55 protein-coding genes, 1 tRNA gene and 1 riboswitch (2 of these 57 running past the window's edge) are annotated in these 55,530 nt (G+C 68.9%); of the genes, 35 read left to right on the top strand and 21 right to left on the bottom strand.

The window, feature by feature from the left end; all coding sequences use genetic code 11:
- Window positions 1–559, bottom strand: partial view of a GntR family transcriptional regulator gene (locus NM961_RS15510; RefSeq protein WP_255915316.1) — the 5' portion only. Its footprint begins 242 nt before the window's first position; the window shows 559 of its 801 coding nt (coding positions 1–559); the start codon lies at window positions 557–559; its stop codon lies off the left edge, out of view.
- A 142-nt stretch (window positions 560–701) separates the two neighbouring features.
- Between NM961_RS15510 and NM961_RS15505 the strand changes: the two genes are divergently transcribed.
- From NM961_RS15505 to NM961_RS15495, 3 genes are all read left to right on the top strand, one after another.
- Complete coding sequence (locus tag NM961_RS15505) at window positions 702–2,105, top strand: amidase (protein ID WP_255915315.1); 1,404 nt, start codon at window positions 702–704, stop codon at window positions 2,103–2,105.
- Between the two features lie 236 nt (window positions 2,106–2,341).
- Window positions 2,342–3,565, top strand: coding sequence for a CaiB/BaiF CoA transferase family protein (locus NM961_RS15500; protein WP_255915314.1), 1,224 nt, complete (start codon window positions 2,342–2,344; stop codon window positions 3,563–3,565).
- Between the two features lie 5 nt (window positions 3,566–3,570).
- Window positions 3,571–4,179, top strand: coding sequence for an alpha-ketoglutarate-dependent dioxygenase AlkB family protein (locus NM961_RS15495; protein ID WP_305119214.1), 609 nt, complete (start codon window positions 3,571–3,573; stop codon window positions 4,177–4,179).
- Window positions 4,180–4,398: 219 nt separating this feature from the next.
- Here the strand turns inward: NM961_RS15495 and NM961_RS15490 are convergent, their stop codons facing one another.
- A complete protein-coding gene (locus NM961_RS15490; protein ID WP_255915312.1) occupies window positions 4,399–5,277 on the bottom strand; it encodes a DMT family transporter in 879 nt (292 codons plus the stop codon).
- 54 nt (window positions 5,278–5,331) lie between these two features.
- On the opposite strand from NM961_RS15490, the gene NM961_RS15485 reads away from it, so the two are divergent.
- On the top strand, window positions 5,332–6,570 hold the full coding sequence (locus NM961_RS15485; RefSeq protein ID WP_255915311.1) for a threonine/serine exporter family protein: 1,239 nt from the start codon (window positions 5,332–5,334) through the stop codon (window positions 6,568–6,570).
- An 87-nt stretch (window positions 6,571–6,657) separates the two neighbouring features.
- Here NM961_RS15485 and NM961_RS15480 read toward each other — a convergent pair whose 3' ends face one another.
- On the bottom strand, window positions 6,658–6,972 hold the full coding sequence (locus NM961_RS15480; protein WP_255915310.1) for an H-NS histone family protein: 315 nt from the start codon (window positions 6,970–6,972) through the stop codon (window positions 6,658–6,660).
- Between the two features lie 248 nt (window positions 6,973–7,220).
- Here NM961_RS15480 and NM961_RS15475 point away from each other — a divergent pair, with 248 nt between their 5' ends.
- The 4 genes from NM961_RS15475 (at window position 7,221) to NM961_RS15460 (ending at window position 10,893) form a co-directional block, all read left to right on the top strand.
- Window positions 7,221–8,084 carry a hypothetical protein gene (locus NM961_RS15475; RefSeq protein WP_255915309.1) on the top strand — a complete coding sequence of 288 codons (864 nt, stop codon included), beginning with the start codon at window positions 7,221–7,223 and terminating at the stop codon, window positions 8,082–8,084.
- Window positions 8,085–8,269: 185 nt separating this feature from the next.
- Entirely contained in the window at window positions 8,270–9,286 is a 1,017-nt protein-coding gene (locus NM961_RS15470; protein ID WP_255915308.1) for an AraC family transcriptional regulator, read from the top strand.
- Window positions 9,287–9,376: 90 nt separating this feature from the next.
- Window positions 9,377–10,282, top strand: coding sequence for a type 1 glutamine amidotransferase domain-containing protein (locus tag NM961_RS15465; protein ID WP_255915357.1), 906 nt, complete (start codon window positions 9,377–9,379; stop codon window positions 10,280–10,282).
- Window positions 10,283–10,449: 167 nt separating this feature from the next.
- A complete protein-coding gene (locus tag NM961_RS15460) occupies window positions 10,450–10,893 on the top strand; it encodes a nuclear transport factor 2 family protein (RefSeq protein WP_255915307.1) in 444 nt (147 codons plus the stop codon).
- A gap of 370 nt (window positions 10,894–11,263) precedes the next feature.
- Here NM961_RS15460 and NM961_RS15455 read toward each other — a convergent pair whose 3' ends face one another.
- The 3 genes from NM961_RS15455 to NM961_RS15445 form a co-directional block, all read right to left on the bottom strand.
- Entirely contained in the window at window positions 11,264–12,964 is a 1,701-nt protein-coding gene (locus NM961_RS15455; protein WP_255915306.1) for a proline--tRNA ligase, read from the bottom strand.
- 131 nt (window positions 12,965–13,095) lie between these two features.
- Entirely contained in the window at window positions 13,096–13,380 is a 285-nt protein-coding gene (locus NM961_RS15450; protein ID WP_255915305.1) for a DUF4124 domain-containing protein, read from the bottom strand.
- 7 nt (window positions 13,381–13,387) lie between these two features.
- Window positions 13,388–13,849 carry a DUF4124 domain-containing protein gene (locus NM961_RS15445; protein WP_255915304.1) on the bottom strand — a complete coding sequence of 154 codons (462 nt, stop codon included), beginning with the start codon at window positions 13,847–13,849 and terminating at the stop codon, window positions 13,388–13,390.
- 237 nt (window positions 13,850–14,086) lie between these two features.
- Between NM961_RS15445 and pssA the strand changes: the two genes are divergently transcribed.
- From pssA to rimI, 9 genes are read left to right on the top strand one after another with little or no spacing between them, the layout of a single operon-like run.
- Window positions 14,087–14,881: a CDP-diacylglycerol--serine O-phosphatidyltransferase gene (pssA, locus tag NM961_RS15440; protein WP_255915303.1), complete on the top strand. Its 795-nt coding sequence runs from the start codon at window positions 14,087–14,089 to the stop codon at window positions 14,879–14,881.
- Window positions 14,878–16,572 (top strand): ATP-binding SpoIIE family protein phosphatase, encoded by a 1,695-nt coding sequence (locus tag NM961_RS15435; RefSeq protein WP_255915302.1) that lies wholly within the window; start codon window positions 14,878–14,880, stop codon window positions 16,570–16,572. The genes pssA and NM961_RS15435 overlap by 4 nt, the downstream gene beginning before the upstream one ends.
- Entirely contained in the window at window positions 16,569–16,901 is a 333-nt protein-coding gene (locus NM961_RS15430) for an STAS domain-containing protein (RefSeq protein ID WP_255915301.1), read from the top strand. Before NM961_RS15435 ends, NM961_RS15430 begins: the two co-directional genes overlap by 4 nt.
- 8 nt (window positions 16,902–16,909) lie before the next feature.
- Entirely contained in the window at window positions 16,910–17,698 is a 789-nt protein-coding gene (locus tag NM961_RS15425) for an MlaE family ABC transporter permease (RefSeq protein WP_255915300.1), read from the top strand.
- Entirely contained in the window at window positions 17,695–18,501 is an 807-nt protein-coding gene (locus tag NM961_RS15420) for an ABC transporter ATP-binding protein (protein ID WP_255915299.1), read from the top strand. Before NM961_RS15425 ends, NM961_RS15420 begins: the two co-directional genes overlap by 4 nt.
- Before the next feature lie 22 nt (window positions 18,502–18,523).
- On the top strand, window positions 18,524–19,450 hold the full coding sequence (locus tag NM961_RS15415; protein ID WP_255915298.1) for an MlaD family protein: 927 nt from the start codon (window positions 18,524–18,526) through the stop codon (window positions 19,448–19,450).
- Complete coding sequence (locus NM961_RS15410; RefSeq protein ID WP_255915297.1) at window positions 19,447–20,055, top strand: ABC-type transport auxiliary lipoprotein family protein; 609 nt, start codon at window positions 19,447–19,449, stop codon at window positions 20,053–20,055. The genes NM961_RS15415 and NM961_RS15410 overlap by 4 nt, the downstream gene beginning before the upstream one ends.
- Entirely contained in the window at window positions 20,052–20,510 is a 459-nt protein-coding gene (locus tag NM961_RS15405; protein ID WP_255915296.1) for a hypothetical protein, read from the top strand. The genes NM961_RS15410 and NM961_RS15405 overlap by 4 nt, the downstream gene beginning before the upstream one ends.
- A 34-nt stretch (window positions 20,511–20,544) precedes the next feature.
- Complete coding sequence (gene rimI / locus NM961_RS15400) at window positions 20,545–20,994, top strand: ribosomal protein S18-alanine N-acetyltransferase (protein ID WP_255915356.1); 450 nt, start codon at window positions 20,545–20,547, stop codon at window positions 20,992–20,994.
- Between the two features lie 50 nt (window positions 20,995–21,044).
- Here rimI and NM961_RS15395 read toward each other — a convergent pair whose 3' ends face one another.
- Window positions 21,045–21,326, bottom strand: coding sequence for a hypothetical protein (locus NM961_RS15395; RefSeq protein ID WP_255915295.1), 282 nt, complete (start codon window positions 21,324–21,326; stop codon window positions 21,045–21,047).
- A 64-nt stretch (window positions 21,327–21,390) separates the two neighbouring features.
- On the opposite strand from NM961_RS15395, the gene NM961_RS15390 reads away from it, so the two are divergent.
- A complete protein-coding gene (locus tag NM961_RS15390) occupies window positions 21,391–21,735 on the top strand; it encodes a Rieske (2Fe-2S) protein (protein ID WP_255915294.1) in 345 nt (114 codons plus the stop codon).
- 87 nt (window positions 21,736–21,822) lie between these two features.
- Here NM961_RS15390 and NM961_RS15385 read toward each other — a convergent pair whose 3' ends face one another.
- The 5 genes from NM961_RS15385 to NM961_RS15365 all read right to left on the bottom strand — a co-directional run bounded on the left by NM961_RS15385 (window position 21,823) and on the right by NM961_RS15365 (window position 28,536).
- Window positions 21,823–23,673, bottom strand: a complete 1,851-nt coding sequence (locus tag NM961_RS15385; RefSeq protein WP_255915293.1) for an SLC13 family permease — start codon at window positions 23,671–23,673, stop codon at window positions 21,823–21,825.
- A gap of 30 nt (window positions 23,674–23,703) precedes the next feature.
- The gene (trmB, locus tag NM961_RS15380; RefSeq protein WP_255915292.1) at window positions 23,704–24,417 is read right to left on the bottom strand and encodes a tRNA (guanosine(46)-N7)-methyltransferase TrmB; all 714 of its coding nucleotides are present in this window, start codon (window positions 24,415–24,417) and stop codon (window positions 23,704–23,706) included.
- On the bottom strand, window positions 24,417–25,208 hold the full coding sequence (locus NM961_RS15375) for a thiazole synthase (RefSeq protein ID WP_255915291.1): 792 nt from the start codon (window positions 25,206–25,208) through the stop codon (window positions 24,417–24,419). The genes trmB and NM961_RS15375 overlap by 1 nt, the downstream gene beginning before the upstream one ends.
- A gap of 301 nt (window positions 25,209–25,509) precedes the next feature.
- Window positions 25,510–25,710, bottom strand: coding sequence for a sulfur carrier protein ThiS (gene thiS / locus NM961_RS15370; protein ID WP_255915290.1), 201 nt, complete (start codon window positions 25,708–25,710; stop codon window positions 25,510–25,512).
- 273 nt (window positions 25,711–25,983) lie between these two features.
- Window positions 25,984–28,536, bottom strand: coding sequence for a DUF6600 domain-containing protein (locus NM961_RS15365; RefSeq protein WP_255915289.1), 2,553 nt, complete (start codon window positions 28,534–28,536; stop codon window positions 25,984–25,986).
- A gap of 440 nt (window positions 28,537–28,976) precedes the next feature.
- On the opposite strand from NM961_RS15365, the gene NM961_RS15360 reads away from it, so the two are divergent.
- Window positions 28,977–29,050: transfer RNA gene (locus NM961_RS15360), tRNA-Gly, on the top strand.
- A 91-nt stretch (window positions 29,051–29,141) separates the two neighbouring features.
- Here NM961_RS15360 and NM961_RS15355 read toward each other — a convergent pair.
- Window positions 29,142–29,591, bottom strand: coding sequence for a MerR family transcriptional regulator (locus tag NM961_RS15355; RefSeq protein ID WP_255915288.1), 450 nt, complete (start codon window positions 29,589–29,591; stop codon window positions 29,142–29,144).
- Between the two features lie 268 nt (window positions 29,592–29,859).
- Here NM961_RS15355 and NM961_RS15350 point away from each other — a divergent pair, with 268 nt between their 5' ends.
- On the top strand, window positions 29,860–30,798 hold the full coding sequence (locus NM961_RS15350) for an NAD-dependent epimerase/dehydratase family protein (protein ID WP_255915287.1): 939 nt from the start codon (window positions 29,860–29,862) through the stop codon (window positions 30,796–30,798).
- Window positions 30,799–31,007: 209 nt separating this feature from the next.
- Window positions 31,008–32,171: a GGDEF domain-containing protein gene (locus tag NM961_RS15345; RefSeq protein ID WP_255915286.1), complete on the top strand. Its 1,164-nt coding sequence runs from the start codon at window positions 31,008–31,010 to the stop codon at window positions 32,169–32,171.
- Window positions 32,172–32,259: 88 nt separating this feature from the next.
- Here the strand turns inward: NM961_RS15345 and NM961_RS15340 are convergent, their stop codons facing one another.
- On the bottom strand, window positions 32,260–34,056 hold the full coding sequence (locus tag NM961_RS15340) for a hypothetical protein (protein WP_255915285.1): 1,797 nt from the start codon (window positions 34,054–34,056) through the stop codon (window positions 32,260–32,262).
- A gap of 154 nt (window positions 34,057–34,210) precedes the next feature.
- On the opposite strand from NM961_RS15340, the gene NM961_RS15335 reads away from it, so the two are divergent.
- The gene (locus tag NM961_RS15335; protein ID WP_255915284.1) at window positions 34,211–34,840 is read left to right on the top strand and encodes a hypothetical protein; all 630 of its coding nucleotides are present in this window, start codon (window positions 34,211–34,213) and stop codon (window positions 34,838–34,840) included.
- Window positions 34,841–34,896: 56 nt separating this feature from the next.
- Here the strand turns inward: NM961_RS15335 and NM961_RS15330 are convergent, their stop codons facing one another.
- The 3 genes from NM961_RS15330 to NM961_RS15320 all read right to left on the bottom strand — a co-directional run bounded on the left by NM961_RS15330 (window position 34,897) and on the right by NM961_RS15320 (window position 38,499).
- Entirely contained in the window at window positions 34,897–35,835 is a 939-nt protein-coding gene (locus NM961_RS15330) for a hypothetical protein (protein WP_255915283.1), read from the bottom strand.
- A 166-nt stretch (window positions 35,836–36,001) separates the two neighbouring features.
- Window positions 36,002–37,435, bottom strand: coding sequence for a hypothetical protein (locus tag NM961_RS15325; protein ID WP_255915282.1), 1,434 nt, complete (start codon window positions 37,433–37,435; stop codon window positions 36,002–36,004).
- A gap of 170 nt (window positions 37,436–37,605) precedes the next feature.
- Window positions 37,606–38,499 (bottom strand): LysR family transcriptional regulator, encoded by an 894-nt coding sequence (locus NM961_RS15320; RefSeq protein ID WP_255915281.1) that lies wholly within the window; start codon window positions 38,497–38,499, stop codon window positions 37,606–37,608.
- Window positions 38,500–38,581: 82 nt separating this feature from the next.
- Between NM961_RS15320 and NM961_RS15315 the strand changes: the two genes are divergently transcribed.
- The 3 genes from NM961_RS15315 to NM961_RS15305 are packed head-to-tail and all read left to right on the top strand — an operon-like array spanning window position 38,582 to window position 41,306.
- Entirely contained in the window at window positions 38,582–39,244 is a 663-nt protein-coding gene (locus NM961_RS15315) for an ankyrin repeat domain-containing protein (protein ID WP_255915280.1), read from the top strand.
- Between the two features lie 5 nt (window positions 39,245–39,249).
- Window positions 39,250–40,701, top strand: a complete 1,452-nt coding sequence (locus NM961_RS15310; protein ID WP_439334221.1) for an amidohydrolase family protein — start codon at window positions 39,250–39,252, stop codon at window positions 40,699–40,701.
- 2 nt (window positions 40,702–40,703) lie between these two features.
- Window positions 40,704–41,306: a hypothetical protein gene (locus tag NM961_RS15305; RefSeq protein ID WP_255915278.1), complete on the top strand. Its 603-nt coding sequence runs from the start codon at window positions 40,704–40,706 to the stop codon at window positions 41,304–41,306.
- Window positions 41,307–41,347: 41 nt separating this feature from the next.
- Here the strand turns inward: NM961_RS15305 and NM961_RS15300 are convergent, their stop codons facing one another.
- Together NM961_RS15300 and NM961_RS15295 are read right to left on the bottom strand one after the other, a co-directional pair.
- On the bottom strand, window positions 41,348–41,533 hold the full coding sequence (locus NM961_RS15300; RefSeq protein WP_255915277.1) for a hypothetical protein: 186 nt from the start codon (window positions 41,531–41,533) through the stop codon (window positions 41,348–41,350).
- Window positions 41,530–43,041 carry a hypothetical protein gene (locus NM961_RS15295; RefSeq protein ID WP_255915276.1) on the bottom strand — a complete coding sequence of 504 codons (1,512 nt, stop codon included), beginning with the start codon at window positions 43,039–43,041 and terminating at the stop codon, window positions 41,530–41,532. Before NM961_RS15295 ends, NM961_RS15300 begins: the two co-directional genes overlap by 4 nt.
- A 286-nt stretch (window positions 43,042–43,327) precedes the next feature.
- Window positions 43,328–43,507, top strand: a riboswitch (yybP-ykoY riboswitch).
- Here NM961_RS15295 and NM961_RS15290 point away from each other — a divergent pair.
- Window positions 43,508–44,095: a TMEM165/GDT1 family protein gene (locus NM961_RS15290; RefSeq protein WP_255915275.1), complete on the top strand. Its 588-nt coding sequence runs from the start codon at window positions 43,508–43,510 to the stop codon at window positions 44,093–44,095.
- Window positions 44,096–44,160: 65 nt separating this feature from the next.
- Here NM961_RS15290 and NM961_RS15285 read toward each other — a convergent pair whose 3' ends face one another.
- Window positions 44,161–44,799, bottom strand: a complete 639-nt coding sequence (locus NM961_RS15285) for a class I SAM-dependent methyltransferase (protein WP_255915274.1) — start codon at window positions 44,797–44,799, stop codon at window positions 44,161–44,163.
- 64 nt (window positions 44,800–44,863) lie between these two features.
- On the opposite strand from NM961_RS15285, the gene NM961_RS15280 reads away from it, so the two are divergent.
- From NM961_RS15280 to NM961_RS15245, 8 genes are all read left to right on the top strand, one after another.
- Window positions 44,864–45,733 (top strand): helix-turn-helix domain-containing protein, encoded by an 870-nt coding sequence (locus tag NM961_RS15280; protein WP_255915273.1) that lies wholly within the window; start codon window positions 44,864–44,866, stop codon window positions 45,731–45,733.
- 77 nt (window positions 45,734–45,810) lie between these two features.
- Window positions 45,811–46,707 (top strand): SDR family NAD(P)-dependent oxidoreductase, encoded by an 897-nt coding sequence (locus tag NM961_RS15275; RefSeq protein ID WP_255915272.1) that lies wholly within the window; start codon window positions 45,811–45,813, stop codon window positions 46,705–46,707.
- Window positions 46,708–47,136: 429 nt separating this feature from the next.
- A complete protein-coding gene (gene rimK / locus NM961_RS15270) occupies window positions 47,137–48,033 on the top strand; it encodes a 30S ribosomal protein S6--L-glutamate ligase (protein ID WP_255915271.1) in 897 nt (298 codons plus the stop codon).
- Between the two features lie 210 nt (window positions 48,034–48,243).
- Window positions 48,244–48,729 carry a hypothetical protein gene (locus NM961_RS15265; RefSeq protein WP_255915270.1) on the top strand — a complete coding sequence of 162 codons (486 nt, stop codon included), beginning with the start codon at window positions 48,244–48,246 and terminating at the stop codon, window positions 48,727–48,729.
- 111 nt (window positions 48,730–48,840) lie between these two features.
- Entirely contained in the window at window positions 48,841–49,239 is a 399-nt protein-coding gene (locus NM961_RS15260) for a BlaI/MecI/CopY family transcriptional regulator (RefSeq protein ID WP_255915269.1), read from the top strand.
- Window positions 49,240–49,268: 29 nt separating this feature from the next.
- On the top strand, window positions 49,269–50,996 hold the full coding sequence (locus NM961_RS15255; RefSeq protein WP_255915268.1) for a TonB family protein: 1,728 nt from the start codon (window positions 49,269–49,271) through the stop codon (window positions 50,994–50,996).
- Between the two features lie 303 nt (window positions 50,997–51,299).
- A complete protein-coding gene (locus NM961_RS15250; protein ID WP_255915267.1) occupies window positions 51,300–51,986 on the top strand; it encodes a response regulator transcription factor in 687 nt (228 codons plus the stop codon).
- Between the two features lie 9 nt (window positions 51,987–51,995).
- The gene (locus NM961_RS15245) at window positions 51,996–53,306 is read left to right on the top strand and encodes a sensor histidine kinase (RefSeq protein ID WP_343231922.1); all 1,311 of its coding nucleotides are present in this window, start codon (window positions 51,996–51,998) and stop codon (window positions 53,304–53,306) included.
- Window positions 53,307–53,538: 232 nt separating this feature from the next.
- Here the strand turns inward: NM961_RS15245 and NM961_RS15240 are convergent, their stop codons facing one another.
- Window positions 53,539–54,462, bottom strand: coding sequence for a branched-chain amino acid transaminase (locus NM961_RS15240; RefSeq protein WP_255915266.1), 924 nt, complete (start codon window positions 54,460–54,462; stop codon window positions 53,539–53,541).
- A gap of 307 nt (window positions 54,463–54,769) precedes the next feature.
- Between NM961_RS15240 and NM961_RS15235 the strand changes: the two genes are divergently transcribed.
- Window positions 54,770–55,530, top strand: partial view of a beta strand repeat-containing protein gene (locus tag NM961_RS15235; protein WP_255915265.1) — the 5' end (the start) only. Its footprint extends 7,582 nt past the window's final position; only the first 761 of its 8,343 coding nucleotides appear in the window; it begins with the start codon at window positions 54,770–54,772; its stop codon lies off the right edge, out of view.

Here is a 55,530-nt window from a genome sequence, read left to right as displayed (position 1 = left end):
GCGCGCGCATGGCGTCCTCGACCCGGGCAAAGCCCGGCGGCAGGCCCTGCATGCTGGCGCGGCGGTATACATCGGTAATACAGAACGGCTTGAGCATGCGGCGCTGGTAGCGGATGCCGTGCAGCAGCACACATTCGGTGCCGGCGCGCACATCCAGCCAGCCGGCCAGGGTGGCGTCGGCCAGGAGGCGGTCGCTGTGGCGCAGCTGGAAGCGCGTGGCCTGGGTGTACTGCAGCAGGTCGTCGATGGAACGCACGTACTGGTTGTAGCGTACCTGCGGCTCGGCGCTGCGCACCTTGGTGCCGGAGCCGCGCCGGCGCGCGATCAGGCCCATTTCCTCCAGCGTGCGCAGGGCTTCGCGCGCGGTGTAGCGGCTGATGCCGAAACGTTCGCACAGCTGGGCCTCGGTCGGCAGCATGCCGCCGACGGGATGGTCGCCGCGCTTGAGCTCGTCGCGCAGTTCGTCGGCCACCTGCAGATAGCGCGGCTTGCGCGAGGAACGCAGCCCGCGGCGCGCGGGCAGGCTGGGGGGATCGGAGCGCTGGCTGTCGTCGTTCATCGGCGGTGCGGCAGTCCGTGCGGGGCCTGTACGTTCGTGTAGGCGGAATCCTAACGTCCCGGCGGGAAAAATACTGCGCAGCGACTTGCTTAATGCGGCGTATGCACCGACGCTAGCGCGCCCATTGCACAGGGAGGTAAGGATGACCACTGCGACACCGACCGGGCTGGATCCCGCGCGCGTACGCGCCGCCAGCACCTGCCAGACCTTGCACTGGCTGGCCTCGGGGCGCATCGACGCCGCACAGCTGACCGACATTTACCTGGACGCGATCGCCGCGGCCAATCCCCGCCTCAATGCTTATATCGGCCTGGACGCCGCCGTCTCGCGCGCCCAGGCCGCGGCCAGCACCGCGCGCCGCGCGGCCGGGCGCCTGCTGGGCCGGCTCGACGGCATTCCGGTCGCGCTCAAGGACAATCTCGATGCCGCCGGCTGGCCGACCACAGCCGGCCTGCCGGCGCGGCGCGGCCGCATCGCCAGCGAGGACGCGGCCGTGGTCGCGCGCCTGCTCGGCGCCGGCGCGGTGGTGCTGGGCAAGACCAATCTCGACGAAGGCGTGCTCGGCGCCGCCACGCAGAACCCGCACTACGGTGCGACGCGCAATCCCTGGCAGCCCGAATACGGCGTCGGCGGTTCCTCCGGCGGTGCCGCGGCGGCGGTCGCCGCCGGCCTGTGCGTGGCGGCAGTCGGTTCCGACAGCCTGGGTTCGGTGCGCATCCCGGCCAGCCATTGCGGCGTATTCGCGCTCAAGCCCACCCACGGCGAGATTTCCGCCCGCGGCCTGGTGCCGGCGGCGCGGCGTCTGGATACGGTGGGCCTGATCGCGCGCAGCGTGGATGATCTGACCGTGCTGCTGCAGGTGCTGGCCGGCTACGATGCGGAAGATCCGCGCTCGCGCAAGCGCCGCGTGGCGCTGGCGCCGCCGGACTGGGAACCGGGCCGGCTGCGCACCGGCGTGCTGGGCGGCCTGGCCGGGCTGGGCGCCACGCCGGAAGTGCTGGCCGCATTCGAGCAGGCCCTGATCAGCCTGCGCCAGGAACTGGGCGAGCAGCGCGCGGTGGATTTCTCCGACTACCCCCTGGCGCGCGCGCGCCGCGCCGGCCTGCTGCTGATGGAGGCCGAGATGCGCCAGACCTTCGCCGAGGACATCGCCGACACCGCGCAGCCCATCTCGCCCGCGTTGCGCGGCCTGCTCGATTTCGCCGCGGGCAAATCCGCCGCCGACTATGTCGCCGCCGACCGCATGCTGGATGCCTCGGTGCTCAAGGCGCGGCGTGTGTTCGCCGAGGTCGACGTGCTGGTGCTGCCGACCACGCCGGCGCCCGCCGCGCGGCTGGACGAACCCGAGCCCGCCGACCAGGCCCAGTTCACCTGCTTCGCCAGCCTGGCCGGCTGTCCCGCCGTGAGCATTCCCATGGGCCGCGCCAGCAGCGGCCTGCCGCTGGGCCTGCAGTTCGTCGGCCCGCCCGGCTCGGACCTGCGCCTGCTGGAACTGGCCGAAGTCTGTGCGGCGGCGCTGGACGGGGCGCCGGAGTACCCGGCTTAGCCGGGTACGGGATCGGGGATTCGGGATTGAGGATTCGCGGAGGCGGGGCGGTGCAGGTTCCGCTTGCGATGTCTGCCCTGGCGGCGAAAGGCTGGCGGGCAATGGAGCGGCCGTCCGACGAATCTCTGATGCCGAATCTTTCCTCGCTTGCCTGGCCGCGCCGCAGAACGGGCGAAGGCGCGCGAGGCGCGCGGACGCTGCTGTGAATCCCCAATCCCGAATCCGGGCCCCATCCCATGCTCAACGGCGTACGTGTACTTGATCTTTCCCGCATCCTCGCCGGCCCCTGGTGCACCCAGCTGCTGGCCGACTACGGTGCGGACGTGGTCAAGGTGGAGAACCCGGCCGGCGGCGACGATACGCGGCGCTGGGGGCCGCCGTTCCTGCGCGGGCAGGGCGGCGAACAGGTCGCGGCGTATTTCCTTTGCTGCAATCGCGGCAAGCGTTCGCTGAGCCTGGATTTCCGCAGCGCCGAGGGCCAGGACATCCTGCGCCGGCTGGCGCAGCAGGCCGATGTGGTGGTCGAGAACTACCTGCCGGGCACGCTGGCGCGCTACGGGCTGGATTACGCCAGCCTGGCGGCGCTGAACCCGCGGCTGATCTATTGCTCGGTCACCGGTTTCGGCCAGGACGGGCCCAACCGCGACCGTGCCGGCTATGACGCCATGATCCAGGCCGAGGCCGGCCTGATGTCGCTGACCGGCCTGGGCGCGGGCGAGCCCGGCGCCGGGCCGATGAAGGCGGGCATCGCAGTCAGCGACCTGATGTGCGGCATGTATGCGGCCAGCGCGATCCTGGCCGCGCTGCATGCGCGCACGCACAGCGGCCGCGGCGCCCAGCTCGATCTCGCGCTGTTCGACTGCCAGGTCGCCTGGCTTGCGAACCAGGGCATGAATTACCTCGTCGGCGGCGAAGTGCCGCCGCGCCATGGCACGGCGCATCCGAACATCGCGCCGTACCAGGTGTTCGCCACGGCGGACGGGCACCTGATGCTGGCGGTCGGCAACGACGAACAGTTCCGCCGCTTCTGCGCCGCGGCCGGCGCCGACGCGCTGGCCGCGGATGCGCGCTTCGCCACCAACGCCGGCCGTGTCGCCGCGCGTGCGGAGTTGATCATCGCGATGACCGCCGTACTGCTCACGCGCGGCACGCGCAGCTGGCTGGATGCGCTCGCCGCCGCCGGTGTGCCGGCCGGGCCGGTCAACGACCTGGCCCAGGTCTTTGCGCATGACCAGGTCAGCGCGCGCGGCCTGGTGCAGCAGCTGGCGCATCCGTTGTGGGGCGCGGTGCCGCAGCTGGCCAACCCGCTGCGCCGCGACGGCGTCGCCCCGCTGAGCCGGCAGGCGCCGCCGGCGCTGGGCGAGCACAACGACGCGGTGCTGGCCGAGCTGGGTTTCGATGCGCAGGCCCGCGCCGGCCTGCGCGAGCGCGGCGTGATCGGCGGCGCAGCGCCGGTGTGAACGGCCTGCCGCAGTGGCGCGAACCGCGCTGGCAGAACCTGGCCGTGCCGGCCGGCGCCGAGCTGCGCCTGGGCCTGGACGTGCTGGCCGAACCCGATGCGCTGCTGCAGGCGCTGCGCGCGGAGATTCCCTGGGAACAGCACCGCCTGCGCCTGTACGGCCGCGAGGTCGCCTCGCCGCGGCTGTCCTGCTGGATCGGCGACACGGACGCGGTCTACACCTATTCGCGCACGCGCTTCGTGCCACAGCCATGGACGCCGCTGCTGGCTGCGCTGCGCGACGGCCTGGCAGCCCTGACCGCGCAGCGCTTCAACAGCGTGCTGTGCAACCTGTACCGCGACGGCAACGACAGCATGGGCCTGCACAGCGACGACGAGCCGGAACTGGGCCTGCAGCCGCTGATCGCCTCGCTGAGCCTGGGCGCGACGCGGCGCTTCCGCCTGCGCCACAAGCGCGATCCGGCGCGGCGGCTGGAACTGGAGCTGCCTTCGGGCAGCCTGCTCGTGATGTCGGGCACGACGCAGCAGGAATACCGCCATGAACTGCCCAAGGCGCTGCGCGTGAAGCAGGCGCGGGTGAACCTGACGTTCCGCCAGGTGGTTGCGCGCGGCTAGCTGGCATCCCTGCAAACCGGACGGCGTGTGTTCCGCCGTGCCGTTCGCGAGGTTCCGGCCTCGCGCTGCGCGTGCCGGAATGTGGTCTGCCGACGCGCGACGTTGCAGCACATTGCCGCTGCGCAGCCGGTCACGCTGCGCCGCTTCGCGCCGCGCCCGCGCACCGCCCGGCCGGCCCAGGTCGCGGTGCCGCGCGAACAGCATGGCCGCGCCTGTGCGCTACGCCAGCAGCATGCAGGCCACGCCCGACAGTGTCAGCGCCACGCCGAGCAGCTTGGCGCGGCTCAGCGGCTCCTGCAGGAACACTGCGGCCAGCAGCACGATGAAGACCGAATTGGTCTCGTTGAGGATGGCCGCGACCGAGGCGCTGGTGTACTTGTTGCCGCCCAGCCACAGCACCATGGACAGGTACTGGCCGACGAAGGCACCGAACAGCAGGGTGGGCCAGCGCAGGTGCGCGCGCTCCGCCGGCGTCGGCCAGGGCGACTGGCGGCGCAGCGCGAACAGCAGCAGCAAGCCGCCCACGCCGCCGGCCATGCGCAGGGCGACCATCCAGATCAGCGTCTGCGCTTCCAGCACGCGCTTGACCAGCACGATGGCCACGGCCATCAGCAGGATAGAACCCACGCCCAGGGCCAGGCCGCGGCGCAGCGCGCGGCGTTCCGCCGCGATCCCGCTGCGCCGCACGCTGACCACGAGCACGCCGCCGGTGACCAGGGCGAAGCCCAGCAACTGTAGCGCTCCCAGGCGCTCGCCCAGGAACAGGAAGGACAGCACGATCACGAACGGGCTGAAGAAGTTGCCCAGTATTCCCATGCGTGCCGCGCCGAGCTGGTTCAGCGCGGTAAGGTAGAGACTGTCGGCCACGGCAATGCCGAGCAGGCCCGAGACCAGGGTAATGGCGAGATCCGCGCCGCCCAATTGCGGCGCCGGACCGCCGAACAGCAGCACACTGGGCACCAGCAGAATCAGCGCGAGCAGGTTCTTGGTGAGATTCAGCCGCGTCGGTGCGATCGTTTCGCCCAGGCGTTTGTAGATAATCACGCCGGCCGACCAGGCCAATGCACTCAAGATCGCCAGCGCCTCGCCCAAATTCATGCCATCACGTCCAGCAACCAGCGGCCAAGCGGCCGATTATCGTCGAGCCGGTGCATGAGCGAAGCTTCCGCATCGCTCAAGGCCCGGGTGGGTTTCGTCATCGCGCTGGCGCGCCGGCTGCATGAATACGGCACCGCGGCACCGCGCCTGGAAGAGGCCATAGGCAAGGTCAGCGCGCGTCTGGGCCTGGCCTGCGACGTGCTGTCGACGCCGACCTCGATCGTGCTGTCCTTCGCCGAGCGCGGCCGCGAACTCGACGCCGTGGCCGATATCACCCAGGTGATACGCCTGGCGCCTGGCGAGGTGAACCTGCGCCGGCTGTGCGCGGTGGACCAGATCGCCGACCGCGTGATCGACGGCAGCCTGGACCTGACCACCGGCTACCGCCAGCTGCTGGAACTGGGCCGGCCGCCGAGCCGGCGCACGCGCTGGCTGACCGTACTGAGCTTTGGCCTGGCCTCCGCCGGCGTGGCCACCCTGCTCAAGGTTTCCTGGATCGACCTGCTGGTCGCCGCCTGCCTAGGCTGGCTGATCGGCCTGATGGCGCTGGCGGCGGAACGCCGGCCGCGCCTGTCCAACAGCTTCGAGGCCGTATCAGCCCTGCTGGTGACGACCCTGGCGACGGTGTTCGCCGCCTATGTGATGCCGCTGAACCTCAAGGCCGTGGTGCTGGCCAGCCTGATCGTGCTGATGCCCGGCATGACCCTGACCACGGCAGTGCGCGAGCTGTCCACCCAGCATCTGGTGTCGGGCATAGCGCGCATGGCGGGCGCCACCGCGACCCTGCTCAAGCTCACCTTCGGCGCGGTCGGCGCGACCCAGCTCTGCCGCGTGCTGGGCATAGTGCCCGAGGCTGCGCTGCTGCCGCCGGTGCCGGTCTGGGTGGAATGGCTGGGCCTGTTCGGCGGCGCGCTGTCCTTCGCCGTGCTGTTCCGCAGCGCGCCGCGCGACGGCCTGCTGGTGGTGCTGTCGGTGATGTTCGGCTACGCGCTCACGCGCCTGGGCGGCGCCCAGTTCGGTCCGGAATTCGGTGTGTTCATCGCCGGCCTGGGCGTGGGCGCGGTGAGCAATCTCTACGCCACGGTCTGCCAGCGGCCCGGCGCGGTGATCCGCGAGCCGGGCATCATCCTGCTGGTGCCCGGCTCCATCGGGTTCCGCAGCCTGTCCTTCGTATTCGAGCGCGACGTGTTCCTGGGCGTGGACACGGCCTTCCTGCTGGTCGCGATCCTGGTCTCGCTGGTGGCCGGGCTGCTGTTCGGCGATCTGCTGGTGCCGCCGCGGCGCAGCCTGTAGCGATGCGGCGGCGGCCCCGTGCGGCCGTCGCCGCAGCAATCGCGCTGAGCCGGTACGCTGCAGCGCTGCCGGGCCGAGGCCTGCGCGCTAGCCGATCAGCAGCTCCTTCTCCTTGCGCCCGGCCTGCAGTGCGGCACGGAACCAGTGCGGCTGCTTGCCGCGGCCGCTCCAGGTCTCGAACGGGGCGTTGGGATTGCGGTACTTGGGTTTGACCGGGCGCTTGCCGCGGCGCGCGGCGCCGAACAGTTCCTCGATGGTGAACCCTTCCTTGCGCGCAATGCCGATCAGCTTCTCGCGGACTTCGCTCAGGCGTTGCCGCTGCATGTCCTGCTGGCGCTGGTTGGCGCGGGCGATCAGCTCGGCCAGCTGCTTGGGGTCCAGGGATTCGACGTCGATGGCCATGGCGCTCCTTGTGCCTTTTCTGATGCCAATGCGCCGGCAGCCGGGCATTCCCGGCCCGCGCGGTCGCATTGTTTGTCCCTGAATCCTGATTTTGTGCCAAAACATACTTCTGGCGCAAAATGTCCCGGCCCGCCGCGGCGGCGGGCGCGGCTGAGGGGCATGACTGCCTTAATCCGTCTATCCGGGATACTATTCAGCGGTTGGCGGGGCAGGCGGGGGCTTGATTCCTAACGTCTCAGGGGTGAGCAGTGGGTCTGCTGGACGATCTCGAACAGGAAGCGCAGCGGCGCAAAGCCGGCGTCGATGACCAGGAGCGCGCCAGACAGGAGCGCGAGGCCGCTTATCGCACCCAGCTCGAACCGGGCATGGCCGGTCTGTACGAATACCTGTCCAAGCTGACCCAGAATCTCAGCTTCATCAAGCCGCGCAAGACGTTCCGCTACGCGCTGGCGGGTTATGGCGACCTGATCCTGCAGGTCGAGCACGAATACGATCTCAAGCTCAGCAACCAGCCGGCCTCCAAGGAGATACGGCTGTCGTTCACGTGCACCATCGTGACCGAGGAATGCCCCAACATCGAAGTCACCGGCGCCACCAAGGTCAAGACCGTGGCTGGCGCATTCCAGCGCTACCACATCGGCGGCGTCACGGTGACCAAGAAGGATCCCAACGGCGAAGTGATCGCGGCCACGGTGCGCGCGCGCGGCAAGCTGGTGCTGGCCGCGGTCTTCACCGCCGATGCCGACTCCGGCACGCTGCGCATGCAGTTCAGCAACTTCGACCAGCTCGGCGGCCAGCAAACCAAGACAGTCGCGCCGGAGCAGTTCAACGAAGCCATGTACGACGAGATCGGCCGCTACGTCGCGCGCGAGCCGAACAACCTGTTCCGCGAAGCCCTGCCCGACGATTACCGCAAGCAGCTGCGCACCAAGGTGCAGCAGGAAGAACTCAAGCGCCGCTGGGAAGCGCAGATGGCCGACCGCCAGCGCAGCGAAATGGCCGAGATGGAGCGCCAGCAGGGCCTGGCCGGCAAGCTGACCAAGGTCGTGGATCAGGTCAAGGTCGGTTCGTTCTTCGAGAAGCTGCGCGGGCTGGTCAAGAAGGACAAATAGGCTTACTGCGGTTTCTGCCGCCGTCGGCTTCCCGTTCCGGCGCGGCATTGTCTCGGGCGGGCGCACGAGGCCGCGCTGCGGACCGGCCCGATGCCAGAGTGCTCTCCCGGCTGCCCGCCGCGGCGCGCGGCGCCGCCCCGGCGCGGCCGGCCCGACGAAACGCCGCATGCTGCGATGCCTCCCTCATGCTGAGCCAACATTTCCTGTTCTTCTTCGGCATGCTCGGCGCCTTCAACGGCATCGGGCTGGCGGCGTTTCTGTGGTGGCAGGCCCGGGGGCGATCCACGCAGCGCTGGCTGGCGCTGCTGATCCTGGCGGTCGGTGTGCGGACGGGGAAATCCGTCGCCTTCTTTTTCTGGCCGGACATTCCGCGCGTCGTGCTCCAGGTCGGCCTGACCGCCTGTTTCCTGATCGGGCCCTGCCTGTTCTTCCTGGTGCGCTCCAGCCAGGGCGACAGCCCCGGCCCCGGGCGGGCGGACCGCTGGCATATCGCCGGAGTGCTGTCCCTCGCCGCTGCGGTGAACCTGTTCCTGCCCTACGCCGCCTACGCCGACCTGTGGCGCCAGCTCATCACGCCGGCCATTACCTATTCGTGGCTGGGCTATCTGCTGCTGGCCACCGCACAGCTATACCGGCAGCGCGGACGGCAGGCCGCTGCGCCGTCCGGCCCGCTGCTGCCGGGCGCACTCGGGGGCGTCTGGCTGATCTGGGTGGCGTACTACACCTCCGGCTATACCTCCTACATCGTCGGGGCGCTGTCCTTCACCTTCGTGCTCGCGCTGAGCGTCGTGGTCTATCTGCGCCTGCGCTCCGGACAGGCGCCGATCGAGCCGTACCAGGACCGCCGCATTCCCGCGCCCGAAGCCGCCGCGCAGCTGCAGGCCCTGGCCGAGCTGATGGCACGCGAACGGCTGCATCTGGACCCCGGCCTGACCTTGCCGCGCCTCGCCCGCCGGCTGGGCATGCCGCAGACCCGGCTGTCGCAGCTGCTCAACGACAACAACCAGACCTCGTTCAAGCAGTATCTGGCGCAGCTGCGCGTGGTCGAGGCGCAGGCGCTGCTGCGGCAGAACCCGGCCAAGCCGCTGGAAGTCGTGGCCGAAGAGGCCGGCTTCCAGTCGATGTCGACCTTCCACAGCGCCTTCAAGAAGCTGGCCGGGGTCACGCCCGCGGCGTTCCGCGCCGCCGGCGGCGGCTCCTGAATTCGATTCCAGCACTCCGGTGATATATCACAACATATTGATTTGAAAGGTTTCGGCTAGTGTGCAGGCTCCTCCCCACGAGTGGCGCTCATGCACACACTCCACTTCATCCGCTCTGCCTTGCTGCTTCTGCTGTCGTTCTGTCTGGGCGGCGTCTGCAACGCCCAGGCGGCGCAGAACAGCGCTGAACCTGCCGCTGTCGTCCGCGGTGTGCCCACGGAGCGGTCCGCCCCGGTCCAGGCCGTCGCCAAGGCGGACATCCCGGCGACCGCCCGCGGCAGCCAAGGGCGCATCCTGTTCATCCTCGCCAGCAGCAAGGTCCACGGGAAATCGGCGCTCCCGGCCAGCATCAGCTTCGGCGAGGTCGTGCATGCCTGGGACACGTTCCGGGCGGCGGGATATGCGGTGGACTTCGTCTCGCCCGACGGCGGCGCCGTGCCCATCCTCGACAGCTATGTCAGCGCGGACCTGGTGCCTCGTCTGAAGGACGCGCCCCTCATGGACGGGCTGCGCAACACCGCCCGGCCTGCCCAGATCGACCCGGCCCTGTACCGCGCCGTGTATTACGTCGGCGGCAGCAATGCCCTGTACGGCGTGCCCGAGAACCCTGTGCTGCAGGACATCGCCATGTATGTCTACGAGCGCAATGGCGGAGTGATCTCCGCCGTCTGCCACGGCACGGCGGGCATCGTGAACCTTACGCTGGCCGACGGCCGGGCCCTGGTTGCGGGCAAGCGCATCACCGGCTTCCCCGAGGAACACGAGGAGCAGGACGCCGCCTATTTCAAGGAATTCCCGTTCCTGATCCGCCGGACGGTCCAGGCCCGCGGCGGTTCCTTCCACGCCCAGGACGGCCACCAGCCCTACATCGAAGTCGACGGCCGCGTGGCGACAGGCCAGAACTACGCCTCGGCCAAGCCGCTGGCGGAAGCCGTCGTCGGCCTCCTGCGCAAACTGGCCGAACAGTCGCCCGGCCGTGGCGCGACGCAAGGCTGACGTTCCGCACCGCCGCCCCCGCCGGGGGGGCGGCACTCGCACCTTGGCCAATCCATGACCGATCAGTTCAGGACCCCGGCCAATTCGGGACACCCACCCAATTCGGGACACCCATGAACGCCCGGCCGACCATCCCCCAGCAATCGACAGACCAATCCAGGACACCCATGAAAATCTCGATCCGATCCTCTGTTTTCGCCGCCGCCTTCCTCTTTCTCGTTCCCGCCGCCGCCTCGGCGCAAGGCAGCGAGCGCGAGGCCGTGGACCAGGCCATGCGCACGATGATGCGTGCATTTGAAGCAGGCGACGCCAACGTGGCGTTTGAAGTGCTGAGGAAAGACGGGGTGGTGCTCGGCTACTCCGCATCCAAAGCCAGCGTAGTCACCCAGACCGCGGAAGAATGGGCCAGGGGCTTCCCCGGCAGGCCGGCCGACGACGAGGCCCGGCGCAAGCGCAGTTACGAGATCCTCGATGTGAGCGAAAGCGGCGCGGTCGTCAAAGTGATGCTGGATTACCCCGCCTGGACGGGCGTGGACTACCTGGCGCTGGCCAAGATCGACGGCAAATGGATGATCGTGAGCAAGTCGTGGAGCGGCAAGCGCAAGCAATGAGCGCCGCGGTGCGGCGTTCGGGCAGGTCGCTGCGTGCGCAGGGCCGTGCGGACAGGGCAAGGTTGCCGCCGCGGCGTTTGCGCGGCGGGTGCAAGCTCGGTCGGAGGAAATGGAGTCAGGCGGATTCCGCGTTGATGACCGTCGCGGGCCGCCTCAGGCCGGCAGGACGATGTGGAATCCGGCCGCTAGCCATACAGCCGGTCGGCAGACTTCATCCGGCTTCATCCGGCAGCTGCGGCGAAGGTGTCGCTCACGCCGTTTCCGGCGACCCGCCGCCGCGCAAGCCGGAAGCCTGTACGGAGCAGGTCTCCGCACAGGTTTCCGTTTTCCCGCGTCAGCGGCTGCAGCGCTGTCGCGGGGACAGCGCAGTTCAGGCGGCGAACAGCGCCAGCACTTCCTCGCGGCTGAGCTGGCGGCTTTCGCTGTCGCGGCGGGCGCGGTATTCGAAGGTGCCGGCAGCGACGCCGCGCTCGCTGACCACGACGCGGTGCGGAATGCCGATCAGCTCCATGTCGGCGAACATGCCGCCCGGCCGCAGGCCGCGGTCGTCCAGCGCGACTTCGATGCCGCGCGCCTGCAGTTCGGCGTACAACGACTCGGCGGCGGCGCTGACGGCGGCGTCGTTCTTGGGATTGATCAGGCACAGCACCACGCGCCAGGGCGCCATGGGTTCGGGCCAGATGATGCCGGCGGCGTCGAAATTCTGTTCTATCGCCGCGGCCACGATGCGGCTGACGCCGATGCCGTAGCAGCCCATGGTCATGACCTGGTTCTTGCCGTCCTGGGCGATGACCGTGGCGTTGAGCGATTCGGCGTACTTGGTGCCGAGCTGGAACACATGGCCGACCTCGATGCCGCGGGCGAGGCGGATCCGGCCCTGGCCGTCGGGCGAGGCATCGCCCTCGACCACCTTGCGCAGGTCTTCCACGCGGGTGATGCGGGCGTCGCGCTCCCAGTTGGCACCGCGGAAATGGGTGCCGTCGGCGTTGCCGCCGCAGACGAAATCCGCCAGCACCGCGGCGCTGCGGTCGACGATGACGGGAATGTCCGCCGGCAGGTTCACCGGACCGATGAAACCGGGCTTGCAGCCCAGCGCCTTGACGATATCGGCCTCTTCGGCCAGCACCGACTGGCCCGGCAGCTCGGCCAGCTTGGCCGCCTTGATTTCGTTGATCTCGTGGTCGCCGCGCACGCACAGCGCGACGAGGCCGTCGTTGCCGCGCACCAGAATGGTCTTGAGGCACTGCGCCGGGGCCAGGCCGAGGAAGGCGGAGACGTCGTCTATGCTGCGCTGGGTCGGCGTATCGACCCGCTCCAGCGCGGCGGCGGCGGCCGGCCGTGCGGTTTCCGGCGCCAGCGCCTCGGCTTTCTCGACATTGGCGGCGTAGTCCGAGCCGTCGGAGAACGCGATTGCGTCCTCGCCGGATTCGGCCAGCACATGGAATTCGTGGGTGACGTTGCCGCCGATCGCGCCGGCATCGGCCTGCACCGCGCGGAACTTGAGTTCCAGGCGGGTGAAGATGCGCGAGTAGGCGTTATACATGTTCCAATATTCACGCTCCAGGCATTCCGCCGAGAGGTGGAAGGAATAGGCGTCCTTCATCAGGAACTCGCGCGCGCGCATCACGCCGAAGCGTGGGCGGATCTCGTCGCGGAACTTGGTCTGGATCTGGAAGAAGTTCACCGGCAGCTGCTTGTAGCTGTGCAGTTCCGAGCGGGCGAAGTCCGTGACGACTTCCTCGTGGGTGGGGCCGAAGCAGTACCAGGCGTCCTTGCGGTCCTTGATCTTGAGCAGTTGGCCGCCGAATTTCTCCCAGCGTCCGGTTTCCTCCCACAGCTCCTTGGGCTGCACCGCCGGCATCAGCACCTCGATCGCGCCGGCACGGTTCATTTCCTCGCGCACGATGGCCTCGACCTTGCGCAGCACGCGCAGGCCCAGCGGCGACCAGGTGTACAGGCCGGCGGCGAGCTTTCTGATCATGCCCGCGCGCAGCATCAGCTGGTGGCTGACGATTTCGGCGTCGGCGGGGACTTCCTTGACGGTGGCGAGGTGGAACTGGCTCAGGCGCATGAGGGCACGACGGCGGCGGAAAAGTCCGCGATTCTAAGCGGTTCGGGGGCCTGCGCCCAATGCGGGCACAGGGACGGCAGCGGTGTGGGCGTCGCTGGCGGGCGCGCGGCGGCTTCAGCGCGCCGGCGCGGTCAGTTCGACGGCGGATCGGCCGGGTTGCGGTAGGCCGGCACCACGTTGGTGTCCGGGTTGTAGCGCAGGGTTTCGTAAGGGCGGTCGGCCGGCGGCGTGTCGGTCACGTTGAGCCGGCCCTTGGCGTCGCGCCACTTGTACAGCGGCGGCGACGTATTGGTGGCGGCGCTGGGCGAGACCGGCAGCGCATGGCGCAGCGCGGTCGGCAGGGTCTGCGGGGCGAGATACCACCAGCCGGCCGCGGCGGCGAGCAGCGCCGCCAGGATCCAGGCCGCCAGCTTCACCGTGGCCTCAGCCCGGGTTTTCCGTGCACAGGGCGGTGACCGAGGCGCGGGCGATTTCCAGCTCGGCCTTGCGGTCCTCGCCTTCCAGCGGCACCAGCTTGCCGTCGCGCTGCACGTTCACGCCCTGGTTGGCGGAAAGTATGCGGACGCGGTCCTGTGCCTCGGTGCAGCGCGCCTGGCGGCTGTCGGTGGCCGGCTTGGCCGGCGCATTGGGATCGGCCGGGGCGTTCGGATCGGCGGCGGCTTCCTCGGCGGGCTTGGCGGCCGCGGCGGCGGGCGCCTGGCTGGTTATGGCCGCGCTCTGGTTGACGATCTTGACGTTGTTGAACTCGGTTCCCTTCGGCGGCGGCGCGTCGGAGAAGTGCACGATGCCGTTAGCATCTTTCCATTTGTACACTTTGTCGGCGGCTTGGCCTGCAGTCGCGGCGACTGCTGCGAGCAGGCCGAAGGCGACATGGATGGCTTTCATAGGGGTCTCCGTGGTCGCGCAGGGGGGCTGCGCGGGTAATGCGTGCTCTACTGGATAGCACTGTTGTCCACACGATACAAGCTGTTACGCCGCGGTACTGTGCGGCGCGGCAGCAAATTACCGCAAACCCCTGCCCGGGCTGCAAACTGGCCCGATGCCGGGGCCGCTGCGCGGCGCCGGGGCTTGGCTAGCGCGCGCCTATCCCGCAAGCTTTCCGTATTCCGACAGAGACCAGGCATGGAACCCAGCGACAGCCCGCGCCGCAAGCCGCACCGCGGCATTTACCTGCTCCCCAACCTGCTGACCACCGGCGGCATGTTCGCCGGTTTCTACGCCATCGTCGTGGCCCTGGCCGGGCGGCCGCAGGAGGCTGCCATGTCGGTGTTCATCGCCGGCCTGCTCGACGGCCTGGACGGCCGCGTCGCGCGCATGACCAATACCCAGAGCGAATTCGGCGTGCAGTACGACTCGCTCGCCGACATGGTCAGCTTCGGCATCGCGCCGGCCCTGGTGATGTACGCCTGGTCGCTGTCCAGCCTGCATGAGCTGGGCTCGCTCTGGGGCAAGGTCGGCTTTGCCGCGGCCTTCATCTACGCCGCCTGCGCGGCGCTGCGCCTGGCCCGCTTCAATACCCAGGTCGGCGTGATCGACAAGCGCTATTTCCAGGGCCTGGCCAGCCCGGCCGCGGCCGGCCTGACCATGTCCTTCGTCTGGACCATGAGCGCCAACGGCCTGGCGGGCGATCACGAGATCGTGCGCCGCCTGGCGCCCTGCGTGGCCATCGTGGCCGGGCTGCTGATGGTCAGCCGCATCCGCTATTTCAGCTTCAAGTCCTGGCCGGACAAGGTGCCGTTCTACGTCATCCCGCTGGTCGTGCTGGTCTTCGTCGCGCTGTACCTGGATACGGCCCTGGTGCTGTTCGTGATCGCCGCGCTGTACGTGATTTCCGGGCCGCTGTTCACGCTCTGGGGTCTGCGCCGCCGGCGCAGCCAGCGCGACCAGCCGCCGCGGCCGGAGACCCCGGGCGCGTGAACGCGGCGGCCGCCAGCCTGCTGGCCCGCGCCGCCGCCGGCGACGATGCGCGGGCCTTTGCGCTGCTGGCGGAGCTGTCGGAAGCCCTGGCAGTCTCGCTGGACCTGCGCCGCACCCTGCCCATCGCGATCCAGCGCATCGCCGACTACATGCAGGTCGAAGCCGCCTCGCTGTTCCTCTACGACGAGGAAACCGAGGAACTGGAATGCAAGGTCTGCGTGGGCCCGGTCGATCTGGCCGGCCTGCGCCTGGGGCGCGACCAGGGCGTGGTCGGGCGCAGCTTCAGCGACAACGCGGTGCAGATCGTCGCCGACGCGGCTACGGATGCGCGCGTGTACAAGCGCATCGACGCCCAGACCGGCTTCGTCACGCGCAGCCTGATCTGCGTGCCGCTGACGGCGGCCAAGGGCACCATCGGCGTGCTGGAGCTGGTCAACAAGCAGGACGGCCAGGCCTTCGACGCCACCGACGCCGGCATCCTGCGCCTGCTCGCCGTGCCCACGGTGCTGGCGATCAACAACGCCCGCCTGGCCAATGCGCTGATCGAGCAGCAGCGCCTCAAGCGCGAGTTCGACCTGGCCCGGCGGCTGCAGAAGCTGCTGCTGCCCAAGCGCCGCCGCGCCGGCTTCCCGCTGCTGGCGGTGAACGTGCCGGCGCACGAGATCTCGGGCGATTTCTATGACTACTTCGACCTGGCCGACGGCCGCATCGGCTTCGTCATCGGCGATGTCGCCGGCAAGGGCCTGGACGCCGCCCTGCTGATGACCCGCGCGGCCAGCCTGCTGCGCTGGGCCGGCAAGGACGGCCTGGCGCCGGGCGAATGGCTGCGCCGCGCCAACGAGGAACTGTGCCAGACCACCCACGGCGGGCGCTTCGTCTGCGCCGCGGTCGGCTACTACGACCGCGCCGGCGGCGAGGTGGTGATGGCCGGCGCCGGCTTTCCGCCGGCCCTGCTGCACGTGGAAGGCGTCTATACCGAATACCGTTCCGAAGGCCCGCCGCTGGGCATCGTCGCCGGGCAGGAGTTCAGCGAAAGCCGCCTGCGCCTGGACGGCGGCGCGCTGTACTTCTTCTCCGACGGCGTCACCGACGTGCGCCTGGGCGAAGGGCGCCTGGGCCAGGACGGCGTGCGCGCGCTGATCGAGCGCCACGCGGCGGCCTCGCCCGAGGTGCGCCTGCGCTCCATGGTGTCGGAGCTGCGCCAGCTGCATCTGGTCGACGACACCACGCTGCTGCTGCTGGAGGAGCCGCGCGCGCAGAAGACCGAACTGCTGCTGCGCCAGGTGTTCCCGGCCCAGCCCGAGCGCCTGCGCGAGATGCGCGCCGACCTGCGCGCCGCGCTGGACCGCAACGGCGTCGCCGCCGATCTGCGCGACCGCCTCGTGCTGGCCGTGGACGAGGCCTGCTGCAATATCATCCGCCACGCCTATGCCGGCGCCGGCGGCGACATCCTGCTGTCATTGCGGCGCGATGCGGATGTGCTGGAATTTGAATTGCGCGACGATGCGCCGGCGGTGGATCCCGCCCGCATCACGCCGCGCGACCTGGCCGAATGCCGTGCCGGCGGGCTGGGAGTCAATTTCATCGACGCGCTGATGGACGGCTGGCGCCTGCAGCCCGGCGCCGGCGGCGTCGGCAATGTGTTGCGCATGTGGAAGCGCTGTCCGGCGCCGACGGAGGACGAGGCATGAATGACGTGGTGACCGAACAGGCGGGCGCGCTGACCGTGGTGAAACTCAGCGGTGAGGTCGACCTGTCCTGGTCGGCGCGGGTGCGCGAGACCATTCTCGAAGCGCTGGAGCGGTATTCGGTCGCGGTGGACCTGGCCGCGGTCAGCTATATCGATTCCTCCGGCATCGCCGCCCTGGTCGAAGGCCTGCAGAACGCCCGCGACAGCGAGCGCCGCTTCCTGCTGGTCGCGGTCAGCCCGGCGGTGCGCGCGGTACTGGAACTGGCGCGGCTGGACCGGGTGTTCACCCTGGTGCCGGACCTGGCCGGCGCGGCGGCGGAGGCCGGCTGAACTTGGCCGTGGCGCAGGCGCTGGCGGCGCTGGGGCGCGGCACGCTGCAGTCGCTGGCCGGCGTGGGCTATGCCGGCATGCTGCTGCTGGAAAGCCTGTGGTTCGCCGTGGCCGGCTGGCGCGGCGGCCAGCCGGTACGCCCGGCCGCCATCGTGGCCGAGATGCGCCGCATCGGCGTCGACGCCCTGCCCATCGTCAGCCTGCTCGCGCTGACCATCGGCATCATGCTGGGCATCCAGTTCATCGCAGCGATGAAGGAATTCGGCGCGCAGTCGCAGGTGGTCATCGCCGTGGCCAAGTCGGTCACGCGCGAGTTCGGCGCGCTGATTACCGCGATCCTGGTCGCCGGCCGCTCCGGCTCGGCCCTGGCCGCGCGCATCGGCTCCATGACCGTATCGCAGGAAGTCGACGCGCTGGCGGTGATCGGCATAGAACCCGTGCGCTACCTGGTCGCGCCGGCGCTGATCGCGATGCTGCTGATGCTGCCGGTGCTGACCGTGTTCGCCGACGCCGTGGCGATACTCGGCGCGGCGCTGTACAGCGCGCCGCAACTGGGCGTGACGGTGCAGGCCTACCTGCTGCAGACCATGAGCCTGCTCAGCCCCGGCGACCTGTGGCAGGGCATAGGCAAGAGCGCGGTGTTCGCCGTGCTCATCACCCTGATCGGCTGCAGCACCGGCTTCAGCGTCAGCGGCGGCGCCGAGGGCGTGGGCCGCGCCACCACCCGCGCGGTGGTGCTGTCGATCTGCTACATCATCATCGCCGACATGATCTTCTCGTTTTTCCTCAACCGATGACCGGCTCCGACGCGCCACTGATCGAGGTCGAGGGCCTGGAGGCCTGGTACGGCAAGCGGCGCATCCTGAGCGGCGTGGATTTCCGCGTCGAGCCCGGCGAGATCCGCGTCATCATGGGCGGCTCGGGTTCGGGCAAGAGCACCTTGCTGCGGCATATCCTCGGCCTGCACCGGCCCAGCCGCGGCAGCATCCGCGTATTCGGCACCGACATCACCCGCGCCAGCGCACGCGAGCTGCAGGCGGTGCGCAAGCGCCTGGGCGTGTCGTTCCAGGGCGGTGCGCTGCTGACCTCGCTCAGCGTCGGCGACAACGTCGCCCTGCCGCTGCGCGAGCATCACGCCGAGCTGGACGAGAACCAGATCCGCATCATGAGCCGCATGAAGCTGGAGGTGGTCAACCTCGGCGGCTTCCACGACCTGATGCCGAGCCAGCTTTCCGGCGGCATGGTCAAGCGCGCCGCGCTGGCCCGCGCCATCGTGATGGATCCGCGCCTGCTGTTCTTCGACGAACCCTCGGCCGGGCTGGATCCGGTAGTCTCCGCCGAACTGGACGAACTGATCCTGCGCCTGCGCGATGCGCTGCGCATGACCATCGTCGTCGTCACCCACGAGCTGGAGAGCGCCTTCAAGATCGCCGATACCATCACCATACTGGACCAGGGCCAGGTGCTGATGACCGACACGGTCGATGCCGTGCGGCGTTCGGACAACGAGCGCATCCAGGACCTGCTCAACCGGCGTCCGCGCGAGGTGGTGGTCGATGCCGACGCCTACCTGCGCCGCCTGACCGAGGAAGACGCATGAAGCCCTGCCGCGGGGAAGCGCCGTGAAGCGCGACCACGTCAACTACACCTTGGTCGGCGCCGTCGTGTTGGCGGCGCTGGGTCTGCTGCTGGTCGCCCTGTACCTGATTACCGGGCGCAGCGGTGGCGAGGCCGAATACCACACCTACTACCGCAACGTGACCGGGCTGCGCCCGGGGGCGCCGGTGTTCTACCAGGGCTATCGCATAGGCCAGGTCAGCGGCCTGCTTCCCGAGCGCGGCGCCGAGGGCACGCGCTACCGCATTGATCTCAGTGTGCGCGCGGACTGGCCGATTCCCGCCGATTCGGTCGCCCGGCTGCAGTCCAGCGGCCTGCTTGCCGACGTCACCGTCGGCATCCGCGAAGGCACCGATAAGGCCGTGCTCGCGGCCGGCGGCGAACTCAAGGGCGAGGAAAGCACCGACCTCTTCGGCGCCATGAACGAACTCGCCGCCGAGATCACCAGCCTGACCCGCACCCAGATCACGCCGCTGGTGCGCACCCTGTCCGAGCGCGTGGATTCGATCACCGGCTCGCTGGACAAGGGCACGCCGGAGATCGTGTCCCAGGCCCAGGTGCTGCTGACCCGCCTGACCGAGGCGTCCAACTCGGTCAATGACGTGCTCAGCCCGGCCAACCGTGAAGCCATCAGCGGCATCCTCAAGGACGTGCGCGGCCTCAGCCGCGAGCTGGACCAGACCAAGGCCAGCCTGGACGCGGCCCTCGGCGACCTGGCCGCGCTGACGCGGGAAAACCGGCCCGGCATGAACGAGGCGGTGACCGACCTGCGCGCCGTGCTCGCCGCGCTGTCCAGCCGCATCGACGCCATCGTCCACCACATGGACTCGGCCAGCCGCAACCTGGATGAATTCAGCCGCGAGATCCGCAAGAATCCCAACCGATTGTTGCTGGCGCCCAAGGCCGACAAGTTGGAGGAGTCCGAACGATGAGGTTGGCTGCCTGGCTGCTGGCGGCATTGCTGCTGGCCGGCTGCGAATCCGCACCGGTGCCGGACATGACCTGGTACCGCCTGCCCGAGCCCGTGCTGCCGCCGGCGCGCGCAGCGCGCTTCGAGCTGCCCATCGATGTGGTGGTGTTCAGCGCCGACGGCCTCTACGCCGACCAGGCCCTGATCTACGCCCTGGACAGCGAGGCCTACGCCCTGCGCACCTATCACTACCGGCAGTGGAGCGATCCGCCTTCGCGCATGCTGCAGCGCCGCCTGATCCGCGTGCTGCGCGGCATTGACGCCTCGCCCCAGGTCAGCGACCGCCTGCCGGCCAGCGCCGGCGCGCTGCGCATCAGCGGCCTCATCAAGCGCTTCGAGCGCGTGCAGGACGCCGGTGCGGTGCGCGTGGAAGTGTCGCTGCAGATGCGCGTGGAACATGTCGGCGAACTGCTGGCCGAGGAGGTCTATTCCAGCTCCGTGCCTGCCGCCGGCAGCGACATCCCGGCCACGGTACAGGCGTTCGGTACCGCGCTGGACCAGATCAACGCCGCCTTCATCGCGCGCTTGGCGCAGGTGCGGCTGCCGCCCGCGAGGACCAGTCCATGATGTCCGCCCTGCGTCTGCGTCAGCTCGACGCCATGGGCATACGCCCCTATCGCCTGCGCACGCGCCTGAGCGCCGTGGCGCCGCCCGCGGCCGATGCCGCCGAAGCCGTGCCGCAGGCGCAGGGTGCGCTGCATCTGGCGGTGATCTGCGAGGAGCCGCGCGGCAAGGCCTCGGCCCTGATCGCCGCGGCGCTGGGCCTGGCCGAATCCGCGCTGCGCTGGCATGTGCCGCGCGACGGCCGCCTGGCCGAGCTGGACCAGGACGCCGCGGCTTTCCTGGTGCTGGGCAATCACCTGGCCCGCGTGCTGGGTGCTGAATTGCCCACCGCCGCGCAGCAGGCCGCCACCATCGTCGTTACCGCCGCGCCGGCGCAATGGCGCGGCGATGCCATGGCCAAGCGCCTGCTGTGGCAGGCCCTGCGGCCCTTGCGCCGTCATCTGCGGGAACAGGTCTAGCGTGGTCGCGATCCTCAAATCCGGGCTGCCGGAAATGCGTCCGCTGCGCGTGGAAGAGGTTCCCCAGGTCGCGGCGCTGGAGGCGCGCGCCTATGAATTCCCCTGGAGCGAAGGCATCTTCCGCGACTGCCTGCGCGCCGGCTACAACTGCTGGGTGCTGGTCAGCGACGCGGTAATCATGGGCTACGGCGTGCTGTCGGTAGCCGCCGGCGAGGCGCATGTGCTGAATGTCTGCGTGGCGCCGGAACACCACGGCCAGGGCCACGGCCGGCGCCTGATGCGGCGCCTGATCGACCTGGCCCGCTGGCACCGGGCCGAGCGCGTCTTCCTGGAAGTGCGCCCTTCCAATCCGCGTGCGATCCAGCTCTACCACACCCTGGGCTTCAACGAAATCGGCCGGCGGCCGAACTACTATCCGGCCACGCGCGGGCGCGAGGACGCCATCGTGATGGCGCTGGAGCTGTTGCAGCCGGAAGCGGACTGAGCCGGCGCGGCCGGCTGCTTTCGATCGGTTGCGGGCGCGGCGCCGGCGGCTCAGCGCCGCGGCGCGGGCTCGCGCACGACGACGAATTCGCCTTCGATCACGCCCGGCGGCGGGCTGGCTGGCGGCGGCGTGGCGGTGCCGGCGGCCGGCCGTTCGGCGGACTTGCCGAACTGGCGCGCGGCCCAGACCGCCGCGCCGATCGCGGCCAGCGCGACCAGCACGAAAAAGCCGAACACCAGGGTTGCGCCGACGATCAGCACGCCGAGCAGGGCCGAGAGCGCGCGCAGCAGCGGATTGCGCGTGCGCGCCTGGCGGAACAGGGCTGCAGCCATGGTTGCATCAACTCCGTGTGGCATCATGCAAGGCCATGTTTGGGCTTTTGCGGCGGCAACTCAAGTGCTTGAAGTCAGTCCCAGCGACCATCGGGCGGTCTGCCGCCTGGACGAAATCCCCGACGGCGGCGCCATCGCGGCCGAGATCGACAGCAGCACCGGCGGCTTCAGCCTGATCCTGCTGCGCCGCGGCGAGCAGGTTTTCGCCTACCACAACGAATGCCCGCATGCGGGCCGGCGCCTGGACTGGTCGCCGGGCAAATTCCTGGTCAAGGACGGTGCAGTGATCTGCGCCGCCCACGGCGCCACCTTCGATATCGCCAGCGGCGCCGCGCTGGGCGGGCCCTGCCGCAGCGGCCTGGCGGCGCTGCCGGTGCAGGTGCGCGACGGGGTAGTCGTACTGCCCTGAGGCCTCGTGGAGGCGGTAGCGCAGCCTTGCGCAACGCCTGGTTTTTGCGGCGATCGGCGCGCCCGGCGGCCGCCGCTCCCGCGGCGCTCAGGACCGCCCGAATACCCAGTTCACGCTCACCAGCAAGGTGATCAGCAGCAACACCGTCAGCGGCAGGCCCACGCGCCAGAAATCGCGCCGGCGGTAGCCGCCGGGGCCGCCGACGATGGTCAGCACCGGGTTGGCGTTGGCGATGACGAAGGTGTTGGAGGTCGAGATCGCCACGATCAGCGCGTAGACGGCCGGGTTGCCGTTGGACGCCAGGGCAATGTTGATCGCCATGGGCACCATCATCACCGTCGCGCCCACGTTGGAGATGACCTGGGCGAAGAACAGCGACAGCACCGCGATCACCGTCTGCAGCGCCCACTGCGGCCAGGCGCCGAGGTAGATCAGCACTTCCTGCGCCACCCAGGCGGCCGCGCCGGTGGTGTCCATGGCCCAGCCCAGCGGGATCAGGCAGGCCAGGGTGAAGATGGTCTTCCAGTTGATCGCCGCATAGGCCTCGTCCATGGTCAGCACGCCGGCCAGCAGCATGCCGACCGCGCCGGTCATCATCGCCACCGACAGCTTCATGCTGGTGAACAGGCCCAGGGCCATGGCCAGGCCGAAGAAGATCAGCGCATGCCACAGCTTGGCCGGGCGCGCTTCTTCTTTCGGAATGTCGGTGACGACGACGAAGTCGCGGTCCTCGGCGGCCAGGGCCAGGTCGCGCCAGGCGCTGTGCAGCACCAGGGTGTCGCCGGCGCGCAGGGCGACCTTGCGCACGTCCTCGCGGAACACCTGCTCGCCGCGGTAGATCGCCAGCACGCTGATGCCGTGATGCTTGCGCATGCGCAGGTCGCCCAGCATCTGCTTGACGAAGCGCGAGGTCGGCGGGACTACCGCCTCGGAAATGCCGGCCCGGCCCGGGTTGAACATGTCGACGAACTGGCGCAGGCGCGGCTGCACGCGCAGCAGCTGGTTCTGCGCGAAATCGTTCACCCGGTCGCGCTGGCCCAGCACGCCCAGCACCGTGCCCACCCAGATCATCTGGTCGGCGGGCGGCGCCAGGCGCGATTCGTTGCCGTTCTTCATCGCCAGGATCAGCGGCGCGCCGCGCATCTGCTCGACCTCGCCCACGCTCATGCCCACCAGCGGGCTTTCCGCAGTGACGGTGAGTTCCATCACCTCGCCGTCGATGCCGTAGGTCTCGGCGAAATAGGTTTCGGTGCGGCCCGGCGTGACCTTCTGCTTGGTTTCCTCGTCCGGCAGCAGCTTGCGTGTGAAAAAGAAGAAATACGCGAGGCCGACCAGCAGCAGCGGAAAACCAATCGGCGCGATGGCGAACAGGCTGAACGGGGCGATGGTGTCTGCGCCCGGCGGCAGGTTGCGGTTGGCGCTGGTGACCAGGTCGTTGAGCAGGATCAGCGGCGAGTTGGAGATCATGGTCATGTTGGTGCCGGCCAGGATCATGCAGCCCATGGGCAGCAGCAGGCGCTTGAGCGGCACGCCGGTGCGCGCCGACACGCGCGAGGCCACCGGCAGCAGCAGCGCGGCCAGGGCCTGGCTCTGCATGATCGCGGTCAGCGCGCCGGCCATGACGTTGATCGCCAGCGACAGGCGCGACTCGATGCCGCTGGAAATGCGCAGGATCAGGCTGGCGGCCTTGTTCAGCACGCCGGTGCGGTCCAGCCCGGCGCCCATGATCATCACCGCGATCAGCGAGATCACCGCGTTGCCGGCGAAACCGTCGAACAGCTGTTCCACCGGCAGCAGGCCGGTCACGCCTATGCAGACGATGACCAGCAGCGCCACCACGTCGGCCCGGATCCACTCCAGCACCAGCATCAGCACGGTGAAGATGACCAGGCCGAACACCAGCATCATGTCGGTGGTCAGGGTGAGTCCGTAGTCCATCGTCCCCAGTCGGTCGTCCTCGGCGGTGGATCAGCAGCGCTGGTAGAGCAAATCCCAGACGCCATGGCCCAGCTTCAGGCCGCGCAGCTCGAAATGCGTCTGCGTGCGCCAGGCCGGCCGGGCCGAGTAATTGCCGCTGCCGGCCTGGTTGCGCCAGGCGGGATCGGCGTCGACCACGGCCAGCATCTGCTCGGCATAGTCCGCCCAGTCGGTCGCCATATGCAAGATGCCGCCGGGACGCACCCGTGTGGCCAGCAACTGCACCAGCGGCGCCTGCACCAGGCGGCGCTTGTTGTGCTTTTTCTTGTGCCAGGGGTCGGGAAAGTAGATGCGCACCTGGTCCAGCGAGGCCGGCGCGATCTCCTGTTGCAGCACCTCGACCGCGTCGTGGTGGTAGACGCGGACATTGTCCGCCCCGGCCGCTGCCAGCGCATTCAGCGCCCGGCCCACGCCGGGGCGGTGTACCTCAATGCCGATGAAATTGCGCTGCGGCTCCTGCTGCGCGCCCCAGACCAGTTGCTCGCCGTTGCCGAAGCCGATTTCCAGCGCCACCGGCGCCGGATTGCCGAATACGGCGGCCAGGTCGCGCGGCTGGCCGCTGAAATCCAGGCCGAAGCGCGGCCAGTGCGCCGTGAACGCGCGCTGCTGCGCCTCGGTGATGCGGCCCTGGCGCAGCACGAAACTCTTGATGCGGCGCTGCGGCGGCGTACGGTCGCCGTCCTCGCGCTCCTCGCCGGCGTTCATCAGCCTATGGTTCCATCGATGGGGCTGGAGGCCGAGGCGTAGCGCTTGCGCGGGATGCGCCCGGCGAGGAAGGCTTCGCGTCCGGCCTCGATCGCCTTCTTCATCGCGCTGGCCATCAGTACCGGGTTCTTCGCACCGGCGATGGCGGTGTTCATGAGCACGCCGTCGCAGCCCAGCTCCATCGCGATGGCTGCGTCGGAGGCCGTGCCCACGCCGGCGTCGACCAGGATCGGCACCTTGGCGTTTTCCACAATTTCAAGAATGTTCCAGCGGTTCTGCACGCCCAGGCCCGAGCCTATCGGCGCCGCCAGCGGCATCACCGCGACACAGCCGATTTCCTCCAGGCGCTTGGCCAGGATGGGGTCGTCGGAGGTGTAGACCATCACGTCGAAACCTTCGCGCACCAGGGTTTCGGCGGCCTGCAGGGTCTGGATCACGTCCGGGAACAGGGTGCGCTGGTCGCCCAGCACTTCGAGCTTGACCAGGTTGTGGCCGTCCAGCAGCTCGCGCGCCAGGCGGCAGGTGCGCACGGCGTCCTCGGCCGTATAGCAGCCGGCGGTATTGGGCAGGATGGTGTAGCGCGACGGCGGCAGCACATCGAGCAGGTTGGGCTGGTTCGGATCCTGGCCGATATTGCTGCGGCGGATCGCGACGGTGACGATCTCGGCGCCGGCCGCCTCGGTGGCCAGGCGGGTTTCCTCCAGATCCTTGAACTTGCCGGTGCCGGTGAGCAGGCGGGAACGGTAGGGCTTGCCGGCGATGACGAAGGTGTCCGGGGAGGATGCGCTCATGGAATTAAGGCGGCGAGAGGGAAGGGCGGGATGGTAGCAAGGGTGGGGGTGGGGGCGAAGTAACGATTGGGGTGGGCGGGGCGCGGGCCGGGTCTGCAAGCCTCAATGCCAAAGCCAAATCGGGAGCACAGCGGGGTGAGGCAGGTTGCCGTCCCTGGAGCGATGGCCGGCCGGATCATCCCCGACCTGGCGTTCGAGACTGCGGCCGATGCCATTCCAGCCATCGGCCGAGCGCGGTCTCTCACCCCGGCGTTCGCGGCCGCAGCCCGTGCGTTTCATCGCAAAGGCTGAGCGCGGCCGCTCACCCACCGCCCATCGCATGCACGATTTCAACCTGGTCGGCGGGTTGCAGCCGCGTGTTCGCGTGCTGGCTGCGCGGGATGATCTGGCGATTGATTTCGACGGCGACGCGGCGGTTGGCATAGCCGTTGGCTTCGAGCAGGCCGGCCAGGGTGGTGTCGGCGGGGCAGTCGTGGGGAGTGCCGTTGAGAAGGATCTGCATGACAGTAGGGAGGTGCTGGTTGCGGACGGGCGATCGTCCACTCTAGACGACTGCTTCCTTCCAGGCGACTGCCCTGGCCGGGTGGCGGACGGGGCGGTCCTGCGTACTGTGGATGAAGCCCGGCGGGCTTCCGTCGTAACGCCGGCGCTCAGATGTGACGCGCGCCGGCCGCAGCACCGCACAAAAAAGGGCGGCCTCGCGGCCGCCCCTGCGGATGACTGCGGCAGGATCGCCGTCCCGGCGATCCGCCTGCATGGCGCTGTTCGATGCGCTTCAGCGATCCCGCGCGCGGCGCTCGTCGCCTCCGTTGCGGCCGCCACGGTCGCCACGGTCGCCGTCATTGTCGCGGCGTTCCTGCGGCGGTGCGCTGCGTTCCTGCGGCGGCGCACTGCGTTCCGCGCGCTGCGGCGGCGGAGCGCGCTCGACCGGCGGCGGCTCCGCCCGCTGCGGCGCCTCGAAGCGCGGCGCGGGTTCCGAACGCTGCTGCGGCGCTTCGCGGCGTTCAAAGCGCGGGCTGGGCTCGCTGCGCTGCACCGGTTCGCTGCGCTGGATGGGCTGGCGCTCCATACGCTCCGGCGGCGCCGCGCGTTCGATGCGCTGCTGCGGAGCGCGCTCGATGCGTTCCTCGCGCATCACCGGGCGGTCTTCGCGCTGTTCGCGCTGCACCGGCTCGCGCCGTTCAAAGCGCGGGCTGGACTCATTGCGCTGGATCGGCTGGCGCTCGCCGCGTTCCTGCGGCGGTGCGCGTTCGCTGCGTTCCTGCACCGGCGGCCGCTGCAACCGTTCCTGCGGCGCGGGGCGTTCGTTGCGCTCTTCGCGCGTGACCGGCTGGCGGATCTCGCGCTGCACCGGCGCCTGGCGCACGTTGTCCTCGCGCGGCTGCGTCGGACGCTCGAAGCGGCCCGAAGCTGGTTCACGCGACGGCGGCGCACCGCGATCCCTGGACGCCGGCCGGTCGTCGATCTCGCCGCGGCCGCCCGGACGGGTGAAGTCGCGTTCCGGCGGCGTCAGCGTACCGTCGCGGCGCTGCGGCGGGCCGCGGTCCACCGGGGCGCGCTCGCCCGGGCCACGGTCCGCCGGCATGCGTTCGCCCGGAGCACGATCCATCGGCGCACGTCCGCCGGGGTTGCGGTCCATCGGCGCGCGTTCGCCAGGGCCGCGATCGGTGGGCATGCCTTCGCGCGGCTGCGCCACGCGGCCGCCGTCACGTCCCGGCATCGCATTGCCGCGTTCCAGGCGCTCGCCGTCCACGCTGCGCACGTTGGCCCGGCCGCCGTCGCCGACCACGCGCACGCGCTCCGCCACATCCGGCCCGCCGGCGCGCGACGTGCGCTGCAGCGATTGCATCGCATCCAGGCCCAGGCCGCGGCCGGGCTGACGCTGCAGCGTGGCCTGGCGGTCGGCGAAGGGCACGATGGATTGCGGCGGCGCCGAGCGCGCCACCACGGGGCTTTCGAACACGCCGCGCTGCGGCGGGGCGGACGAGACTCGGCTGGCGCCGACCACGCTGCGCGCCGTCGGCGCCAGAGCGGCCATCTGGGTCACCTCGGCGCGCACCGCGGCCTGGCGGTCGAGCGTGATCATCTGCTGGCGCACCGAGCGCGAGTTCACGAACGCATCGCTGGACACCGCCGTGATCGCGCCAGCCACGCCGCGGTTGTGGTAATTCACCGAGACGCGGTTGCGGCCGCTGGAATAGTCGTTGTAGATGTTGGTGATGTAGGTGTTGTTGATCACCGTGTTCGTCACATTGACGTTGGTGAAGTAGTTGCGGCTGGCGCGGTACGGCGGCACATACACCTCGCGCGGCCCCAGCGGGAACCAGCCGATGGGCCGGCCCACGTTGATGCCCACACTGAAGTTCGGCCCGCCGACGAAGGCGACCAGGGCCGGCGCATACACCGGACGCACCGCGACCGGGCCCGGTATCCAGCCCCAGCGATTGCGCACGTTGACCCAGCGGCCGTAATGGAACGGCGCGAAGCCCCAGTCGGCATCATCCACCCAGGTCCAGCCCCAGGGGTCCTGCCAGATCCAGTGGCCGTCGCGGTACGGCGCCCAGTCCACCGCCACGCGCGAGGGAAACCAGACGTTGCCGTACTCGGTAACTTCGGTCCACGAACCGTACTCGTCCAGGTCGGAATAGCCGATCAGGTCCTCCGAGACATAGCGGCGCGAGACCGAGCGGTCCGCGCGCTCGTCGCGCTCCATGCAGAAGCGGTCGAAATCGTCCGGCCGCGGAATGTCGAAGACTTCGTAGTCCTGCAGGCGGGTGTCGTAGAAACGGATCGCCTCGCCCTCGCGGATGCGGAAATTGGCCTGCTCGCCGTGCGCCTCGCCGCCGCCGTCCCAGACTGCGACGGTGGTGTGATTGCTGCGCGGATCGACGTCGATGCGGTATTCGCCCGGACGCGAGACCACGAAGGCCAGCGTCGGCGTGTCGACTTCGAAGATCTGATCCTCGTAGATGCGGCGCACGCGCAGATTCAGCGTGCCCTGGGTGATCTCGACCTGGGCCGTGCGGTCGTCGAGATTGAGGATCTGGAAGCTGGTGCCTTCATCAATGCGGAAGGTCGCATTGCCCGCCTGCAGCTCGGCACGGCCGCCGCGGCCGGCCCAGAGCCGGTCGCCGCGGATCAGCGGCCGGTTGCGCGTGGCATCGACCCAGTCGTCCTCGCCGGCCGGCGAGAAACTCAGCTCGCCGCGCACGTGACTCAGGCGCGCGACCCGGCTGGGCGGATCCACATAGTCGGCCTGCGCAGCCGTCGTGGCCAGAATCAGCAGCGCTCCGCCCAGAACCGCCGCGAACCGCGTGAACATCGACATGAATGTCTCCTCGGAATAGACGCCCCGACCAACCCCGGCGGGATGGGTCTCCGGCGCACGTATCTGAGCCTACCCAGGCTGAACGCTCACCTGCCACCTGCGCGAACAAAAGCGACGTTTCCGGGGTGTTCAACGGGCGCTCAAACAAGGGCTTGGAACAGATTGCCGGACGTTGTGCTGCCGGCGCCGCAAAGCCTTGCGGCAATGGCTTTTCCAAGCTCCTTCCGTCGGCCGGTTCCCGCCGCCGGACCAGTGTCGGCGGGACCATTCAGCGGGTTGCCCGGGCCATACCGCACGTCGCCAGGACGATACTACTGAGGCCGCTGCCGATTCGGCATCGCCAATTCCCCGCTCCCTGGCCATCAGTGTCCACCACGGCAGACCGCACATTCCGAGGCCGCGTTGCCAGTCCTGCCCGCCGCATGGCTAAATACCCGGACGCGGGCGTAGCTCAATGGTAGAGCTGTAGCTTCCCAAGCTACTGACGTGGGTTCGATTCCCATCGCCCGCTCCACCACCCACCCGTGAGCACCGCGCAGAACCTTGGCCCATCGGCAGCCTCATCCGCCCTGGCGTCGACCGGATGGAACCTGCGCCCAATCCTGCTATTCCACGATATCGCCGCCTTCACCCGGCTGCGGAACCGGTACGGCATTTCCACGCAACTGCTCCAGAACCCACCGCGGCCGTTCCGCGCAGGCGATTTCTTCCGGGCGGTTCCGGATGCGGTCGATGGCGACGAGCAGTTGTGTCTTGTTGTGCGCCAGCCGCTGCTGCAGCCGGTCGATCCCGGCGACCTTGCGTTGCAGGCTTTCGAGCAGGGCGTCGTGCTGCCATGTCGCCTTGGCGTCTGGCAGCAGGCTGCGGATTTCTTCGAGTGAGAACCCGGCGCTCTGGGCACTGGCGATGATTTCCAGCATCCACAGTGCTTCAGGGCCGTAGTGCCGGTAGCCGTTCTGCCTGCGCTCGACGGTGCTGAGCAGGCCTCTCTTTTCGTAGAAGCGGATGCGCGAGGTCGCCAGGCCGGTGCGTTTTGCCAGTTCGCCGATCTTCATAGCGGAGTCTGGAAGTGGCTTGACATTGAAGTTTACTTCAACTTTAGAGTCGGGCCGCCGTCGACGCTTTCGAGGTGCCGCCGGGAAAACCTGCGGCAACGGCCGGCGCCGTCCGCGGCGCATTGGCGGTTGTGCCGGGCTGGCAATGACACGGCGGCCGGTGGCCGCAGTCGGCGGCGCACCGTGCGACCGCAACCGTGATGATTCGCCCTCGCGGGTTGCAGAATTTCTTCCGGCGATCTTCAGCCAGAGCGACTAAGGAGCCCACATGCAGACCATCCTCGGTGCCACCGGCCAGATCGCGGTGGAACTGGCGCGGGAGTTGCGGCGCGGCTACACCGGCGACCTGCGCCTGGTCAGCCGCAATCCGCGCAAGGTCAACGCTACCGATACGCTGGCCGCGGCGGACCTGCTCGATGCGCGGCAGGCGGCCGAGGCGGTCAAGGACAGCCGCATCGTCTATTTCACGGCCGGATTGCCGCCGGATACAGCATTGTGGGAGGCGCAATTCCCCGTGATGCTGAAAAACGCCCTTGAGGCCAGCCGCGCCGCCGGTGCCGCTTTCGTCTATTTCGACAACACGTACATGTATCCGCAGGATGCGCGCCTGCTGACGGAAGACGCGCCCTTTGAACCGGTGGGCCGCAAGGGCAGGGTGCGCGCGGCGATGGCGTCGCAGGTGCTGCAGGAAATGGCGCGCGGCGACATTCCGGTGCTGATCGGCCGGGCGCCCGAGTTCTACGGTCCCGGCAAGACGCAGAGCATCACGAACACGCTGGTCATCGACGCCATCAAGGCGGGCAGGAAGCCGCGCGTGCCGGTGCGGGACGATACGCGCCGCACGCTGATCTGGACGCCCGATGCCAGCCGTGCGCTGGCGCTGCTGGGCAATACACCGGATGCGTTCGGTCAAACCTGGCATTTGCCCTGCGACGACGACCGCCTCACCTATCGGCAATTTGTGGCGCTGGCGGCAGAGGTCTTCGGTAGCGATTCCACGTACAAGGTCCTCCGCAAATGGGTGTTGATGGCCGCGGGACTGGCATCCCGGCAGGTGCGTGAGCTGCGTGAACTGCTGCCGCGCTACGCGCAGGACAATCTTTTCGATTCCACCGCGTTCAAGCGCCGCTTTGCCGAATTTGAAGTGACGACCTACCGGCAGGGGCTGGAACGCATTTGCAGCGAAGCCGGTCGCGGCACGGCGTGAAACAGAGCGCGGTCTGGTCGTGTACCCGATGCCTGAATTCCGTGTCCGAACCCGCCGCAGGCGGGGGCGCCGCGCCAGTCGCGCGACTTGCGGGAAACACCAGCCGGGTTGATAGTGGCGCCGGACAAGCTTGACGTTCTGTGGGGACAGGACGCGCTTTCCGAAGGGCGGGTGCGGGGCTATACGGACGACGGTCTCAGGGGGGCTGTATGTCGTATGAGACGGTACACACCATCGGTACCACGGTGTACTTCGTGTTCTTTCTGCTGTTCCTCTGGGCGATGCGTGTCCCGAGGACCAATCCCGGCGCCGGCTGGTGGGCCGTGGCCATGTTGTTCGCATTGTCGGCCCGGCTGGTTCTTATCCTGTTTCTGCAGCAGGAGAGCCGCTTCACGCTTTCCGTCTACAGCGCGCTGAACGTGGTCGAGAAAGTCTGCCTCGTCATCGGCATGGTGCGCTTCTTCAATGTCCGGGTTCCGCTGCGCTGGTTCTGGTGGGCGCTGGCGGCTATCGAAATCTGGATTCTGCTGGTCTGGGCTGGCGGCGCGCCGGCGCTGATCCGCAGCGCCGGCGTGGCGCTTTTCAACGCAGCGATACTGAGCTGCGTGGCCTGGCTGGCCTGGCGCGAGCGGGCCCGGCTCAACCGTAGCCTGATGTGCGCCACCGCGCTCCTGAGCGCGCTGCTGGTACTGCACTGGCTGTCGGCGTTTCTCATCATCGAGGCGGAGCCCAGCTGGTCCAGGCATGGTTTCATGCTGGGCACGGTGCTGGTGTTGGCGCAGTATTTCTCGCTGCTCGCGGCGGTGATGCTGAGTTTCCAGAAGCGCCTGCTGGAAGCCGAATCCCGCGCGCTGGATCTGGCATTCCAGGATCCGCTGACCGGCCTGAGCAACCAGCGCTATATGACGGCGCTGTTTGAAAAGGCCTTGCTGCTGGCCAACCGGCCGCACCAGCTGGCGGCGATCATTTACATCGATATCGACAACTTCAAGCCGATCAACGACCGTGCAGGCCACCGCGTCGGCGACGAAGTGCTGAAGCTGCTGGCGGGACGGCTCAGGAAATCCACGCGCAGTACCGATATCTGCGCCCGGGTGGGCGGCGATGAATTCGTCGCCATCTGCACGCAACTGGACGATGCCGGCCATGCGCACGAGATCGCGGCAAAGATCCTGCGCGAGATGACCACGCCGATTTCCGTCGGCGGAAAAGACTATCTCGTCGGCGCCAGCATCGGCGTGAGCCTGTATCCGATGCACGGCGACTCATTGGCCAGACTGCTCGACTACGCGGACCAGGCCATGTATCAGGTCAAGAGCAGCGGCAAGAACGGCTACCGCGTACACGAAGCGGCGGAGACGGCGCCGGCATAGCCGGACGCGGGCTTCCCGCGCCGCTGGCGTCTTTACCCGTGCCGCTGCGCGGGATCGCACGCCGGTGCAGCGGCCGGGTACGGCATTGCTACAGCCGGCTGATATCCGGTGCGCGCTCGCCCAGCCACGCCCGCTGCAAAGCCTGGCGCGTGGATTGCTCCGCGGCGGTATCGCCCTTGCGCTTGTAGACCTCGGCCAGGCCCGCCAGCGCCCAACCGTTGCCGCGCACGCGCACCAGCGAGTCGCGCAGCGTCTGCTCGGCCGCGTCGAGTCTGCCTTGGCGCAGGTAGACAGCGCCCAGCGACTGGCGGATCGGGTAATACCAGTACGGCGGTTCCATGTAGGCCAGCGAATCTTCCACCGCGACGGCTTCTTCATAGGCTTTCGCGGCGGCGGCGAGATCGCCGCGGGCATCGGCCAGCCGCGCGCTCGCGACCAGCCGCGCGGTACGCAGGATTTCCTTGCCGGGAACTAACCAGTCTGTGTAGGGCTTGAAATCCGCGCTGTCTTCCAGCCTGGCGATGGCGTCGATCTCGCGCTGGGCGCCGGCGGCATCCTTGTTCGCGGCATGGCCCAGCGCGCGTGAATAGTGCGCCAGCGCCGACACCAGCACCTGGCTTTGCGGCGGCGCTTTCAAGGCGAGAACGGTTTGCGGCGTGCTGAAGACGGCGTGCGCCAAATACGGCGCGGCCTTGATCGGCTCCAGCATCGGATAGCGCGCGACGGTCTCGTCGGCGAGGGAGGCATCGAGCCTGGCCGCGGCGTCGATCGCCGTTTCGCCGTCGCCGCCCATCTGCGCGGAAACCAGCACGAAATGGATGTTGTGCGGGTAGTAAGCCGACTTGTACATGGGATCGGATGGCGAGGTGCGGAAATAGGCTTCGTCGGCGGCCATCGCGCGCTTGTTGACCTCCAGCGATTCGCGGAACAGTCCCAGGCGGTAATAGATATGGGCGGGCATATGCACGATATGTCCTGCGCCGGGCATCAGTTCGGCCAGCCGGCGCGCGTGCGGCAGCGCGCGCTCGGGCGTGGCCGAAGCCTCGACCGCGTGGATGTAGAAATGGATTGCGCCGGGATGCCGGGGGCTGCGTGCCAGCACGGTTTCCAGCGTGGAGAAAATTTCCGCGGCGCGGCCCTTGGGCTTGGTGCCGGCGGCTTCCCAATAATCCCACGGCTGCGTGTCCATGACGGATTCGGCATAGAGCGTGGCGATGGTGTCGTCGCGCGGGAATTGCGCGGCGACCTGCTTCATGGCATCGGCGAAGGCGCCATCCAGTGCGGCGCGGTCGGCGCCGGGATCGGCGGAATAGCGCTTCTGCAGCGCTGCGATCAGAGCGCGGTCCTTCTGCGGCGCGGCGGGTGCGAGTTGCACCGCTTTTTCCAGCGCAGCCCAGGCCGGGGCCACGGCTTCGGGCAGCATCGGCGCGTTGATGTTGGGGCCCAGTACCAGCGCCTCGCCCCAGTAGGCCAGTGCGAAGGCCGGGTCTTCCTTCTGCGCGGCGCGGAAGGCGCGCTGCGCCTCGGCATGGTTGAAGGCGAACGCCCAGCGCAGGCCCTGATCGAAATAGGCCTGCGCCTTTGCGCTGCCGGTACCCGCCTTGAAGCCTACGTTGCCCAGATTGTCATACAGCGGCGGCGCGCCGTCCGCGGCTTTCACCGGCTGCGGCGGAAACGGCCGGGTTTCGGCCTGTGCAAGCACCAGCGTCTGCAGCAGGCGCGGGCGGCCTTTGCCGGATGAAGTACACAGTGGCGCGGGCAAATCGAGCAGCGGATCGGACACCGTTGCGGCCGGAACGGATTCCCCCGGCCCATGGGCGATCACGCCGGTGAAGCTGGCCAGTGCCACGGCCAGTGCCGCGGCGATCGACGTGGACGCATTCATGCGGACTTCCTCGCGGTAGGGATCGGTGGGTTTCGCGCTCCTGTTCTGGCGGGAAGTATGCGCCACATCCACGCCCCGGCGACGGCTGCGGTGGTACCGCTCCTTCGTTCAAGCGGGCACCATAGCGCGGCTTGATTCCGACTCCGGATTTCTTATGGAACACGCGCTGTTCGAGCAGTATGTGACGGCCAAGGCACAGGGCGAAAAGCGCCTGGCAAGCCACCTGATTGCCCGTTTCATCGCAACGTTCTCCACCGATGAAGAACGCGAGACATGGACACGATGGTATCTGGACAGCCGCACTGGCGATCGCCGGATCCGGCACGAACTGTTCGAGCACGTGATCTTTCCCGTGCTCCTGGCCGGCTACCAGCGGTCGGATCTCTGGTGCCTGGAGATGCTGGACCGCTATGCCCAGAACCTGTACCGGGCGCAGCACCTCTGGGCCCGGGTCGGCTACAGGACCGACGTCCAGTTTGCGCAGCAGCGGCTGGCGCTTGCGCCGCACGACGGCCAGGCCCGGGCGCGCGTGCTCCAACATTGGATAGGCTGGTTTGGCCACAGCGAACACGAGTGGCCGACCGGAATCCTCTACGGCATGGACGGTGCCACGGAGCAGCAGTGCGCGGAGATCCTTGCACAAGTCCATGAGGTCCGCGCGTTGGATCAGGAAGGCCGGTACCGGGACTACCTGGATCAGTTCGAAGCGAAGGTCCGGCAATACCTGCAGCGCCTGTCGGATAGGTCAGCCGCGGGCGGCGCATCCCCCACGCAAAGTGCCTGAGCCGGCGCCTTTTCGGCCGGCCACTCGCAGGACAGGCATATCCGGAACGCTGGCCGTCAGCGCATCCCCAGCCCGACCAGCACCGCCACGGCGCTGTCTTTCTTGTTCTTGCGCGCATAGGCCAGCGCATCGGCGGCGCCGATGATGATTCCGTCGAGGGCGCAGCCGGCGGCGGCGATGCGTTGCAGCAGGGCCGCATCGTCCTGCTCCACGGCGTGGGCCAGGGCCAGCTGCAGCGCGCGCGGATGTGCCGCCAGCGTGCCGCTGTCGAGCAGGCCGCGCCAGTCGATGCGGGCGCGCAGATAGAACGCGAGCAGGGCGTCGGCCAGCGCCGCGGGCAGGCCGTCCTTGCGGCATTGCTCCAGGTACTCCAGCAGTTCCGAGCCGCTGCCGTAGCCGCGGCCGGGCGCTAGCGGATCGTCGTGCAGTGCGAGGCAGCCGAACGCGGTATGCAGGTCGGGGGCGAAGGTCGCCACTGCGTCTTCAGTCAGCGCGGGCGACCAGGCGGGCGGAAGGCCCATCTTCCAGGCCAGTACGCCGCCGTCGTCAGGGGCGCCGGGCGCGGTAACCACATAGATGCGGTCGCGGTATTCAAAGCCGCCTATGGGCAGATAGAACAGCTTGCCGTCCCATTCGCGGCCGTCGTCCTCGGCGATTTCCCGGGCCTGTTCCTGCTCGTGTTCGATCCAGCCTTGCAGGTCGTTGTAGAAACGGCTGCCGTGATAGAACAGCTCGCACCAGCTCACGGCTTCCACGCGCGAGCCTGCGCGGGTGGGCATGGGTACGCTCAGGGCGTAGTCCAGCCGTCCGCCGGCGGTCTGCCGCCACAGTGCCCGCAGTGCCGGCGGCAGCGGCCCGGCGCACAGCGCCTGCACGGCGGCGATGGCGTCTTCGTCCATCGGCGGCTGTGCATCGAAGATCACCCGGTCCGCGAACAGTTCGATGCGGTGTTCGCGCAGCGTGGCCAGTTCCGTGGCGCTGAAGGCGTGCGTCATCCTGTCTCCCGCTCCGGCGGCTTCGCCGGCATGGCTGTCGGTGGTTGCGACAGCCAGTGTAGCGCGGCGATTCACCGGTTTTCCGCTCAGTTTGGCCGGCACTGCGCGAGGCGCGGCATCGTGTGCGCCGGCGTGCCCGGGCCGCTGCCCGGGCGTGTGGCTGCGTTCACTTGCTGCTGTCGCGGCACAGGCGGGGCGTTCCCTGCGCCGGCGGGAACGAATGGCCGCTATGCGACTGGGCCGCGCTGCGCTCTTCGAAGCGATCGCTGAAGATGAGATCCGAGGACAGGCGCAATACGCCGATATGGGTGGGATCGGCCTCCTGCAGCGAACCCGCGATCAGCGGCCGCCCGGCGTCCAGGGTCAGCGCATCGGCGCGGTTGTTGCCGTTGTGCATGGGCAGGCGCACGACGCCGTTGTTGTCGAAGGTGTTGTCCAGCGTGCCGTCGGCGTGCACGCGGGCGGCGAAGAAGTCGGTGCCCGCGGCGGCCGAATATACCCAGCCGGCGGCGACGATGCGGCCGTCGCTGCGCCGGGCCAGCGCGCCGATGCGGCTGCCGGCGTCGCGGGTCAGTTCCACGAAGCCGCCGCCGAAGCCGTAGTCCAGGGCGCCGGCGGCGGTCCTGCGCAGCAGCACGCTGCGCTGGGGTTCGGTCGCGTGCCACCAGTTCATGGCGAAGACGACGGTGCCGTCGGGATTGGCGGCGAGCGCGGCCGGCGTCCATGTGCCGCTGGCAATCGAGGGCTGCGGATTGACTATGGACCAGCCGCTGCCGGAGAAACCGACGTCGGGGTTGCCGTTGGCCAGCGTACGCGCCAGGAAGGCGAAAGCGCCACTGCCTTCGTCGACATTGCCGGTCACGACGATGCGGCCCTGGGCATCGACCGTCATCGCCGTCACGCTGGTCGGAAACGTGCCCGCTCGCTGCAGCAGCGCCCAGCCGCCGCTGCCGAATGTGGAGTCGGGCGTGCCGTCGGCGGCGACGCGCAGCAGGAACACCTTGTGCACCGAGGCTTCCGGGCAGCTGTGGCAGACGCCGGCGAATACCAGCTTACCGTCCGCCTGGCGCGCCGCGGCACTGGTAAGCAGCGTGGCCGCGGGCCAGGCCGCGTTCTGGTAGCCGCGCTTGCCGCCGGTGCCGATGGCAGTGTCGGCGTCGCCGTTGGTGGTGAGCTGGGCCAGCGCCGGGTATTGATTGAAGTCGTCGTCGAGATTGGCGCTGCCGGCGAGCTGCACGCCGCCGCTGGACAGCGGGAACAGGCCGAGCAGCTGGTCGTTGCTCGCCGGTGAGCCGGCGATGCTGAAGTCCACCGTGCGATAGCCGGCGAAGCCGAAGCCGGCCACCAGGGCACCGGCCTGGGTGAATTTCGCCACCGCGAAATTGTCGCCGCCGGTCGTGCCCAGTGTGGTGGCGCCGACGTAGACCTGCCCCGTGGACGTTGTGGCTATCTGCGCGCGGCGGGCCGGGCTGGCCCATTCGGCATAGGCTTTGCCATCGCCCGAGAAGGCGGGGTCGGGATCGCCGTCGGCGGCCGATGCGGGGCCGGCGAGGGCGAAGCAGAGCGCAAGCAGGGCGCAACGGCGCCGGCGGTGGGACATGACGGGTTTTCTGGTGGTGTGCATGGAAGCCCCACGGAGAACCCGCCGCGCCGGGGCCAGCGGCGCCGGCGCGGCGACACCGGCCATGAGTGCAGGGTGCGATAGTCAGTCAGTCCGGCCGGCCCGCAAGCAGGCACAGGGCCGCGGGAATGCGTGCGGTTTTCGACAGCTCATTTCCCGTGGCGCCTGTGCTCTTTCTCCAGCATCTGCGCGAAATTCCGCGCCAGTTCCTTGATCGCCGGATCGGCCGTGGGGCGGTGCAGCAGCGCGATGTCCACGCTGTCGATCTTCGGCCAGCCGCTGCGCGCGCCGAGCACGGCGTGATCCGCGGTGACGGCGCGCGCGGGCAGCAGGCTTATGCCCAGTCCGTCGGCCACCGCCGACTGGATGCCCGACAAACTGGAGCTGGTGAAGCTGATGCGCCAGCGCCGGCCGAGCTTCTCCGCGCTGGCGATCATCTCGTCGCGGTACAGGCCGCGGATGGGGAATGCGACCAGGGGCAGGGGATCGAGCTGCACGCTGGGGCTTCCCGCACTGTCGATCCAGCACAGGGTTTCCGGCCAGCGTGCCACTGCTTCGCGGCTGTTGCGCCGTTGCTTGACCACGACCAGGTCCAGATCGCCGCGCTCGTAGCCGCCGGCCAGGTCCTGGCTCAGGCCGCTGGTTACTTCCAGCTTGATGCGCGGGTGTTTGCGGTTGAACGCCGCCAGCAGATGGGTGGTGCGTCCGGCGGCGAAATCCTCCGGCACGCCCAGGCGCACGGTCATGCTCACTGCGCTGCCCGACAGCGCATCCCAGAGTTCGTCGTTGAGCACCAGCATGCGCCGCGCATGGGCCAGCACGGTCTCGCCCGCGTCGGTGGGCCGCACGGCGCCGCGGCCGCGTTCCAGCAGGCGATGGCCGGCCATTTCCTCCAGCCGCCGCACCTGCTGGCTCACGGTCGACTGGGTGGAATGCAGGCGTGCGGCGGCGGTGGTGAAGCTGCCGCAGTCGGCCACCATCACCGCGGCGCGCAGCAGGTCCAGGTCGAACGGCGTCCTATTCGATTTGCCACTGCCGGTCATTTGAATATTTGGCTTCTAAATGAGCAGTCCGGCTTCTACCATGTTCCACCGCCGGGCGCGAAGCCTGTGGCGGGGAGTCCGCATGAAGCGCCTCTATACTGCGTTTGCATTGGTGATCGCCATGTTCACAGCCACTGCTCCGGGCGCTGCGTCGCTGGATGAGCAATTGCAGCAGGCCGCCGCCGCGGGCGACGCTGCCGCCGTGCGGGATCTGCTGGGCAAGGGCGCCGCCGTCGATGCGCGCGACTCCGCCCGGCGCACGCCGCTGCTGCGCGCCACCCACGGCAATCATGTCGATGCCGCCAGGGTGCTGATCGACGCCGGCGCCGACGTGAACGCCAAGGACGCCATCCAGGACAGCCCCTACCTCTACGCCGGCGCCCGCGGGCATCTGGACATCCTGCGCCTGACGCTGGCGCACGGTGCGGACCTCACGAGTACGAACCGCTACGGCGGCACGGCGCTGATTCCGGCGGCCGAGCGCGGCCATATCGAGACGGTGCGGGCATTGATCGATGCCGGTGTCGATGTCGACCACGTCAACCGGCTGCATTGGACGGCGCTGCTGGAGGCCGTCATCCTCGGCGACGGCGGCGCGCGCCACGTCGAAATCGTCAAGCTGCTGGTGGCGGCGAAGGCCGACGCCAACCTGGCCGATGGCGACGGCGTCACCCCGCTGCAGCACGCGCGCCGGCGCGGCTATGGGGAAATCGAACGAATTCTTAGTGCCGCGGGAGCGCGCTGATGCTGATGAAGAGCCTGTTTCTTGCCTGTGCCGCGGCGATTTCCGCAGTTGCCGCGCCAGCTTTCGCCGCCGCTGCCAAGGGCGACGTGATCATCCGCCACGCGACCGTCGTGGACGTGGAGCACGCGCGCACCGTCGCCGACCAGGCCGTGGTGCTGCGCGGCAGCGATATCGTCGCCGTGGGCGACGACAAGGACATCGCGGCCAAGTGGCAGGCGCCGCGCTCGGTCGAAGGCAAGGGCCAATACCTGATCCCCGGTCTCTGGGACATGCACGTGCATTTCGGCGGTGGTCCGGAGCTGATCGAGGAAAACAAGGCGCTGCTGCCGCTGTACCTCGCCCACGGCATCACCACCATCCGCGACTGTTCCGGTGATCTGCCGGAGCAGGTGCTGGCCTGGCGCGACGAAATCGCCGGCGGCAAGCTGCAGGGGCCGCAGCTGTTCACCTCGGGCGCCAAGATCGAAGGCCTCAAGCCGGTATGGAAAGGCACCATCGAGGTCGGCAGCCAGGCCGATGTGGATGCGGCCTTTGCCCGGCTGCAGCGCGACCGCGTCGACTTCGTCAAGATCACCGACAGCACGCTGGATCCGCCGCTGTTCCTCTATGCGGTGGCGCGTGCCAAGCAGCTGGGCCTGCGTTCGTCGGGACATATTCCGATGGCGCTGACGGTGCAGCAGGCCGTGGATGCCGGCCTCAGCTCCATCGAGCATCTGGACTACGCCTACAAGGCCGGTGTGAAGGACGAAGCCGCCATCGCGGCGGATTTCGCCGCCAAGCGCATCGACAGGGCCGCCGCCAACCAGCGCCTGGACCAGGGTTTCGACCGCGATGTGGCCATGGCGGCGTACCGGCGCTTCGCCGCGCAGGACATGTCGGTCACGCCCACACTCAACGGCGGCCGCATTCTCGCCTTCCTGGACCGCGACACGCATGCGGACGATGCGTACCTCGCCTACATCGGCCCCAAGCTGCGCAAGACCTACGACTGGCGCATCGAACGCGCCGCCAAGGCGACGCCCGCCGAGATCCAGGCACGCCACGAACGCTATGCCCGTGTGGCCGCCGTGCTGCCCCTGCTGCAGCAGGCCGGCGTGACCATCATCGCGGGCACCGATGCGGGCTTCCTCAATTCCTTCAACTATCCGGGTATAGGCCTGCACGACGAACTCGGCCTGTTCGTGGAGAACGGACTGACGCCGGCCCAGGCCCTGTCTACCGCCACCCGCTCCGGCCCGGCCTGGTTCGGCAAGCTTGTCCGTTATGGCGCCGTGGCCGAAGGCAAGGCGGCGGACCTGGTGCTGCTGCAGAAAAATCCGCTGCAGGACATTGCCGCGACGCGCGCCATCAGCACGGTGATCCTGCGCGGCGAGGTCTACGACCGTGCCGCCCTGGACGCCATGCTCGACGCGACGCGCAAGCAAGTCGCTGCCTGGAACGCGGCGACGAAGCCCTGAGCATGCGCGACTGGGCGGCATTGCGGGCGTGCCTCGCGCCCTGGGGCGCGCTGAAATCGCAGCCGGCCAGCGACTGGCAAGGACCTGGTCCGTTGCCGCCGGCGCTGGCCGACTTCTATCGCGAAGTCGGCCCCTGGGGCGAAACCTTCCATGCGTCCGTCGGCGCCGTGGGACTCACCATCGCCGCGGGCGGCAATCCGGTCGAAGTGCCGCCGCTGCACAAATTGTGGGCGCGCCAGGCCGGTTTCGCCTGGTCGCGCTCACCGGCCGAGCCTTTGCCAGGCTGGCCGGCGCAGTGGCTGGTGATCGCGCTGGAAGGCAGCAATCCGTTCGTACTGGACCGGGACAGCGGCGCGGTGCTGTTCCATTTTTCCGGCTGCGGCCACTGGCGTGAACCGCGGGTTTTCGCGCCGGACCTGGCGATGGCGCTGGGCGGCATTGCGACGGTGGCCAATGCGCTGGGCGCACTGGGCGACGAAGCGCTGGATGACGATTACACCCTGAAAGACAGCAGCCGCGATTTCGCAGCGCGCGCGCTGGCGGAGTTCACCGGAGACAGCGGCCAGGCGCAGGCGATGCTCGCGGCCTGGCAGTGGTATCTGTGAAATCGGCCCTGGCATTTATTGCGGCAGCGACATGCGGCCGTTCATCGCTTGCGTTCGCGGTCAGGGGCAAGCGGCGATTCGCCGCTCGCGCCTGCGTCGACTGCATCGCCGGCGGCCTGGTTGCGCCGCATCGGCTGCGTGGGCGCAGCCGATGCGGCATGACGCTGCTGGCTGCGGATCTCCGCGCGTCGGATCCCGGGTTCGCCGGCCTGGCGTCGGCGGGTCACGGCTGCTCCGGCGATGAAGCATCCGGATGTGTCACCTCCAGTTCGCGCCGTTCGCATTCGACGAACGCACGCTCGCCGGGCTTGAGGCAGTTCACGACTTCTTCCTTGCGGCAGACGAATACAGAGCGGTCCGCCGTGCCGCCTTGCGTCGGGGTGGAGGCTGCGGGCTCGACCTGTTCGTAGGTGCAGCTGTGGTAGGTGCCGACGATTTCCCGCGCAGTGCGCTGGCTAAGTTCGGCGGTGTTGTAGTCCTCGGCGCAATCCGGCGAGGCGCCCATGCCCGAGGCAGTGATCTCGCCGCTGTGCAGGTCGATATAGAACGCTTCGATGCTGCGGGCCGGACAGCCGCCGCCCTGGCCCATACCGGTGATGGTGGGATGGTCGATCACATCGGTGACGGCCAGGACATTGCCGTCGTCGATCGCGAAAAAATGCGTTGGCGGCGCGACCCAGCTCGCCTCGGTGCGCCGCAGTGTGTCGCCTTTGCGATAGCTGACGGGTGGCCCGCACAGGAATGCGCCCTTGTCGTCCAGCGGCAGCGCCGCGTAGTCGATGGCGGTGATCTCCGGCGACAGGCCGTCGGGGTCGTCCTGGTAGGATGCGGCCGGCAGGCGCAGCGCCAGCACCCGGCTCACGGTGGTTTCGCTGCCGGGCAGGAAATAACCGTGGCTGAAATCCTGTACGCGCGGATGCGAGGTGCCCTGCAGCGGGAAGCCGCAGGCGACGGCGTAGCGCTGCGGCGTCGCCAGCGTCCAGGTATTGAAGCGGACGCCGGGCTCTTCCTGGTCGCGCTGCAGGATCTGGCAATGTCCGCCGCGGCATAGCGACAGCTGCGTGTAGAGGCGGGTCAGGTCGAGCTGGTCCGTGGCCGGCCAGGCATTCCAGGGCAGTTTCAATTCCAGCGTGCGTTCAGTGGCATCGGGCGGCGCCGCTCTCACGGCGAGCGCGCCGTCCGGCTTCAGCTCCTGCAGGATCGCGCGTTCTTCGCTGCGGCCGGCGGGAGTTATGCGCCACTGGCGCACGAAGCTGTCCGCGACGGCCGCCCGATGCGGCGCCTGCTGCGCGAACCATTCGCGGCAGCGTGCCTCGCCGTCCTTGGACTGCAGGTTTTCCGGATGCTCGAACGCGCAGTCATCGGCGCTGCGGTAGTAGTGCGGCGCGACGAAGCGCTGTAGCCAGCCCACCGGCGGCAGGGTCAGGCGATCCATGCTGGCGATGCGCAGGATCAGCGTCACGTCGTCGCCGGGCGGCAGGCGCGCAGCGAGGTTCAGGCCGCTGCTGTCTGCCGCCAGCCAGGCCTGCGCGTCGACGGCATCGCGGTGTTGCGGGGTGGTTTGCAGCAGGGCTTGCGCGGGCCATTCGTCGATTGCGCCGTCGAAGACGTATGCGCCGGGCATGGCCGGCAGCGGCTGGGGCTGCAGCGGAAAGAACAGCGGCTCGACCAGGTCCGGCTGCTGCAGCGCCAGAGCGATCTCGGCTTGGGGTGATGAAGACAGCAGCGCTGTCACGACTATTACAGCGATTCCGACGTTGCGGCGAAGATGCGGCAACATGGATTTTCCCCCAGATGCGACGAGTGCAGTCTAGCGCCTGCGGCGGCCTTGGCGCTGGTGACGCGACAAAGATCAGCGGATTGCCCCGCGCTGCCCGCAAAAAGGCCGTCGAGGCCGGGCGGTTCCGTGGAACTGCGACAGATAGCGGGCCATAGGGACGGTGTCGCGTACGCGCCGGGCGGAAATCCGGCGCCCCGCGACCAAGATCAGGCTTGCAATCGGGCAGTCGCGTCCTTACCCTCGCGCCGTCACTGGGGAGTAGCCGCCTCCGCACAGGAGGAGCCGACGTCAACAGACTTGGTCGCAAGACCATGGCGTCGGCAGCATCCGCTAGGCGAGACCTTTGACTCTGTAGTCCATAGCCGGGGCCGGCATGGATGGCAGGGTCATTGGTATCCGTTCGCCGGCCCCGGGATTGTTCATGGAATCTCTGATTGCTTCGTTTGGCATGGTCGCGATCGCCGAGATGGGCGACAAGACCCAGCTGCTGTCGTTCGTCCTCGCCACCCGTTTCCGCGGCCAGCACTGGCCCATCATCGCCGGCATCTTTGCGGCAACCATCTTCAATCATCTGTTCGCGGCCGCCGTCGGCGGCTGGGTCGCCACCGCGCTGAGCCCGGATGTGCTGCGCTGGATCCTGGGCCTGGCCTTCCTCGCCTTCGCCGTGTGGGCACTGATTCCCGATACCCTGGACGGCGACAGCCAGGACACCACGCGCCACGGCGCCTTCCTCACTACCCTGGTGCTGTTCTTCATCGCCGAGATGGGCGACAAGACCCAGCTCGCCACGGTGGCCCTGGGCGCGAAGTATTCGAGCGTGGTGCTGGTGACCATGGGCACCACGCTGGGCATGATGGCGGCCAACGTGCCCGCGGTGCTGATCGGCGAAAAGCTGGCGCAGCGGTTTCCGCTGGCCAGGATGCGTTTCGTCGCCGCGGCGCTGTTTGCGCTTTTCGGCCTGCTGATCCTGTTCAAGTTCAATTTCGGGCTGGGGCTGGGCGGTCTCTGAGGGGGCGCGGGCCGATGCGACAGGCGCATCGGGGCGATCCGCTCCGGTGCGCCGTGCCGGCGGTTTCAGCCGGCACGCTGGAAAAGGCAGTAGGTGAACGGTTGCACCGATCCGCCCGGCGTTTCGTGCGCTTCGACCGTGTGGCGTTGCAGCAGGTAGTCCGCTCCCAATAGCTGTTGCAGCGCGGGGGCGTCGTAGCGCTGCACCGGCAGGCCGCTGCAGCGCGCGGGGCCGTCCGGCGCGAAGGTGGCGAGGATGAGATGGCCGCCGGGTTTCAGTGCGCGGGCGAGCTGGCGCAGGTAGGCCTGGCGTCCGGTGTCATCTGTGAAAAAGTGGAAAACGGCGCGGTCGTGCCAGAGGTCGATGCTGTGCGGCTCCAGCATCACCTCGCCTATGTCACCCTGGCGCCAGCTCACCCGTGCCGCGGCGGCGCCCAGGCGCTGGCGCGAGACAGCCAGGGCTGCTTCGGACAGATCCAGCACGGTGAGGTTTTCATAGCCCTGCGCGAGCAGGTCGTCCGGCAGTGTGGACGCGCCGCCGCCGACATCGATGAGGCGGGCGCGGCGGTCGGGCAACGCGGCCTGTATCCAGTCCAGCGAACATTCCAGATGTGGCCGGAACCAGCTGACCGTATCGCGCGGCTTGCTGCGGTAGACGTTTTCCCAATGTTCGGGCGGGCTGGCGGGCGGGACGGGCATCGTCATGGCAGGGCGGCTGATTGCGGCGATGCCGCAGCGTAGCGCCGGAAGCGCGGCGTATCATCCGGGCATGAGCGAGCGGCTGTTCCTGCGTCTGGACGACGACCCGCTGGCGGGTCCGGAAACCACGGCCCCGTCCGGCACGCTGCGCGGCTTTGATGCCGGCGAGGAATTGCGCGGCTGCGTCGCCGGCATCCTGCTCTATCGCGAAACCTTCGCGCCGCGGCAGCAGGTCATTGAGCGTGTGCTGCCCGACGGCGCGGTGCGGCTGGTGTTCAATTTCGGCGATCCGCCGGCGCTGGGCGATGCGGCTGGCCAGCCTGCTGCGGTCGTGGGCGCAAGCAGCACGGCGGCCCTGGTGCAGTTGCGCGGGCGCATGGAAGGCATCTCGGTGACCCTGCGCGCCGGCGCCGCGGCCGCACTGCTCGGCCTGCCGGCCGGCGAAATTGCCGGCACGGCCGTGACGCTGCCGCAGCTGTGGGGCCGGCGCGGCGCCGAATTGCAACAGCGCCTGGGCGAGACCGCGGACGATGCGGCGCGGGTGGAACTGATACGGGCCGAACTGCGCCATCGCCTGCACCGGGCCGCGGAAGGCCCGGCGCAGGCTTGCATGGCCGCGGCGCGTTTCATCAGCGCCGCCGGCGGCCGCCGGCCGCTGCGCGAGATCGCCGCCGCCGTCGGCGTGGGCGAGCGCCGGCTGCAGCAGTTGTTCCAGGCCCATGTCGGATTGTCGCCGCGCAGCTGGAGCCGGCTGGCGCGCCTGCACGCCTGCCTGCGCCTGGTGCGCGGCGCGCGCGCGCCGGACTGGGCCGATCTGGCCCTGCGCAGCGGCTTTTACGATCAGTCGCATCTGGTCAACGAGTTCCGCGGCCTCTGCGGCGTGACGCCGACCGAATACCTGGGCCGGGCCGTTTCGGGTTCTTCCAATACGCCGGTCTGAGGCCGGCCTAGCCTTGTCGCCGGCAGCCGCCGCTGCGGCGGCTGGCGCCAGACCACCGACGACGAGGAATCCGCCCCATGCCAACGAAAACCAGCACACCCGATCTGCGCGGCAAGGTCGCCGTGGTCACCGGCGCCAGCCGTGGCGCCGGGCGCGGCATCGCCGCCGAACTCGGCGCGGCCGGCGCCACGGTCTATGTCACCGGCCGCAGCATGCGCGCGCAGCCGGCGCCGGGCTATGCGCAGATCCTGGCGCTGTCCGGCCTGGAGCAACTGCCCGGCAGCATCGAAGACACCGCCGAGGAAGTCGGCCGCCTCGGCGGCCGGGGCGTGGCCGTGCGCTGCGACCACACCCGCGAGGACGAAGTCCGCGCGCTGTTCGCCCGCGTGCAGCGCGAGCAGGGCAGGCTGGACGTACTGGTTAACAATGCCTGGGGCGGCCACGAAGCCTTCGACGGCGTGTTCGAGGCGCCGTTCTGGGAGCACCCGGCGCACCAGTGGGAAGCCATGTTCGAGCACGGCGTGCGCAATCACTGGCTGGCCAGCCGCTGCGCCGCGCCGCAACTGGTGCAGGCGGGCCGCGGCCTGATCCTGACCACGACGTTCTGGGACCGCGGCCGCTACCTGCGCGGCAACCTGCTCTACGACCTGGCCAAGGCCAGCATGACCCGGCTCGCCTTCGGCATGGCGCAGGAGCTGCGTCCGCACGGCGTGGCCTCGATTGCGTTGTCGCCGGGCTGGATGCGCACCGAGTTCGTGCTGCTGGGCCACAAGACCGACGAGGCGCACTGGCGCGAGCGGCCGGCCCTGGCCAGGACCGAGTCGCCGCGCTACCTGGGCCGCGCTGTGGCGGCGCTGGCGGCGGATCCGCAGGTGCTGGCCCGCAGCGGCGACGTGCTGCGCGTAGCGGACCTGGCGCGGGAATACGGCTTTACCGACATCGACGGGCGCCAGGTCGAGGCGTTTGAACTGTAGCGGTCTGCGCGAAGCGGCGGACATCGGCTGCCGGCCGGATGGTGCGGGCGGCGTCCGGGATTTTTGCGGCGCAACAGCAATCCGCGCCGTGCGGCAGCGGGCCTATGAAGACTTGCGACGACGGCGGATGCCGCCCGCAATCCGCGACTGCGCGGCGGCGGGCCGCAGCCGTCCTGCGGGGCGCTCCGCGGCGTTCGCCGGCCGGCCATTGTGCCGCCGTGCGATCCCGCGGCGCGCCTTCATTTGTCACATGCACCTCCAACAATGACCGCGCCGGGTCCGCCGCGCGGCCGCGGCCGGCCTATGCGGCAACCGCCGGTTGCGGTTATGTTCGCCGGCACGGCGCCGCGCCGGCGCTCTCCCTCACCGTTCCAGCAGCATGGTTCCGACGCCCCGGGTGCGAGCGTGTCGGCGCTCGGAAGTCAGTGCATGAATATTGCAATTCTGTCGAGAAATTCAAAGCTGTACTCGACCCGGCGCCTGGTCGAGGCCGGGCGCGAGCGCGGACACCGCGTGCGCGTGCTGGATCCGCTGCGCTGCTACATGCGTATTGCGCCGGGTGAGTTCAGCATCCACTACAAGGGCAAGCAGCTGGCCGACTATGCCGCGGTGATCCCGCGCATCGGCGCCTCGATCACCTTCTACGGCACCGCCGTGCTGCGCCAGTTCGAGATGATGGGCGTGTACACGCCCAATACTTCCGACGCCGTGCTGCGCGCGCGCGACAAGCTGCGCTGCCTGCAGCTGCTGGCGCGCCAGGAAGTCGGCATGCCCGACACGGTGTTCGGCGACAACCCGGACGACACCGCCGACCTGCTCGCCCTGCTGGGCGAGCCGCCGCATGTGATCAAGCTCAACGAAGGTTCGCAGGGGCAGGGCGTGCTGCTGGCGGAAAAGCGTTCGTCCTCGCAGAGCGTGATCGAGGCCTTCCGCGGCCTGTACGCGAATTTCCTGGTGCAGGAATTCATCCGCGAAGCCAAAGGCGCGGACATCCGCTGTTTCGTCGTCGGCGGCAAGGTGGTCGCGGCGATGCGGCGCCAGGCGCGCGCCGGCGAGTTCCGCTCCAACCTGCATCGCGGCGGCACGGCGAGCCAAGTGGAGCTGTCCGCGCGCGAACAGGAAGTCGCGCTGCTCGCCGCGCGCACCATGCAGCTGCAGATCGCCGGCGTCGACCTGCTGCGTTCGCGCCGCGGTCCGCTGGTGCTGGAAGTGAACTCGTCGCCCGGCCTGGAAGGTATCGAAGCCGCCACGGGTGTCGACGTGGCCGGCGCCGTCGTCGAGTACGTCTGCGCTGCGGCGCACAAGCACAGGAAACGGGTTGGCTGAGCGGCATGGGTGCAACGCCCGTGCATGTGCCAGAGGTCCCGGACTCGTGCCGCGACTGTGTCAAAGGGTGTAAATGAATGTCGTCGTACGAAAGTCATCGTTGACAGGATTTGCAACCTTGCCTAGCATCGGTCCGCCGCTGTCTTCCGTTACGCGCGACGGTGTGCAGGGGGCGCAGTTCAATCTGACGGTCGAGACGGAGTGTCAAACGTGAAACGTATAGCCAAGTTCGCTGTTGTAGCGTTCAGCCTGTTCCTGTCGTTCAATGTCTGCGCGGCGGAGAAGAAACTGGATCCCGCCCTGCAGGCGACGAACAAGGAAAAGTTCGAAGACCAGTCCGCCGCGATCCGGCAGCAGATGAAGACCGGCGGCCGCTGGGAGTTCGTCAACGCGCAGGAGCGCGGCCAGGTCGAAGCCCGCCTGGATGAAATCGCCGGCCTCATGGCCAAGGTCAACACGGTCGAGGAGCTTTCCGAGGACGACCGCCTGAAGATGTATGTGGCACAGGAAGACGTCAACGCGATCCTGACCAAGAAAGACGGCCGCCGCCTGATCTGCGAAAGCACCGCGCCGACCGGCTCCAACCGCAAGGTCAAGGTGTGCATCACCTACGCCGAGCGCGAGCGCAACCGCAAGGCGACCTCCGACCAGATCTTCCGCAACAAGCGCGACGGCGACAACCTGCAGCGCAAGTAACCAGCGGCTCCCGCGGCGCGGCCGGCCCGCCCGGCCGCCCCGGCAGCCTCTCTTGCCCGGGCGCGGTTCCTGGGGCATGCTGTACGAAGTCATTCGTTGAGCGGGGCTGCCGTGACTATCCGACGCGCATCTGAACTGCCCAAGCCGACCGAGGCCGAACTGGCCATCCTCGGCGTCCTGTGGGAACGCGGCAGCGGCACCGTCCGCGACGTCCACGAAGCCCTCTACGCCAACGACGGCGGCGGCTACACCACGGCGCTCAAGCTCATGCAGGTCATGCACGCCAAGGGCCTGGTCGAGCGCGACGACTCCCAGCGCGCCCACGTGTTCCGGGCGGTGGTCAGCAAGGAACGCACCCAGAAACGTTTTCTTTCCGACATCGTCGACCGCGTGTTCGACGGTTCGGCCTCGCAGCTGGTCCTGCACGCCCTGGGCAGCCAAAGCGCCTCGCGTGAGGAACTCAAGGAAATCCGCCAGCTGCTGAACCGGCTGGATCGGGAGTCGAAGTAATGGACGCCGCCTTCGGGGGAATGGCGTCCGTGCTGCAGCTTATCGGCCTGGTATTGCTGCATTTTCTCTGGCAGGGCGCCCTGGTCGGCGCGGTGTTCGGCCTGCTGCGGCGGGTGCTTGCCGGCGGCCAGCCGCGCTATGTGCTGGGCCTGACCTGTTTCGCGGCGCTGATCGCCGCACCGCTGATTACCGCCTGGCTGCTGCTGGCCGATACGGCCGCGCCGGCCGCTGCCGGCCTGGCCGTGGCGGCGCAGGGTTCCGCGGCGCCGGTGTACGCGCTGCAGCAGGGCGTGCTGCAGCCGTGGATGGATTACCTGCCCTGGCTGGTCGCCTGCTGGGGCGCCGGCGTCGCGGTACTCAGCCTGCGCGCCCTGCTGCACTGGCACGGCCTGAGCCGCCTGATCCGCCGCGGCACGCCGCTGCCGGAATGGGATCAGCGCCTGCGTGCGCTCTGCGCCCAGTTCGGCCTGGGCCGGGTCGGCCTGCTGTATTCGGCCAAGGTGGAGACGCCGACCCTGGTCGGCTGGATCCGTCCCGTCATCCTGCTGCCCGCCGCCGTGGCGCTGGGCTTCCCGGCCGCGCAGATCGAGCTGATCCTGGCGCATGAGCTGGGCCATCTGCGGCGCTGGGACCATATCGTCAACCTGGTCCAGGTCGTGGCCGAGACGGTGCTGTTCTATCACCCGGTGGTGCACTGGATTTCGCGCGATCTGCGCGACCAGCGCGAGATCTGCTGCGACGAACTGGTCCTGCGCATGAGCAAGGCCAATCCGCGCGACTACGTCGCCACCCTGGCCGACCTGGAGCAACTGCGCCTGGACGGCCCCGGCGCGCTGGCCCTGTCGGCCACCGGCGGCGTGCTGCTGGAGCGTGTGCAGCACATCGCCAAGGTGCCGCCGACCCGGCTGGACCTGCGCGCCCCGCTGCGCCTGCTGCCGCTGCTGGCGGTGAGCCTGGCCGTGATCGTGCTCGGCTACGCCCAGCGCGCGGCCTGGGAAAATTCCACCATGCTGGCCCTGCTGGCGCCGCAGCCCCTGCGTGAACTGCTGCTGCGCGAAGCCGCGCCGGTCCAGGTCAGCCCGCTGGCGGTGAACGACATGACCGCCGGCCGCACCCTGCGCCTGCCGCGGCTGCCGCAGCTGGCCGAACCGGCGCCGGCGCCTGTCGCAGCTGCGCCGGTCGAAGCCGTGCCGCTGGCCAGTGCCGCCGCACCGCAGGTGCCGGCGCTGAAGCTGGCGCCGGAAGCCGCCGCGCCGGTCCCGGTCGAGGCCGCCGTCGCAGCACCCGCGCCGGCCGCCGCCGAAACCGCCGCGGCCGAGCCTGCGCCGGCCGCAACCGCGCCGGTCGCCGAGAAGATCACCCTGCGCGATCCCATCGCCGCCCACGCCGTGCAGCCGGCCTATCCCGAGCGCGCCCTGCTGCGCGGCGTCGAGGGTACGGTGCGCCTGTCCTACAGCCTGGATGAGGACGGCCGCGTGACCGACGTGCGCGTCGAGCAGCACGCGCCGGAATCCCTGTTCGACACCGCCGCCGTCACCGCGCTGAAGAAGTGGCGCTTCGTGCCGGGCAGCTTCGAGGCCGGCTCGCGCCGCTATTCGCGCCTGTTCGTGTTCGCCCTGCAGGGCGCCGGCAGCAAGGCTGGCTTCGCCGAGGACGGGGTGGATCCGAACGAATGCCGCATGGTCACTGGCACCCGTATCTGCCGCCGCCCGGGCGATGTCGCCCAGGTCGAGCTGGAAGCCGCGGCGCTGGACTGAACCGGATACGCCGCTGTCTTCGCCATTTAACATCAGCCTCAAGGCCACTTAACAGCGATTTAAGCCTGACCTTCCTACCATCACTGCCACTGTAATCCTGCGAACACTCCTGGTCAGGTCGTGACTAGCAGACTACGGTAATCGGGGCAGTAGCTATTTGGCCCAAGTGAGGTGTGTTCCCCCAATGACACCTCCTTGGGCCAATCTTTTATGGCCTTCCCTCGCCCTCTCCGGCCCCCGACCTCTCCTGCCTGCCCCTCCCGGCGCATCCCTTTCGGAAACGGAGTTCGTTAAGCTAGGCCTATGCGCGTACTTGTGATCGAAGACAACCGGGATATCGCCGCCAACGTCGGTGATTACCTTGAGGACAAGGGCCACGTGGTGGACTTCGCCGGCGACGGCGTCACCGGCCTGCACCTGGCCGTGGTCAACGAGTTTGACGCCATCGTGCTGGATCTCACCCTGCCCGGCATGGACGGGCTGGAAGTCTGCCGCAAGCTGCGCCAGGAGGCGCGCAAGCAGACCCCGGTGCTGATGCTGACCGCGCGCGACGCGCTGGATCACAAGCTGTCCGGCTTCGACTCCGGCGCCGACGACTACATGACCAAGCCCTTCGCCCTGCAGGAGCTGGAAGCCCGCCTGCTGGTGCTGGCGCGCCGCGGCAAGGGTCCGCAGAGCCGCGTGCTGCAGGTCGCCGATCTCAGTTTCAACCTGGATACCCTGACCGTCACCCGCGCCGGCAAGCAGATCCCGCTCAATCCCATCGGCCTCAAGCTGCTGCAGTTCCTGATGGAGGCGAGCCCGTCCGTGGTCACGCGCCAGGACCTGGAACACCGCGTCTGGGGCGAGGAACTGCCCGACAGCGATTCCCTGCGCGTACATATCCACGGCCTGCGCGCCGCCCTGGACAAGCCTTTCGACAAGCCGCTGATCCAGACCCGCCACGGCATCGGCTATCGCATGGCCGATCCGGACGCGGCCGGCAGCTGATCCGGCTTGGTGGTCCGTCAGGGCATGCGCTATCGGCGCCGGTTACGCAGTCGCATCGTCATTTCCTTCGGCCTGTTCGGCATGGCGTTGACCGCGCTGTTCGCCCTGGCCGTGATCGGCCTGCGCGGCAAGCTGGAAGACCAGCTGATCAACGCATCGCTGCAGGATGGCGTGAACAAGTTCCTCGACTTCAAGCGCCAGCACCCGGAGGAGGGCGCCCAGTTCCCGTTCTCGCCGGTGACTGCGCTGATCGTCAGCGAACGCAAGTTCGCCAACGTGCCCTTTGCCTGGCAGAAATACGGCACCGGCGTCTACGACATACGCGAGCCCGACGAGCACGGCCGCGAGCGGCCGTACAAGCTGGCCGTGCGCAAGGAATCCGATCTGTGGGCCTTCTACCGCTATGACGTGGCCAAGGAGGAACTGGGCGAGCGCCAGCTCATCGCCGCCCTGCTCGGTGCGGTCATCGTGTTCTCGCTGCTGGCCTTCGTGCTCGGCTTCTGGTCGGCGCGGCGAGTGATGCGGCCGGTGGCCGACCTGGCCGGACGCCTGCGCGCGTTCAAGAACGGCGCGCCGGCGGAAGACCTGGCCTCGCACTATGCCAACGACGAAGTCGGCGAACTGGCCGCGGCATTGGACGACTACCGCCGCCGCCTGACCGAAATGGTCGAGCGCGACCGCGAATTCAACGCCGACGTCAGCCACGAACTGCGCACGCCGCTGGCGGTGATCTCCACTACGGTCGAGCTGCTCTCGGCCGCGCCCAATCTCACCGACAAGGTGCGCGACCGGCTCAAGCGCATCGAGCGCGCCTCGCGCCAGTCCACCGAACTCACCGAAGCCCTGCTGCTGCTGTCGCGGCGCCAGCGCGAGGCGCCCAGCGATGGCGAGACCACCGACGTGGCGCGCGTGGCCGAGCAGGTGATCGAGGTCAACCGCACCCACCTGGCGAACAAGCCGGTCGAGGTGGTGCTGGACGTGGAAGAGCCGCTGGAAGTGGTCGCGCCGTCCTCGGTCGTCGCCGTGGCGCTGACCAACCTGGTCGGCAATGCGTTCAAGTACACGCCTGCCGGCGAGGTGCGCGTGCGCATCGGCGACGGAAAAGTCGTGGTCGAGGATTCCGGTCCCGGCATCAAGCTGGAAGATGCCGAGCGCCTGTTCCAGCGCGGCTACCGCGGCGAAGGTGCCTCCGGCAAAGGCGCCGGCCTGGGTCTGGCCATCGTGCGGCGCCTGTGCGAACTGTATGACTGGAAAGTGTCGCTGCGCCCGCGTCCCCAGGGCGGGGCGGCGGCGACGCTGGATTTCCGTCTGCGCCGCTGAGGCGGGGCAAACGATCTTCCCGCGCTGCGGCGGCGCTGTCCCGCTCACATCGCTTCGCGCTTGCGCGCTGCGCCGGGTCCGGCACGCGCCTCGTCAACCGCGCCGGGCCGTGCCTGCCTCACTTGCGCAGGCCGCGCCGGCAGACAGATGCGGCGTCCCTGGTGCGGCAGCGCACAGCCTCCTCGTTTCCGCGCCGGCGGCGTACCTTGCAGCGTGCCGCCGGCGGCGTTTTTCAGGCGTCCAGCGGCTCCAGCCAGCCGTACTTGTCGGGCGTCTTGCCCTGGAACAGGCCGAAGAACAGTTCCTGGATGCGGCCGGTCAGGGCGCCGGGCTTGCCGTCGCCCACCGGCTTGCCGTCGACCGAGCGGATCGGCGTGATTTCCGCCGCCGTGCCGACCATAAACAGCTCGTCGCACAGGTACAGGTATTCGCGCGGCAGGTCGCGCTCGACCACGGCGATGCCGTTGTCGCGCGCCAGCGTAATCACCGAATGGCGGGTGATGCCATTGAGGATGGCGCTGGCCACCGGCGTGGTATGCAGCGCGCCGTCGAACACCAGGAACAGGTTCTCGCCGGCGCCTTCGCTGAGCAGTCCCGTGGACGCCAGCGCAATGCCTTCGCCGAAGCCCAGGCGGCGCGCCTCGCGCGCGATCAGCTGGCCCGACAGATAGTTGCCGCCGGCCTTGGCGCCGGCCGGGATGGTGTTGGGTGCGAAGCGCTGCCAGCTCGATACGCAGGCGTCGATGCCGCGTTCCAGCACATCCGGTCCCAGGTAAGGGCCCATTTCCCAGCTCGCCACGGTCACGTCGGTCGGGGTTTCCGCCGAAAGGCCGAATCCGCCCAGGCCGCGATAGGCGAGGGGGCGCAAGTACGCTTTGCGCAGTTTGTTGGCCCTGATCACTTCGCGGCAGGCGGCGTTGATCTCGGCCAGGGTGTACGGCATGGCCATGTCGTAGATCTTGGCCGACTGGAACAGGCGCCTGTTGTGGTCGGTGAGGCGGAAGATCTGCGGCCCGGAAGGCGTGTCGTAGCAGCGTATGCCTTCAAACACCGACGAGCCGTAGTGCAGGGCGTGCGACATGACGTGGGTGGTCGCTTCGGCCCAGGGCTTGATACGACCGTTCTGCCAGATGAATTCGGGGTATTGCATGGCCATGGCGAGGATTCCGGGCGGGCGAAATCCCGAGAGCCTAGCGGCGAGGGCCGGCTTTGCCTAGCGCATAGCCGGATGGAGCGGTTTCACGAAGCTAAACGGCCGTGGCGTTTGGAGAAACTTCTCACAAACGAGACAAATGTTCACGTCCTTGGTTTAGCATAGAGCGCAACACAGTGATTTGCGGGCCAATGAGGGGGAATCCGGCAGGCGTGGGGAGTGCGCCGCCGGCAAGCAGCAACCCGTTGGTCGGCAAGGGAAGTCGGGCGTGCAACGGCCGCCCGCAATCAGTTTGCAAGGGGATGGGTTTATGCGTATCCGGAAAGCGGCCTGGGCGGTCGTCGTATTCCTTCTGGCGTTGTGCGCGGTAAACGCGGCCAGCGCACAGACCTACTCCTACCACATCTATGTAGACGGGGATCTCAACCCGGGCACCGGCTGCACCGTGCCGGCCATCGCCGGTGCGGATTCCCGCCTGGAAGTCGATGTCACCGGCGGCACCGCTCCCCAGGTGGTCGCGGTGCGCCGGGCGCCCTGCCAGTCCGGCAGCACGTTCGGTCCGGGCACCGCCGTCGGCGGCGGCTATCCGGTAGGCCTGAACAACGGCACCAGCGGCGCGGACGTGGTCGAACTGGCCGACGCCATGGCCTCGCTGCAGCTGGGCAACAGCCGCGGTCTGCGCCTGGCGGTGGTCGCCCAGAGCGCCAGCGGCACCGACGAACTCAACGCCGCCGCCGGCGGCGGCCCGATCATCCTCGGCCTGCCGGCCATGCCGGTGCCTTTCCTGTCCTGGCCGCTGCTGTTCGTGCTGCTGGGGCTGATCGCCTTCTACGGCGCGCGGCGCGCCCGCCGCACCGCGGCCTGGCGCGCGCTGTCGCTGTTCTTCGTTGCCTGCGGCATCGCCATCGCGGCGAATTTCGCCGCCGACGGCCAGGTCGGCGACTGGAGCGGCACGCCGCCGCTGGCCGGCGACCCGGCCGGCGACGCCACCAGCGGCGAAAGCGCGATCGACATGGTCAACCTGTTCGGCGCGATCGAGAACGGCCGCGTCTTCCTGCGCATCGACGTGCG

Source organism: Tahibacter harae (assembly GCF_024437735.1).
Taxonomy (GTDB): Bacteria; Pseudomonadota; Gammaproteobacteria; order Xanthomonadales; family Rhodanobacteraceae; genus Tahibacter; species Tahibacter harae.
Note: the sequence above shows the minus strand (reverse complement) of the source record. Positions and strands in the feature narration are given on the sequence as shown.

Excerpts from the sequence above, each read along its gene's own strand:
- NM961_RS15310 (WP_439334221.1), top strand. The coding sequence starts at position 39,250 with ATGAAGAGCCTGTTTCTTGCCTGTGCCGCGGCGATTTCCGCAGTTGCC.
- NM961_RS15445 (WP_255915304.1), bottom strand. The coding sequence starts at position 13,849 with ATGAAAGCCATCCATGTCGCCTTCGGCCTGCTCGCAGCAGTCGCCGCG.
- NM961_RS15455 (WP_255915306.1), bottom strand. The coding sequence starts at position 12,964 with ATGCGCCTGAGCCAGTTCCACCTCGCCACCGTCAAGGAAGTCCCCGCC.
- NM961_RS15480 (WP_255915310.1), bottom strand. The coding sequence starts at position 6,972 with ATGGCCATCGACGTCGAATCCCTGGACCCCAAGCAGCTGGCCGAGCTG.
- thiS (WP_255915290.1), bottom strand. The coding sequence starts at position 25,710 with ATGCAGATCCTTCTCAACGGCACTCCCCACGACTGCCCCGCCGACACC.
- NM961_RS15500 (WP_255915314.1), top strand. The coding sequence starts at position 2,342 with ATGCTCAACGGCGTACGTGTACTTGATCTTTCCCGCATCCTCGCCGGC.
- rimK (WP_255915271.1), top strand. The coding sequence starts at position 47,137 with ATGAATATTGCAATTCTGTCGAGAAATTCAAAGCTGTACTCGACCCGG.
- NM961_RS15410 (WP_255915297.1), top strand. The coding sequence starts at position 19,447 with ATGAGGTTGGCTGCCTGGCTGCTGGCGGCATTGCTGCTGGCCGGCTGC.
- NM961_RS15465 (WP_255915357.1), top strand. The coding sequence starts at position 9,377 with ATGCACACACTCCACTTCATCCGCTCTGCCTTGCTGCTTCTGCTGTCG.
- NM961_RS15490 (WP_255915312.1), bottom strand. The coding sequence starts at position 5,277 with ATGAATTTGGGCGAGGCGCTGGCGATCTTGAGTGCATTGGCCTGGTCG.
- NM961_RS15355 (WP_255915288.1), bottom strand. The coding sequence starts at position 29,591 with ATGAAGATCGGCGAACTGGCAAAACGCACCGGCCTGGCGACCTCGCGC.
- NM961_RS15485 (WP_255915311.1), top strand. The coding sequence starts at position 5,332 with ATGAGCGAAGCTTCCGCATCGCTCAAGGCCCGGGTGGGTTTCGTCATC.
- NM961_RS15305 (WP_255915278.1), top strand. The coding sequence starts at position 40,704 with ATGCGCGACTGGGCGGCATTGCGGGCGTGCCTCGCGCCCTGGGGCGCG.
- NM961_RS15395 (WP_255915295.1), bottom strand. The coding sequence starts at position 21,326 with ATGGCTGCAGCCCTGTTCCGCCAGGCGCGCACGCGCAATCCGCTGCTG.
- pssA (WP_255915303.1), top strand. The coding sequence starts at position 14,087 with ATGGAACCCAGCGACAGCCCGCGCCGCAAGCCGCACCGCGGCATTTAC.
- NM961_RS15285 (WP_255915274.1), bottom strand. The coding sequence starts at position 44,799 with ATGACGATGCCCGTCCCGCCCGCCAGCCCGCCCGAACATTGGGAAAAC.
- NM961_RS15290 (WP_255915275.1), top strand. The coding sequence starts at position 43,508 with ATGGAATCTCTGATTGCTTCGTTTGGCATGGTCGCGATCGCCGAGATG.
- NM961_RS15420 (WP_255915299.1), top strand. The coding sequence starts at position 17,695 with ATGACCGGCTCCGACGCGCCACTGATCGAGGTCGAGGGCCTGGAGGCC.
- NM961_RS15280 (WP_255915273.1), top strand. The coding sequence starts at position 44,864 with ATGAGCGAGCGGCTGTTCCTGCGTCTGGACGACGACCCGCTGGCGGGT.
- NM961_RS15275 (WP_255915272.1), top strand. The coding sequence starts at position 45,811 with ATGCCAACGAAAACCAGCACACCCGATCTGCGCGGCAAGGTCGCCGTG.
- NM961_RS15240 (WP_255915266.1), bottom strand. The coding sequence starts at position 54,462 with ATGGCCATGCAATACCCCGAATTCATCTGGCAGAACGGTCGTATCAAG.
- rimI (WP_255915356.1), top strand. The coding sequence starts at position 20,545 with ATGCGTCCGCTGCGCGTGGAAGAGGTTCCCCAGGTCGCGGCGCTGGAG.
- trmB (WP_255915292.1), bottom strand. The coding sequence starts at position 24,417 with ATGAACGCCGGCGAGGAGCGCGAGGACGGCGACCGTACGCCGCCGCAG.
- NM961_RS15365 (WP_255915289.1), bottom strand. The coding sequence starts at position 28,536 with ATGTCGATGTTCACGCGGTTCGCGGCGGTTCTGGGCGGAGCGCTGCTG.
- NM961_RS15460 (WP_255915307.1), top strand. The coding sequence starts at position 10,450 with ATGAAAATCTCGATCCGATCCTCTGTTTTCGCCGCCGCCTTCCTCTTT.
- NM961_RS15405 (WP_255915296.1), top strand. The coding sequence starts at position 20,052 with ATGATGTCCGCCCTGCGTCTGCGTCAGCTCGACGCCATGGGCATACGC.
- NM961_RS15325 (WP_255915282.1), bottom strand. The coding sequence starts at position 37,435 with ATGTCCCACCGCCGGCGCCGTTGCGCCCTGCTTGCGCTCTGCTTCGCC.
- NM961_RS15505 (WP_255915315.1), top strand. The coding sequence starts at position 702 with ATGACCACTGCGACACCGACCGGGCTGGATCCCGCGCGCGTACGCGCC.
- NM961_RS15340 (WP_255915285.1), bottom strand. The coding sequence starts at position 34,056 with ATGAATGCGTCCACGTCGATCGCCGCGGCACTGGCCGTGGCACTGGCC.
- NM961_RS15335 (WP_255915284.1), top strand. The coding sequence starts at position 34,211 with ATGGAACACGCGCTGTTCGAGCAGTATGTGACGGCCAAGGCACAGGGC.
- NM961_RS15315 (WP_255915280.1), top strand. The coding sequence starts at position 38,582 with ATGAAGCGCCTCTATACTGCGTTTGCATTGGTGATCGCCATGTTCACA.
- NM961_RS15375 (WP_255915291.1), bottom strand. The coding sequence starts at position 25,208 with ATGAGCGCATCCTCCCCGGACACCTTCGTCATCGCCGGCAAGCCCTAC.
- NM961_RS15250 (WP_255915267.1), top strand. The coding sequence starts at position 51,300 with ATGCGCGTACTTGTGATCGAAGACAACCGGGATATCGCCGCCAACGTC.
- NM961_RS15470 (WP_255915308.1), top strand. The coding sequence starts at position 8,270 with ATGCTGAGCCAACATTTCCTGTTCTTCTTCGGCATGCTCGGCGCCTTC.
- NM961_RS15430 (WP_255915301.1), top strand. The coding sequence starts at position 16,569 with ATGAATGACGTGGTGACCGAACAGGCGGGCGCGCTGACCGTGGTGAAA.
- NM961_RS15345 (WP_255915286.1), top strand. The coding sequence starts at position 31,008 with ATGTCGTATGAGACGGTACACACCATCGGTACCACGGTGTACTTCGTG.
- NM961_RS15320 (WP_255915281.1), bottom strand. The coding sequence starts at position 38,499 with ATGACCGGCAGTGGCAAATCGAATAGGACGCCGTTCGACCTGGACCTG.
- NM961_RS15385 (WP_255915293.1), bottom strand. The coding sequence starts at position 23,673 with ATGGACTACGGACTCACCCTGACCACCGACATGATGCTGGTGTTCGGC.
- NM961_RS15350 (WP_255915287.1), top strand. The coding sequence starts at position 29,860 with ATGCAGACCATCCTCGGTGCCACCGGCCAGATCGCGGTGGAACTGGCG.
- NM961_RS15330 (WP_255915283.1), bottom strand. The coding sequence starts at position 35,835 with ATGACGCACGCCTTCAGCGCCACGGAACTGGCCACGCTGCGCGAACAC.